Below are 56,008 nucleotides of genomic sequence, written 5' to 3'. Positions count from 1 at the left end.
AGGCGCTCCGGTGGTCGTCGGTATCAGGCCGGAAGCGCTTCGCGTCGCGACCGGCGCCGCGACGGATTTGTCACTGCCCGTGGAGATCGAGGTTGTCGAACTGACCGGCCCCGAACTGGTCACCACGGCCCGGATCGGCACGCAGCGGCTGACGGCCTGCCTGCCGCCAAGGTCTCGGGTCGCCAAGGGCGAAAAGCACAGCCTCACCTTCGATGAGACAGCACTTCGCTTGTTCGACCCCTCGACAGGCAAAGCCCTGTCGGCAGCGGCCGCGCCGCGTTAAGATCCGGAGGGATATTCGGCATGGACAGGGACCCTTCGGCTACCACCCGATATGTATGCCGTCGAATGTCTGGAATGAGCCGCTATCCCCAAGCGTTGCGTTGTCGATGACCGTGCGCAGGCCCCGCGCACTGTCCTCGACCGCCAGCACCGCCTGATCGCCGCCCATATCGGTCTTCACCCAGCCCGGATGCAGCGACAACACATTTATCCCGTCGACGCGCAAATCCTGCGCCAGCTGGGCGCAGACCATGTTGAGCGCTGCCTTCGAGCAGCGATAGGCATAGTCGTCGTCATAGTCATCGAGCAGCCCTTCCGCCATCGAGCCGGCGCGGCTGCCGATATTGGCGATGGTCCGCATACGCCCCGCGACCAGGTTCGGTTGCAGCGCCCTCGCCAGCAACAGCGGGCCGAGCGTGTTCGTCGCCATGAGCTTCAGGAATTCATCCGGGGCGAAACTGTGCAGGCCTGGGATGTCGCTGCGGATGGCGGCGTTGTTGACGAGCACATCCAGCGGCCTGCCGGCGAGACGCACGGCAAGGTCGGAGATGGAAGCCGGATCGGCGACATCGAGCGGCTGGAACTCGATTCCATCTTCGAAACCTTGCACTGGCAGCGTTCGCCCGCACGCGATCACGTGCCAGCCATGCTGGGCGTATTGCCGTGCCAGCTCGCGGCCGAGCCCGCGCCCGGCGCCCGTTATGAGGACCGTGCGGCCGCCTTGCCCGTCTCCCACCAACTCAGGCGCTCTTGGCGACCGGCACGGTCTCCTGCCGTGCAATCATGGAGTAGACCTCGCCGGAATATTTGATGCGGCGCTGCTGCGTGGCGAAATCGACATGGGTGATGCCGAAGGGCGTCGTATAGCCATACGCCCATTCGAAATTGTCGGTCAGTGTCCAGGCGAAATAGCCGCACACCGGCACGCCCTCGGCTGCCGCCTTGGCCACCTGCTCGAGATGGTCGACATAATAGGCGGCACGCAAATCATCCCAGACATGCCCGTCTTCGCCAACCTTTTCCGGCGTCGTGGCGACGCCGTTCTCGGAAATGTAGATCGCCGGCGGCGCATAGCGATCGTTCACATAGTGCAGGATGTCGTACATGCAACGCGGCCAGATTTCGTAATCGACAGCGGAATAGATGCCTTCCGGTTGCACCCGTCGATAGCTGAGCGGCGCGAGTTCGTCACCAGCGGCGATCACCGAGCGGCGGTAGATGTTGATGCCCAGATAGTCCACCGGCGCGGCGATGATCTCGTTGTCCTGCGCACGGATCGGCGGCAACAGATCGCCGTAGAGCGCCAGCATGTCCTGCGGGTATGCGCCCTTGAAGACGGCATCGAGAAACCAGCGGTTCTGGGCGCCGTCGAAACGCCGTGTCGCCGCGATATCGCGCGGATCGTCGGTGGCAGCTTCCGCCACATTGAGATCGAAAACGACGCCAACCGAGGCGTCGGCCACCTCGGCCCGGATGACGGGAACAGCCAGGCCATGCCCCAGCAAGGCATGATGGCTGGCGGCCACACCGCCTTTCACGCCGTCCCGCAATCCCGGCGCGTCCTCGCCGGTCGCATGTCCTGACCAGCAGAAGGTCCAGGGCTCGTTGAGCGTCGTCCATTTCTTGACGCGATCGCCGAAACTGCGGGCGGCAAGCCCGGCATAGTCGGCAAAGGCGGTGGCGGTTTCGCGGTTGTACCAGCCGCCACGGTCTTGCAGCGCCTGCGGTAGATCCCAGTGGTAGAGCGTTGCATAGGGCTCGATGCCGGCTTCAAGCAGGTCGTCGATCAGCCGGTCGTAAAAGGCGATGCCTCTGGCGTTGGCTTCGCCCCGACCCTCGGCAAGAAGTCGCGTCCATGCCAGAGAGAAACGATAGGCACCAAGGCCGAGCGCCTTGAGCACGGCGATATCCTCCTTCCAGCGATGATAGTGGTCGCAGGCGACATCGCCGCTGGAGCCGTCGATGATCACACCGGGAACGCGGCAGAACCGGTCCCAGATGCTTTCGCCTTTGCCATCCGCGTCAGGCGCGCCCTCGATCTGATAGGCCGCGGTCGCGGCGCCGAACACGAAGCCTTGCGGAAAGGCCAGCCCGCAGGCGCGGGCGTTGAGGGTCCGGCGTGCATTATCGATGCTTGATGTCATATTTTCTCTCGATGGTGCTGACGAGGCTTGCCGCGGCCAGCGTCAGGAAAATGTAGAAGATGGCGGCTGAGTTGTAGGGCGCGAACGGCAGGAAACTTGCCGACTGGAATTCCCGCATACGCTGCGTGATGTCGCGGATCGACAGGATCGAAAGCAGCGACGTGTCCTTGAGGATGGCGATCAGTTCGTTGCCGAGCGGCGGGATGATGATGCGGAAGGCCTGCGGCAGCACGACCAGCCGGGCGGTACGCCAACCATTGAGGCCGAGGCTGTGTGCCGCCTCGATCTGACCCGCGGGAATGGCATTGATGCCGGAGCGGAATATCTCGGCGAGATAGGCCGAATAGGCGAGCGCCATGGCGACGATGCCGCGCACCAGGTTCGGCGGATCGACCACGCCCTGCGTCGCATCCTTGAGCGCGCCGGCGAGCGGCAGGCCGACATAGAGAACGATAACCAGCATCGGAATGCCACGGATCGTGTCGACGATGAATTCCGACCCGATCGAGAGTGGATGTCTGCGGTGGATATGGCCGCCGAAGGTCAGCAGGCCAAGCACGATCGCCAGCACCGCGAGCGTGATGCCGAACGCCTTGTCGCGATCGTTCAGCGCCTCCGTTTGCCACAGCACGGGCAGCCTGCCCGGCGCTGTTGCGACCGGCACAAGCGCTGCACTGACATCGGGGATCTTGCCGATCGCATCGATCGCTTCCGGTGGGCCACGAAAGGTTCGCAGCGGCACATCGGTATCGGGGCCACCGGGAAATTGCCCGTAGCGGACGGCGCCGAGGATCCCGGATGGCGTGCCGGTTGTGACCGCGACCTTGCCGGCGAGAGACCCCACGAGCACATAACTGTCGCGCGGCTGAAGCAGGAACCATGCTGCGGCACAGATCATGAGGATGGTTGCCGCGATGCAGGTCAGGTCTGCCCGCCAGCTGTATTTGAGCTTGAGCAGCCCAACCCAGAGCAGTCCCATCATTGCCGCCAGCAGGTAGGCCGCGACGGCCGCGCGGATCGTCGTCGCAACACCCGCCGCGAATGCGATATGCGCGAAAAGCAGGATGAAGACCAGCCCGGCGCCGTTCACCGCCGCAAGCGCAAGGCGGGTAAAACGGTGCATCACGTTGCCGGTCCCGTTACGGGCGGTGATGAAGAACGCGCCGAGCATCACGACCGTGAGGCCGAGATATACGCGCAACACGAGTGTGGCCTCGCCGCTCACCATGATGTCGGCGGCATCCGTCAATCGGCGCGGCGTGACGCCCTGAACCACCAGATCGGAGGTGAACGGATCGACAGCGTTCGCCACGACCGATGCCACAAAGGGATAGACCAGACCGGTTGTCGCCAGCACCACCGCGGCGGCAAGATTGGCCCCGGCGGCAACCGCCGCAAGACGAGGCGACCGCGACGAAGCGCGCGAGAACACGACCACGGCAAGGCCGGCGACAAAGGCGACGGCCAGCGTCAGGAAGCCAGGCACAAAGGCCGAAGAGCCGTTCTCCACGCCGAGGATGGCGCGAAGCGAGCGCTGGTAGTTCACCGACGAAGCAAAGAGATAGACGATGAACGGCAATGCCGCGACGATGATCAGATTGCTCGGTCGCAGGCGCATCAGAAACTGCATCCGGTCCCGTCTCCCTAGTGAATGCTCCGGCGCCAGGCGCCGGAGCGTTCAAGCCGCTATTTTGCGCCCCAGTATTTGGCGATCAGCGCATCGAGGCTGCCATCGGCCTTGATCGCCTTCAGTCCTTCATTGAAAGCGGCGACATTCTCGTCGCCCTTGCGGAAGACCAGCCCCAGCGGATCGGACTGAAGGTTCCTGATCGGCACCACCAGTTCGCCCGCGAATTCCTTTTCATAGGCGGAGGCGTTGGCGCCGTTGATCACAACGCCGTCCACATCCTTGTTCTTCAGCGCGATGACGGAGGCCGCGAAGCTGTCATACGCGACCACATTGTCCTTGCCGACAATGCCTTCGGCGACCTGCGAATCGGTGGTGTTGGCTTGCGCCGAGAGCTTCTTGCCTTTCGCCTTGAAATCATCGATGGACAGGCCCTCGTCTTCCACGCGCATGAGGACAGCTTGGCTGTTGATGATGTAGGGGTCCGAGAAATCCATCGCCTTCTTGCGTTCCTTGGTGATGGAGACGCCGGAGGCGACCAAGTCGAAACTGCCCTGGTCGAGGGCTGCGAAAATGCCGTCCCAGCCGGTGGTGACGAATTCAGCCTTGCAGTTGATCTTGCCGCAGACCGCCTTGATCACATCGACATCGAAACCGACGATCTGGCCGGTCGCCGTGTCGACGCTTTCCATCGGCGGCGAGGTGGTGTCGGAACCCACCTTCAGCACCTTGCCGCCGAGGTCGGCGGCGCCGGCAGTGCCGGCCGTCAACAGCGCCAGCGCAAGTCCGATCAGGATCTTCTTCATGCTCTTCCTCCCATTTGATGATTAGCGGCGGTTGCGTCCGCCGAGATTGTCCGGCTGCCGGCCGATGAGCTCGGGCCTCGAGACCATGGTGAGCTTTGCCGGGTCTTCGCCCGCCATGCGCCGCAGCAGAAACTCGCCGAGCTTGCGGCCGAGGAGTTCGATTGGCTGGTAGAATGTCGTGATCGGCGGGGTGAAGTAGGCGCTGACGTTGATGTCGTCATAGGCGATGACGTCGACATCCACCCCGACCCGCCGCTCAAGGCTGCCCAGCGCCGACAGGACGCCGAGCGTGGTGGATTCGTTGATGCACACCAAAGCCGTCGGTGGGCTGGGCAGGCGAAGAAGCCTGAGCGCGCTGTCACGGCCGAAGCGGGTCGACAGATCGCCGTCGGCCACAAGGTCCATGGATGCGGCAAGCCCCGCCTCGTCAAACGCACGCGAGAATCCGTCGATCCTGTCCAGGGCGTAGGATAGACGGCGATCTGCGTTGATCAGGGCGATACGTCTATGTCCGCCCGCGATCAGCCGCGCCGTGGCGGTGAACGCCGCCCATTCATTGTCGACATCGACATGGGCATAGGTGAGCGGCTTGCGACAGCGGCCGAGCGACACGAATGGAAAATCGCGTTCGACCAGCATGTCGATGCGAGGATCGTCGGCCTGCACGCCGGAAAAGACCAGGCCGTCGGCCGCGCTCTGGTCGACGATGCGCCGCGCCGTGTCGAAGGCGTCGCCGAAATCCCGGAAACCGTGCACGGACAGCTGATAGTCGCTGTTTTCCAGCGACTGGCTTATGCCGCTCAGGATCTGTGTGTATTCAACGCCGTCCCATTCATAGCCGGCCGCGGACGTTATCGGCATCAGCACAGCCGCCCGATAGGTCTTGCCGGTCCTCAGCGCCATGCCTCGGGTGTTCGCCTGATAACCCAGATGCCGCGCGGCGGCGACGATGGCGTCCCTGGTCTGCTGCGCAACCACGGGCGAACCGTGCAGGGCCTTTGAAACAGTAGCGATCGAAAAACCGGTGTGGGCCGCCAATGTCTTGATCGTCGGCGAAAGCACTCGGCCTTCAGATTTCGTGTTCTCTGCCATGGATGGTCGCTATCCCTTAGGTCAACATCCATAGCATCGGATAAAAACGTTTTCAAGAACAATAAAAACGTTTTTATAGCCATCATTCCATACAAGATTGAAACGGCGGCGGGGGCGATGATGCACACATCACCGCCCCGCCGGTCAGGGGAACAGGGTCGGCCAAAGAGCCCGGAGACACCGCCTCCTGCCGACGCCAACAGGCGTTCGGCATTCAGGTTTCAGCGCGCCGGTGGCGCGTACATCAGGCCGCCGGCGTTCCACAGCGCATTGATGCCGCGCGCGATCTTCAACTGGCTGGACTGGCCGAGATTGCGTTCGAACATCTCGCCGTAATTGCCGACCTTGGCGACGATGTTGTAGGCGAAGGCAGCGTCGAGCCCGAGCTGCTTGCCGTTGTCGCCCTCGACACCGAGGAACCGGCGGATCGTCGGGTTCTGCGACTTCAGCGAGGCTTCCGCATTGGCCTGCGTGATGCCCTCCTCTTCCGCCTCGATCAGCGAGAACAGCGTCCAGCGCACGATGTCGAACCATTTGTCGTCGCCCTTGCGGACGGCCGGACCGAGCGGCTCCTTCGAGATGATCTCGGGCAGCACCGTGAAAGCGGCAGGATCGGTCAGCTTCAGGCGCTGCGCGTAAAGCGCCGAGGCGTCGGTGGTGTAGACGTCGCAGCGGCCGCTATCGAACGCCTTGATGATGCTGTCGGCGGAATCGATGACGACCGCCTCGTATTTAATGTTGTGGGCGGTGAAATAGTCGGCGACGTTCTGTTCGGTGGTCGTGCCTTGTTCGGCGCAGACTGTGGCGCCCGAAAGCTTGAGCGCGCTGTCGACGCCGAGGTTCTTGTGCACCATGAAACCTTGGCCGTCATAATAGGCGGCGCCGACAAAATGGATGCCCAAGCCGGTGTCGCGCGACAAGGTCCAGGTCGACTGACGTGACAGGACGTCGACGGTACCCGCCTGCAGCGCCGTGAAGCGCTCCTTGGTCGACAGCGCGACGTAGCTCACCTTGTCGGGATCACCGAAAACCGCAGCGGAAACCGCGCGGCAGAAATCGATGTCGAAGCCGCTCCATTTGCCCTCGTCGTCGGGCGCCGAAAAACCCGCCACGCCCTGGCTGACGCCGCACAGGATCGAGCCTCTCTGCTTGACGATGTCGAATGTATCCGCCTTCGCCGGCAAGGCCATTGTGGCCGATGCGAGCAAGAGCGCAGTTATGATTGCATGTCTCATGGTTTCCTCCCTTGATGAGGCAAAGCCTCTCCTGCCGCCGGCGCGTGAAGCGCCGGAAGTTCCTGAAAATCGCTGTTGTTAAGTCTGCTTGCGCGCCGCCGAGGCGGAGCGAGGAATCTGCCCTAAGCCCCTTCCGCCAGAACCGCCGCCAGCGTCTCGTCGAGAACGCCGACTAGGTGATCGGCATTGGCCCGGCTGAAGATCATCGGTGGGCGCATCTTCAAGACATTGTCATGCGGTCCCTCGGTGCCGATCAGCACGCCGCGTGCCCTCACCCCGTCATTGATGCGGCGGGCAAGTGCTGTCGCCGGCGCCTTGGTCTTGCGGTCCTCGACCAGTTCGATGCCGAGGAAGAGGCCCTGGCCGCGCACATCGCCGATGATGTCGTAACGGTCCTGCAAGGCCTTGAACCGCGCCATGAGATAGTTGCCGATCTCCAGCGCATTGTGCCTGAGCCCGTCGCGCTCGATGACATCGAGCACCGCAAGCCCGGCCGCGCAGGACACCGGATTGCCGCCGAATGTGTTGAAATACTCCATGCCGTTGTTGAACGAGGCCGATATCTCTGATGTCGTCACCAAGGCCGCCATCGGATGGCCGTTGCCGATCGGTTTGCCCATGGTGACGATGTCGGGTGTCACCCCCTGGGTCTCGAAAGCCCACCAATGGCTGCCGACGCGGCCGAAGCCGACCTGCACTTCGTCGGCCACGCAGATGCCGCCGGCAGCGCGCACCATCGCGTAGACTTCCCTGAGATAGCCTTCCGGCAGGAACACCTGGCCGGCGACGCTGGGGATCGATTCCGCCAGGAACAGGCCAGGCGCTCGGCCTTGCCTGGTCATCTCAGCGATCTGCTCGGCGACGCTTTCGGCAAAGCGTTTTGCATGTTCGCCGACCGGCCATTCGGCAGGGGCGCGGTAGCTGTCGGGAATGGTCGCCTCGAACACATGCGCCGGCCGCCCCTTGCCGCCCTTGCGCTTGTATTTGTAGGGGCTGAGGTCGATCAGCTCCTGCGTCGTGCCGTGATAGCCCCAGTCGAGCACGATCGCCTCGCTGCGGCCGGTATGGGTCCGTGCCATGCGCAGCATCAGGCTGTTGGCCTCGCTGCCGGAGCAGGCGAAGGATGCCACCGACAGGCCGGCGGGCAGCGTCGCTGTCAGCCGTTCGGCATAGGTGACGATGGCGTCGTGCAGATAGCGCGTGTTGGTGTTGAGCTTGGCCGCCTGGCCCGCGATCGCCTCGACCACGTCGGGGTGGGCATGGCCGAGGTGGCAGACATTGTTGAAGCAGTCGAGATAGGCGCGGCCGCGGTCATCGATTAGCCAGGCGCCCTCGCCGCGCACGAACTTGATCGGCTCGGAATAGGAGATGGAGAGATTGAGCAGCAGCGACGCCTTGCGCGCAGCAACGATTTCCGGGCGGGAACGGCCGCTCTGCCGGAAGGTTTCCGGCGGAATGCCGGCGAGATCGGCGGCATCCGGAAACAGTTCCTTCCACACGTCCAGATAACGCTCCTCGCCGACCCCAAGAATGTCGCGTGCGGCAAGGCTCGTATCCGTCGATATCTGAAAATGCAGATGCGGCGCCCAGCCCCCATTCTCGGCTGATGTGCCCATCTCGCCGACAAGCGCGCCCGCTTCCAGACGGTCGCGGGCCTTCAGCCTTCGTCCCGCCTCATGCGCCATGTGTCCCCACAGGGTCACGAAAGGTGGGCATCCCGGCGGCGCATGCTCAAGCGCCACCAGGCAGCCATAGCCGAGCGGATCCTCCTCGATCTCGACGCTTCTGACCGTGGCGGCCAGCGGCGTGTAAAGCGGTGTGCCCGCCGGCATGAAAAGGTCGAGGCCGAGATGGTTGGCGCGGCGCGCGCCCTCGACGAAACGCGACTGGAAGATGTCGCTGGTGTAGACGGTGCGGGCTTCGCCCCATGGGCCGATGCCGAGCGCAACGCCATGCTCGGCGCAATAGGCATCCCACCATGCGGTGGCCCTGTCGGGCTGCTGCGCCGCCGATGTCACCGTCATTGGATTGTGCGGATCGCCGTAAGGCACCAGCGCCTTGGCAAGCGTCGCCGGATGACGGTCGAGGACCGGCGCGAGCCGCGTGCGGTTTGCCGCGATCCAGCCTGTCACCGCTCGCGCACCAGGAGCGGCCTCGAAGCCGCAGGCCTGGCGCAGGATCGCCGTGGCGAAGCGCCGGTTCATCCTGTCCAGGCGACGCAGCAATCGCCAGGCCGGTGCCTCCGAGATCGACAGATAGGGATTGTCGGCGGTACGGTCCCTGCGCGCGGCCGACAGCGTCACGGAGGTGACGAGACGCATCGCGATGAGGTCGAACAGCAGGTCGAGTTCTTCCTCCCGCAGCGGATATTCCGCATGGAATCCGGCGGCCAGCCGTGCGGCGGCGCCGATCGGATCCTCGGCATCGAGGATGGCATAGGCGCAAGCAACGGCAACCTCGGCGATGAGCACGCTGTGCAAGGCATCGCCGAAATCGATCAGCCCTGCGACACGCTCGGGCATCGCTGGATCGACGAGCACATTCCAGTCATTGGCGTCGTTGTGGATGACCTGCGCCCGCAACACCGGCAGCCGGGGTGCCACCACGGCATCGAAATGATCGAGAAGCCGTTCGAGCAGGGCGCGGTCCTGTTCGTCATCAATGTGGTGGACGCGTTGCCGCGCGGCACCCGCCTGGCGAATGTCCCAATCGAACGTGCGCAACGCGCCGGGGTGGATGAAGCCCTGCAGGGCGCGGTCCAGCCGGCCGAGCGCACCGCCCAGGCTTTCAAGCAGCGCTGGAGTGGTCTGGCTCTCGGCCATCGGTTGGCCGGGAAGCCACGACACCAGGCGTACGGCATGATCCTCGCCGTCCGTACCCCTGGCATGGGCGAGCGAAGCGCCCTGTACCGTCTTCCTCAAACGCGGCACGGCGAGACCCGGGCTGTTGCGCTCGAGATGATCGAACAATGCCGTCTGGAATTCGCTCTCGACGAGTGGCTCGCTGGCGTTGACGATTTTCAGGATCCACAGCGAATGGTCCGGCGCGGTCAGCTTGAAATTCCGGTCGCGCTCGCTGTCGAGCGGCGTGACGCTGCCGGCAATGCCGAAGTGCCGCGTCGCGATATTGACGGCCTCGTCCTGCGAGACTTGAGGCGCTGGGTATGAGACGTTGGTCATCGGGATTCCGGATCTGCTTTGTCCAAGCTTGGCATGGGTCAAAAAATCGGGCATCCGGCAAAGCGTCGGTTGCGCCGGCACAATGACTGCATTGACCGGCACATTAACGGAACCGCTTGGGAGCGTGACGTCATGAAAGAACTGGACGCCAAGGACCGGGACATCCTCGCCATTCTGTCGAAGGAGGCCCGCATCCCGCTGAAGACACTTGCCGGGCGCATCGGCCTGTCGCGTAGCGCGACGAGCGAGCGGGTGGCCTCGCTGGAAAAGAGCGGCGTCATCAGGGGCTATCGGGCCGATATCGGTCAGATGGACGCCGGACTGGTCTGCGCTTTCCTGCTGGTCACGCTGATCCGCACGCCGTCAATCGGCATTCTCGACCAGCTGGCGCGCTATCCGGAAGTCCGGCGCGTGTCGTCGGTGAGCGGCCAGCTTGATCTCATCGTCGAGGTCGAGGTGCCGTCGATCGACAGGCTCAACACGGTGCGCGACCTCATTGCCACGCTTGGTGGCGTCGAGGACCTGACAACCGCAATCGTCCTGCGCCGGGATATCGAACGCGCAGTGGTTTGAGTGCCCGCAGCAGCCGTCATTCTTGATGCCGCCTACTTGGCGATCTCCAGCAGGGATGCGACCAGCAGCTCGCGCTCGTCCTTCGACAGCACGTCGGAATCGAAAAGGTTCATGCTGCGCAGCCCCTCGATGGCGAGATAACAGACCAGCAGCGACTTCAGATCCGGCGTCTCGCCCTTCAGCCGTTCGAAAAGCTGCCGCTTGAATGTCTTTATCGGCGTCATGAAATCGGGGTCCTCGGCGATCGCCGAAAAGATCCAGGAGGCCGAGGGCTGCTTTTCCTCGCAATCATTGGCCGACAGCCTGATATATACGGCAAGTGGATTTTTGCCATCGTCGTTGCTGCTGGCTGCTTCCAGCGCCTGCTCAAAATCGCGCAGATAGCCCTCGACCAGACCCTGCATCAATTTGGCCTTGGTCGGGAAATTGTAGAGCAGCCCGCCCTTCGACACGCCGGCGCGGTTGGCCACCGCTTCCAGCGACAGGCTGCCGGGCCCGGATTCCCGGGCAACATCAGCCGCCGCAGCGAGTATCTTCTCGCGCGAATTCGGTCGTTGGGCTCTCATGGCGCCTCCCTTCGCAAGCTTAGGCCCAATTGACAAGACCGTCCAGACGGTACAGTAAGACCGCCACTATTTGAAATCGGGACCCGCAGTCGATATGTGTCCCGATGTCCGCGCTTCGCGCCGGATTTCGACTGAGGGGACTTCCTTGTTCAAGCGCATACTTCGTATCTTTCTCATCATTGTTGTCCTGGCTGTGCTCGTCATCGTGGTCGGCGGTATCGTCGGCTTCAACTTCCTGCGCGACAACGGCATCAAGCAGTATTTCGCCACCATGAAGCCGCCAGCGGCGACCGTGTCGACGACCATCGCCACGCCGTCGAGCTGGACACCAGGCGTCGAGGCGATCGGTACGGTCAAGGCGGTGCGCGGTGTCGACCTGACAGTCGAGACCACCGGCATCGTCAAGGACATCCTTTTCCATGCGAACCAGAAAGTGGCGGCCAATGCAGTTCTGCTGCAGCTCGATGATGCCGTCGAGCGCGCCGATCTCGACGCACAGAAGGCGCAGGCCGCGCTCGATCAGACATCGCTGGCCCGCGCCATCGAACTGACCAAGCGTGGCGTCGGCTCCGACTCGACGCTGGACACGGCGCGGGCGGCAGCCTCGGCCTCGGCATCCCAGGTCACCAGGCTGCAGGCCGTACTCGACCAGAAGCAGCTGACGGCGCCCTTCGCCGGCACGGTCGGCATCCCGAAGATCGACCTCGGCCAATATCTGTCGCCCGGCACCTCGGTGGTGACGCTGCAGGATCTCGACACGATGCGGGTCGACTTCTCGGTTCCCGAACAGCAGCTGCCGCTGCTCAAGATCGGTCAGACGGTTCGGCTGGGCTTGAGCGGCTCGGACATGCCGTTCGCCGGCGCCATTCGCGGCATCGACCCCAAGATCGACCCGTCCAGCCGGCTGGTGAACATCCGGGCGGAAGTCGCCAATCCCGACGGCAAGTTGACCCCTGGCCAGTTCGTGCAAGTGCGCGTCGAACTGCCCGAGGAGCAGAATGTCCTGTCGCTGCCGCAGACGGCGCTGACCACCAGCCTCTATGGCGACTTTATTTTCGTCGTGCAGCCGGCCAAGCCCGCAGTGGCCGCCCCGGCCCAGCCCGCCGCCGCAAGCGACAAACCGGCGGACGCCAAGCCCGCGGATGCCAAGCCTGCGGATGCCATGAAACCAGCAGCCGATGCGACGAAGCCGGGGGCTGATGCCACGAAGCCTGCCGCCGATGCGGCCAAGCCAGCGGACAAGGCCGCTCCCGATGCGACCAAACCCGCGACCGACCCGGCCAAGCCGGCGGCGGAAGGCGACAAGCCCGCGCTGGTGCTGTCGCAGGTCTTCGTCAAGCCCGGCCGCCGCAATCAAGGCATGGTCGAGATCGTCGAAGGGCTGAAGGCTGGCGAGGAGGTCGTCACCGCCGGTCAGAACCGCCTCTTCAACGGCATGACCGTCAACGTCGACAACACCATCGATCCGACCAAATCGGCGAACAAGCAGGCCGACCAGCAATGAGCTTTTCCGATCTTTTCATTCGCCGGCCCGTCCTGTCGACGGTCCTTGCCTGCATGATCCTGCTCCTGGGTTTCCAGGGCATCTTCAACCTGTCCATCCGGCAGTACCCGAAGGTAGACGAAACCGCGATCACCATCACGACGGCCTATCCGGGCGCCAGCGCCGACCTGATCCAGGGCTTCATTTCCGCCCCGATCGCGCGTGCCGTCGCCTCGACGGAAAACATCGACTACGTCACCTCATCCAGCCGTCCATCCTCCAGCACCGTGACGGTGCAGATGAAGCTCGGCTCCAACCCCGACGTGGCGCTGACCGAGGTGCTGTCCAAGGTCCAGGGCGTGCGCGGCACCTTGCCGGACGCCTCCAAGGACCCTGTGATCGTCAAGGGCACCGGCCAGCAATTCGCGATGATGTACATCTCGATGCAGAATCCGAACATGACGAAGGAGCAGCTGACGGAGTATATCGAGCGCGTCATCAGGCCCCGCATGTCGACAGTCGAAGGTGTCGCCGACGTGCAGATCTTCGGCGCCCAACAATACTCGATGCGCGTCTGGATCGACCCGATCAGGCTTGCCGCGCGCGGCGTGACGGCGGCGGAAGTGCTGGCGGCAATCAACAATTCCAACTTCCTGTCGGCGCCTGGCAACACCCAGAACGAATATGTCGTCTCGTCGATCACCGTGCGCTCGACGCTGCAGACGCCGGAAGCCTTCGCCGAACTGCCCCTGCGTTCGACCGACGGCAATGTGGTTCGGCTGCGCGACGTGGCCCGCGTCGAACTCGGCGCGGAGAATACCGACACCAGGGTCTCCTTCAACGGCAAGCCCGGCACCTTCCTCGCCATCTTCCCGACCCCGGCGGCCAACCCGCTGACCACCGCGGCAGCGCTCACCAAGCTCGTGCCGCAGATTCAGGAAACGCTGCCGAAAGGCATGACGATCGAGGTCGTCTACGACGCGACCGGACAGATCAGCGCCTCGATCGAGGAGGTGTTCAAGACCATCGCTGAAGCGGTTGCCATCGTCATTGTGGTCATCCTTTTGTTCCTTGGCTCGTTCCGCTCGGTGATGATGCCTATCATCACCATCCCGCTGTCGCTGATCGGCGTCTGCTTCCTTTTGTTTGCGGTGGGCTATTCGATCAACCTTTTGTCGCTGCTAGCCATGGTGCTGGCGATCGGTCTTGTCGTCGACGACGCCATTGTGGTGGTGGAAAACATCCACCGCCACATGGAAGAAGACCACATGTCGCCAATGCAGGCTTCGTTCAGCGGCATGCGTGAAATCGCCTCGGCCATCGTCGCCATGACCATGACGCTGGCCGCCGTGTTCGCACCGTTGGCCTTCACCGGCGGCCTGACCGGCGCGCTGTTCCGCGAATTCGCGGTCACGCTCGCCGGCTCGGTGGTGCTGTCGGGTATCATCGCCGTCACCATCACCCCGATGATGTCGGCACGCCTCTTGAAGGCGGGTACACCAGGCCGTTTCCAGCGCATTGTCGACGGCATTTTCGCGCGGGTCGAGCATGTCTATGAGCGGGCCGTCACCGGCTCGCTGAATTATCGTCCTTTGACGCTGATCATCGTGCTGGCGCTGGTCGGCGTGACCGGCTTCATGTTCACCAAGACATCGAGTGAACTGGCGCCGGAAGAGGACCAGGGCTTCCTGCTCTCGCTGGTGACTGCGCCGACCTATGCGACATCGGACTATACCGAAACCTATGTGAACCAGATGCTCGGCCTGGTGAGAGATATTCCGGAAACGCGGGCGCAGTTCTCGGCGGTCGCCTTCGGTGGCACCACGAACAGCGCTTTTGTCGGTTTTGCCTTCAAGGATTGGGCGGAGCGCAAGCGCAATTCCAAGGAACTGCAGGCCGACATTACCGCTCGTATCGCAAAGGTGGCGGGTGTCCAGGCCTTCGTCTTCGCACCGCCGACGCTGCCGGGCTCCGGTGGCGGCCTGCCGATCGCCCTGGTGGTGCGTTCGACCGGCGATTCCGCGGAAGTGTACGAGGCGGCCGAGCAGATCAAGAACAAGGCACAGGCCTCCGGCCGCTTCATCGTCGTGCAGAACTCGATGTCTTACGATTCGCCGCAGGTGACGGTAACCATCGACCGCGACCGCGCGGCGGCGCTGAACCTGCCGATCGCCGATATCGGCCGGACGCTGACACTGCTGGTCGGCGGCGCCGAAGTGGCGCAGTTCGACCGCGACTCCAACAGCTACGACATCATTCCGCAGGTGCCGCAGGAGTTCCGCGACAACCCCGAAAAGCTGGGCCAGTATTTCGTGCGCAGCGTCACGGGCGAGATGGTGCCGCTGTCGGCGGTGGTGAAGATTTCGAACAATGCGTCGCCGGCGGCAATCGAACAGTTCAACCAGCTGAATTCATCGACCATCTCCGCACTGCCGCTGCCCGGCGTCACCACAGGCGACGGTTTGAAAGTCCTCGAAGACATTGCCAGGGAGAGCCTGCCCGACACCTTCTTCATCGACTATTCCGGCCAGTCGCGGCAGGAGAAGGAACAGGGCAACACCATCCTGATCGCTTTCGGAGCGGCCGTCATTGTCATCTACCTGGTGCTGGCGGCGCAGTTTGAAAGCTTCCGCGACCCGCTGATCATCATGATGGCGGTGCCGCTGTCGATCTTCGGCGCGATCGTGCCGCTTAATCTCGGCCTCGGCACGCTCAACATCTACACGCAGGTAGGCCTGATCACGCTGATCGGCCTGATCACCAAGCACGGCATCCTGCTGGTTGAATTCGCCAACCAGCAGCGTGAGGCGCATGGCATGCGGCGGCGTGACGCCATCATCGCCTCGGCCAAGGTGCGGCTGCGGCCGATCCTGATGACGACGGCGGCTATGGCGCTTGGCGTGGTACCGCTGATCACGTCGAGCGGCGCGGGTGCGGCGGCCCGCTACTCGATGGGCCTGGTCATCTTCACCGGCATCCTGGTCGGCACCATGTTCACGCTCTTCGTCGTGCCCATGTTCTATACGTTCATCGCCAGCAAGGATCTGCCGCATTTGGCGGAAAAGCCGGATCCCAAGCTGATGCCGGCACTCCAGGACTGATAGAAAACCGAAGAACAAAAAAGAGGCCGGAAAAATCCCGGCCTCTTTTTTTGGCTGCGCTCGATACCGCTGGTTTGAGCGGTGCTCAATACCGCCGGAATGTTCCGGAGGGAGTCCTGAACAGGCACGACAGTCTGCCGGCCCCGTTCCTCAGCCTGCTACTTGACGATGACGATGCTGGTGTTGTCGGGTCCGAAGGTCTCGACAAGCTGGTAGAAATCGGCGGCATTATCGGGATGCAGCCGCACGCAGCCATGCGAGGCCGGCTGGCCGAGGCGCTTGATGGCATAGGTGGCGTGCACCGCGTAGCCGCCGCTGAAGAACACCGAGTGCGGCATCGGCGCGTTGTCGTACTTCTTCGAATACCACATCTCATGCATGCGGGTCGGCTTGAACGAGCCCGTCGGCGTCACATGCGCCCGGTCGCCGGTGGAAACCTTCCAGGCGAAGGTCGGCCGGCCATCGACCGAGACTTCCATGACCTGCTGTGAAAGCGAGACCCGCGCCACGATCTTGTTGGCGGCGTGCGCTGCGTTGGCGCCGAACAGAAGTGCTGCACCCGTGAGCGCGGCGGCGGTGATGTTGATGAGCTTGGCGGAAATGGTGGTGTGCATAATGTCCCCTCTCTCTGCCGGTTCGGCCGGCTGCAATTCGATGAGCGGCTTATCGCTGCGGCATGTTTCGAAGAGATTTCGCGAAATGCTCGTTTGTGTTTCGAATCTGTTTCCTCTGGTTAACAAGCAGGCGGTCATGGCGACAGCGGCCTCGCCCGCAAAACGGAATGAGACACAGCACACATACGTATTTCCCGCGAAACGAAAGTTCGAATACCTTCTATATGAAAGGGTAGAGCTCAATCTCGAAACCAACCTGCAACAAAACGCTGCTTCAGGCGGCATGATGCGGATACGGGCCGGAAGCAAAGTTGACGCAACGAAAGCAGACGGCAACGACCATGGGAACGAAAACGAACACACAGTCCTGGCTCTTCAGGATCAGCATCACGGCAGCGGTCATCGGCGGTGTCGGCACGGTTGCCGGTGGCCCCGCGGCAAGGCTGGCGGCGATGAGTTCGAGTGAGATCTCTACCCTGCACGTCGCTCTGTTTTCCGCCACGGTCTGGATTGTTTCCAGCCTGCGCATCGCCCGATTGATGGCCCTCTGGCGGGTTGGCCTTCGGTTGCTGGCATTGCGCGGCCCCTCCGGCAACTTGCTGCCGAGAGGACCGAAGGCCCGCGCCGCGACGGGGGGCTCCGTGGGCGGCGCGGGCACTTCGGGAGTTTCCTGAAGCGACCCGCGACATTTTGAAGAATTGGCATTTCTGGGGAGTTGGAACGATGAAAACGAAATTCGCGGCCTCGGTGCTTTCCGCATTGCTCTATGCCCAGGGCCTGCTCGGCTTTGCCGCCCTTGCCACCGTTCTCCTTAAGGACCGGGCCCACGCAAACGAAATCGCCATGGCCAATGACATGCCATCGGGGCCGTCGCTGCTGGTGATACGCTGAGTTTCGGGAGCGTCGGTGAGTTGGACCATCCGATGCTCAGCCAGAAAGATAGCCCGAGTGTCCAGCCTTTAGTCGGCAAATTGCTGCGGCGGATCGAACCGGTAGCCGGTGCCGCGTATGGTGGTGATGGTTTCGGTGTCGAGCTTGCGGCGCAGCCGCACGATACGCGAATCGATCGAGCGATCGAAGGCGTCGGCGTTCTCGGCCGGTGCGGCGGCGATAATGTCGTCGCGCGTCAGCACCTTGCGGGGGCTGGCCAGGAACAGCCTGAGCAGCGCCACCTGACCGGGCGAAAGCTGTTCCTCGCTACCGGAGCGATGCATGACGATCGCCGATCTCAAATCGACGGTCGCGTTCTCCAGCACGATCAGTTCCTGGGTGCCCCTGCCGCGCCGCGAAAGCAGGCCGCCGACCCGGGCGGCCAATTCCCTGACATTGAGCGGGCTTTCGACAACGTCGGCCGCACCCAGTTCGAGCGCCAGCACCTTGTCGACGAGATCGGCCGGCCGGCAGATCAGGATGAAATCGGGCCCATCCTCGCCGCCCCCACCTCCGCCGCCATAACGCCTGAGCAGGTCTCGCCCGTCCGCCTGGCTGAGACTGTCACCGACGACAACGACATCGATGCCCCCGCCCGCCAGCAGCGATTCCGCCTCCCAGGGCTGCCGGGCCTGGCGCACATCATGGCCACGCCGCTCGAGATGGTCGCCAAGTTCGGTCGCCACCACCTCGGCGACGGAAACAAGCGCAATGACGGCTCGTGCGGCCATGTTTTCCAACCGTTCCCTTGCAACCGGATATGAGTGCTGGACATCATGTTTATACCCAATCTACTTTCCACTGAAAGTGGGAGCGAGAGCATCGTGCGGGCAAGAATTATTATCGTCGAGGACGAGCCCGACCTGAGGGACGCGGTTGCCGAATATCTCGGCGCCGCCGGCTATGATGTGGCGACCGCCGAAACCGCGGCCGCCGCGCGCAGCCTTATCGAGACTCAAGCCTTCCATTTGGCCATTCTCGACATCGCCATGCCGGGCGAGGACGGTCTGTCGCTCGGCCGCTGGCTGCGCTCGAAAATGCCGATCGGCATCATTTACGCGACCGCCGCCGGCACTGCGCTCGATCGCATCGTCGGGCTGGAACTCGGTGCCGACGACTATATCGTCAAGCCATACGAACTGCGCGAACTGCTGGCGAGGGTGCGCAGCGTGCTGCGCCGCGTTCCAGAGCCGACGGAGCTGCTCGCCAGGAAAGCCAGGACGGACCGCCGTTCCGTCGCCTTCGGCCCGTTCCAGGCCGATCTTGACGGCAGGCTGGTCACCGGCACCAACGGCGCCGTGATCGACATGGCCAAGAGCGAATTCGATGTGCTGGAGGTTTTCCTGACCCGCGCCAACCGGCTTTTGACGCGCGCCGCGATCTCTGAGGCCATCGGCTTCACCGAGGATCCGGAATCGTCGCGTGCCGTCGACATCCGCATCATGCGCCTGAGAAAGAAGATCGAGGCGGACCCGGCCAACCCGAAATTTCTGCGCACGGTGCGCGGCGAAGGCTATATCTTCTCGCTGCCGACCGGCGACAGCAACTGAGCGCCAGGCCCACAGGGTCTCAGGTTCACAGCCGTTGCTCGCCGATCGAATTGGGCCGATCGGATTGGCCCGACCGAATTGGCATGACTTTGGAATAACGGCTGAAAATGACGGGCGAAGCGACAAGCACGGATACACAGGGTTTCAGGCAGGGCGCGGCGATGGCGGCCGTGCGCGTCGTTCGCCGGCTGCGCGAGGCCGGCGACTGGCAGCGCGAGATGGAAGGCATATTGGAAACCCTGTGCCGCGCCATGGAGTGCCAGCGCGGCATCCTGTTTCGCCTGCGCGAACTGCCCGGCCAGGGTTTTGCCCAGTCGGTGTCCGCCTACTGGATCGACCCTGACTTCGGCGGGGAACTTGCATCGCCGACCGTCATCATGCAGTCGATCGTCAATTCGGATCCACTGCTGGAGCGCGTGGCCGAGGACGAACGGCAAGGCAAGATCTTTGCCGGGCATACGCGCAATCTCAGCGGCTTCCTCAGAACCGACTTCGAAAAGCAGAACATCAAGTCGTTCCTGTCGGTGTCGGTCTTCGCGCATGGCCATCTGTGGGGCACGCTCGCCGTCAATGATTGCGTCGAAGAGCGCGAGTGGACCGACGAGGAAGAGGCAACACTGCATATCATCGCGCTCGCCATCGGCGACGCCATCGAACACTCGCCCTCCGACGCCCATGCCAGCGAAGTGATCCGCCGCACCATGCTGCAGGCCTCGCTCGACGCCATCATCGTCATCGACGAGGCCGGATCGATCATCGAATTCAATCCTGCCGCCGAAAAGATGTTCGGCTTCCAGCGCAGCGACATCCTCGGCAAGGACCTGCTCGACACTGTCGTGCCGGAATACTACCGCAAGGGTTATACCTCGGGCGCCGACTACATGTCGGGCCGCGGCGCGCCGATGGTCGGCCAGCGGCTCGAGACCGTAACGCAGAATGCCGCCGGCGAGGTGTTCCCGATCGAGCTGACGGCGACCGAGATGCGGGTCGCCGACCGCCGCTTGATCTTCGGCTCGATCCGCGACCTGCGCGACAGGCTGCGCGCCGAGGAGGAGATCAACCGGCAGCGCGAGAAGCTGCACCAGAACGAGAAGATGGCGGCGATGGGCTCGCTGCTCGCCGGCGTCTCGCACGAGCTCAACAACCCGCTGGCGGTGGTGGTGGCGCAATCGACGCTGTTGCACGAATTCGCCACCGATCCGCAGACCAAGGTCCGCGCCGAGAAGGTGCGCGCCGCCGCCGAGCGCTGCGGCCGCATCGTCAAAAGCTTCCTGTCGATGGTCCGCCTTCATCCGGCAGCCCATGCCGAGACCGACCTCAATCAGGTGATCCGCGCCGCCCTCGAGGTGACCGCCTATGGCGCGCGCTCGAGCGGCATCATCATCGACACCGATTTCGCGCCCGGTCCGCTGCTGGTCATGGCCGACGCCGACCACGTGACGCAGGTGGCGGCCAATTTCCTCATCAACAGCCAGCACGCTTTGGCCGGTGTTGCCGGCGACCGGCTGATCAAGGTGCGGACGTTCCGCAGCGACCTGGGCAAGCCCGGTTTCTCGGTCGAAGACAATGGGCCCGGCGTTCCCGAAGCGATCCGCAACCGTATCTTTGAATCCTATTTCACCACCAAGCCTGTTGGTGTGGGCACCGGCATCGGCCTGTCGATCTCGAAATCGATCATCGAACGGCACAATGGCAATGTCTGGTTCGAGGAAGTGCTGCCCAGAGGCGCGCGTTTCGTCGTCCAGTTGCCGGCCATTTCGGCCGGCATCGCCGCCGCCGGCGAAGCCCAGCCGCGCTCGAGCGGCCTGCGCCATGCCCTGATCATCGACGACGAGCCCGATGTCGCCGGCTCGCTGTCCGACATTCTCGAATTGATGGGCATCAAGTCACGGATCGCGCCGGTCTGGGAATCGGGCGCCGCCACACTGGGCGGCCACATGCCGCCGGACATCGTCTTTTCGGATCTGCGTATGCCCGGCATATCAGGCATAGCCATCTACCGCGAGCTGCTCGTCGAAAGGCCTGATCTGGCGCGGCGGTTCGTGTTGGTCACCGGCGATCTGATCGGCGCCAAGGCGGAAATCGAAGCCTTGCCGGCGCCGCAGCGGCCGCAGATCCTGGAAAAGCCGTTCAGCACGCTGGATGTGCGCAGCGTACTTTCAGCTATTGCCGAGCAAGCGGCACTGAACGGATAGAAAAAAGGCTCCCGGCCGATTGCGCGGCGGGAGCCGAAGGGAGCGCTGGAGGGAGCGCTCGGGGAGGTCAGAGCATTACCCCGAAGAGGGAACCGGTTTCGGGATCACGCTTCGACAAAAATCAGAAAACGTTTGGCGTGTTGGTCAGCGGCGCGGCATTGGCGATCATGCGGATTGCACGGGTCTTGTGCGTCCCGGACTGCTGTGCGATCGCGCGCAGGCAATCGACGCTCTCGGCGCCCCAGGACTGCCCCTTGCAGGCAAAGTCGAGCGTCGGCATCGGCAGGCGAGCGGTCTTGATCGTCGTCGGCGCCCCGTCAACGACGTTGGCCGGCGGATTTAGCGATGCGAAGGCCGGGCCAACCGTCGGCGTGAACGCCATGCCGGCGAAGGCGCAAGCAGCCAGCGCCATGAACATGGCCATGGGGTGGTCGCTGGCGCGCTGGCGCAGGGCCAGCTTCGGGCGGCGGTCAGCGCGCTCCGGAGCCTGGAGGCGGTGTTCGCTGCTGATGATCTCGGCTTTCGCATACATTGCCTTCCCCTTCGCTGCGTTTCTTTTTGATGATGAAACGAACTTAATCGCACTTTGTAACAGCACAAAATTGGCGCAGGTCTGGCAATGTAACCAGATTGAAACAGCGCAATCGGGCAAGACCGGGCAAAATCGGTCATTCCAGCTGTCATTTTGCCGAGTTAAGCGAATCCCGGATCGACTCCCGTCAGACTGTCCCGAACCAGGCGCCTGCCGAACAGCCGATCAGGCCACGCGGGGGGAGCGGTTTTGCCTCCGGCGAGGCGGCTCGTTCTTCAGCTCGCACGCTTTGTGAAACCGCGCGGAAACGGCATTCCGGAACCGGGGCTAACACCCGGATTCTCCGCGATTTTCTGAGGCAGCAGCCGTATCGAATTCCTCCGCCGGCGATCCATGGAACCCACCTCGGAATCCTTAGCATTTTCACAAGCCATTGCATTTCAATGCAAAATATGATTTTATTGAATGATTATTCAACAAAAAGAAGAGACGTTTTATGAACCCGCACCTCCGTGACGTGGCGATCCCCAACGATTGGGACCGGCGGGGGCTACCGGGCTGGAGTTACCATTCCGATGCCCTTCTCGAGCTCGAGAAGGAGCATGTCTTCCGCAACCACTGGCAGATCGTCGGTCATGTCAGCGACGTGCCCAACGCCGGCGACTATCTGACCATGGACGTGGTCGGCGAACGCGCCTTGATCGTGCGCGGCAAGGACGGCGTCGTGCGCGGCTTCAACAACATGTGCCGCCACCGCGGCAGCCGCGTCGTCGCCGACAGCCAGGGCAATTGCAAGAACGCGCTGGTGTGCCCGTTCCATGGCTGGGTCTACAATCTCGACGGCACGCTGCGCGGCGCCGCGCGCCCGCGCTCCTTCCCCGACCTCGACAAGGCCGAGTTCGGCCTGATGCAGCTCGACCTCGAAGTCTGGATGGGGTTTATCTTCATCCGCTTCCGCAATGGCGGACCGCAGCCTTCGGTCGCCGAGCTGATGAAGCCGATCGAGCCCGAATTCGCGCACTACAAGGCCGCCGACATGGTGCCGTCCTGGGGCATCTGGAGCCAGAAGACCCCGGTCAACTGGAAGTCGGTGCGTGATGTCGACAATGAGGGCTATCACGTCGCCATGGCGCATCCTGCCCTGCAGGATCTTTATGGCGCTACCTATTTCGACGAACCCTTCATCAACGGCGTCTCACGCTCCTTCGCCACCTACAACCCGCATGCCGGCCGCCGCTGGAGCGTCAAGAACTACGTCAAGATCGCGCCCGAGCCGGCGCATCTGCCGGACTATCTGAAGAAGGCCTGGGTCTACTACGGCATCTTCCCCAATGCGGTCATTTCGGTGATGCCGGAATCCGTGCAGTTCTATCAGGAGTTTCCGCTGTCGACGGGTGAGACCCTGCTGCGCGGCGCCATCTACCGTTACCGCGACGAAAGCCGCGAGCAGGCCGCCGCCCGCTACCTTTCCTTCCGCATCGACCGCGACACCATGTCGGAAGATGTACAGCTGTCGGTGTGGTCGAACGAATCCATGCTGTCCGAAGCTTTCGAGGGTTTCTATCTCTCCGACCTCGAATATGGCGTGCGCACCCACCACGACCATCTGCGCAAGATGCTGCCGGTGCTGGGGCTGGAGACGGCGCCCGAGGAGAAGGACATGTGGAATCTGAACGACGCGCTCAGGTCACGATCGTAGGACGCTGCCTATCACCGTTTGATAACCAAAGGCACGATAGTGTGGGATCGGCCGCCACTGGCCGTCGGACCCGGGCATGTCGAGCATTTCACCACTTCGGACCAATCCTACGGCAGGCCTGGCCGTCCAGCTCCTGCAGGGCGTAAACTCCAAAGCATCCGGCCGTGATCTGTCGGCAATGCCTGCGTTGTTGGGCGACGATCGCTCCAGCAAGGCGGTCTCGACGATCATCCGCATCCTCATGGACGCGAAGGGCAACACCGCCGTCGCCGCCCAGGCACAGGGCGCAACCGTCAGCATGTCGACCGGGAGCGGCAACGACGCGGTATCCATAGACGCCAACGAGGCCGACAACGTTGACACCGGCGCCGGCAATGACGTGATCGCCATCCGCACCTCGGGCGGCCTCACGAATTGGGACGGCCGCATACTGACCTCTGTCAGCCGCATCTACGCCGGTAATGGCGATGATGCGATCTCGATCGCCGCGCACGGCAGCGCCACCAACATTGATGGCGGCGACGGCAACGACGCCATTGCAATTACCAGCACACAGGCCGGGCAGGAACCATTCGACCGCGGCATAGACGTCATCAACGGTGGCGCCGGCAATGACAGCATCGCTCTGGCGGCGGCATCTCAGGTGAGCCGCGTCTATGGCGGCAGCGGCAATGATGCCATTGCCATAAGCTCCGGCCGCTCCGTCTGGCTAGTCGATGGCGGTGACGGTAACGACCAAATCGCCATCGCCGCCGCCGGCGTGAGCCATGTCTATGGCGGCGACGGTCACGACACGATCAATGTGGCCGCACGCGGCCTGGACCAGATATATGCCGGATCGGGCGATGACACCGTGACCGTGAGCGCCGAGCGCGCCTCGCGCGTGCATGGCGAAGACGGCAACGACCTGCTGCAAATCACGGCCTCCGATGTCAGCGATGTCGATGGCGGTGACGGCAATGACACGATCGTCATCACCGGTGACAAGATCGCCTCCGTCCACGGCGGCGCAGGCGATGACAGGATCGTCCTGAACAACACCGGCGACCGCGCCGCGCATGTTTTTCTGGTCAATGGCGAAGGCCAGGACCAGATCGAGACCAATGGAGCACTGGCGATCTCGCGCTTTAACGATGACGGCACGCAGCGTCTGGACATGGCCAATGCAATGGTCACCCAGAACGACGACGGCACGCTGACCATCGGCTTTTCGGACAGCGCCGACACCATGACCGTCAAGCTGACGGGTGCCATGGCCGGGGCCAAGCTGGCCTTCGATACTCCCCGGGATGGAAGGACGCTCCTTATCCGCGCCGCCGATCAGCCCGTAAAAATGCCGTGGGAATAGTTCGCCGCCAAAAGCGCGGGCGCGGATAATTGGGCGAAACCGTTGACGAGAGCACCCCTATGCCCGTCACTATACGGGGAGAGGATGCCGGCAGGCAGGTGAGGTGCAGCACTGTGCTTGCGAGGATTATCGCGTTGGACCGACGACGCATTTACCGATGCGACCAATCGCCAACGCTGGCGCCGCCCCTCATCCGCCCTTAGGGCGTTCGTCGTTCGAAAAGCCAAGCAATTGGCTTTTCGTCCGCTGCGCGGACCTTCCTCACCTCCCCGTGAAACGGGGAGAAGGAAGAAGCCTCACCCCCGCCACACGCCTTCTTTTCTGAGATCATCCATAGTCCGCGAAATACCCTCGCGCAGAATGCCGACCATGTCGTCGATCTGCTCGCGCGTGATGATCAGCGGCGGCGACATCACGCACATGTTGATCAGCGGCCGCACCAGCAAGCCAAGTTCGTGGCAATGGGCGTCGATGCGTTTGCCGACATCCTTGTCGAGTTGCAGCGGGTCCTTGCTTTCGCGGTCCGCAACACATTCGACGCAGCCCATCAACCCGACGCCGCGCACCTCGCCGACCAGCGGCAGCTCTTCCAGCGTCTTCAACTGCGCCTGGAAATAGGGCGCGACCGCTTGCGTGTGGGAAAGCACGCCTTCTTCCAGCAGGTCGAGGTTTTTCAGCGCCACGGCGCAGCCGACAGGGTGGCTTGTGTAGGTCAGGCCATGGCCGAACATGGCGTCGGGATGGTTCGAGCGGCGCAACTCCTGCAGCAGCCGTTCCGAAATGATGACGCCGCCGAGCGGGAAATAGCCCGAGGTGACGCCCTTGGCGAAGGTGATCATGTCGGGATCGATGCCGAACACCTCGCCCGAAGCGAAGACATGGCCAAGCCGGCCGAAGCCCGTCACCACCTCGTCGGAGACATAGAGGATGTCGTTGTCGCGGCAGATTTCGCGGATGCGCTTGAGATAGCCGTCCGTCGGGATCACGACGCCTCCCGATGCCTGCACCGGCTCGCCGACGAAAGCACCGATCTTGTCGGCGCCGACGCGGGCGACCGTATCGCGGAATTGATCGACCAGGAAATCGGTGAAGGCGGCAAGGCTCATGCCGTGCGGACGGCGGAACGGATCGGGCGAGGACAGCTTGATCACCAGCTCGTCGGCGCCGTCCATCCAGTCGCGGTCGCGCGGACGGCCGTTGAGCGAGGCCGACAGATAGGTCGAGCCGTGATAGGCGCCGCCGCGCGACAGGATCAGCTTCTTTTCCGGGCGGCCGCGCACATTGTTGTAGAACTGCATGAAGCGCAGCGCCGTCTCGACGGCCGAAGAACCGCCGGTTGTGTAGAAGACATGGCTGAGATCGCCCGGCGCGTGGCCGGCGATGCGCATGGCAAGTTCGGCCGACGGCGCGTTCATGGTGTACCAGGGCGTGTTGTAGGACAGCGCCATCGCCTGGTCGTACATCACCCTGGCCAGTTCCTCGCGGCGGTGGCCGACATTGACGCACCACATGCCGGCAGGCCCGTCGATCAGCCGCTTGCCGGTGCTGTCGGTGATGTAGATGCCGTCGCCCTCGCCGATCAGTGCGCGAGCTTCCGCACCGACAGAACCAGCGTACGGCCAGGGCTGGATAAGATGGCGCTTGGCCAGTTCAACGGCATCGTCATCCCCAAGCGTTGCCGGTTCGGTCGCCTTCAGGTCTCTCACCGCAGCCATTGTCGTCTCCACATCTCTATCGAATTTTTCCTGGACCTCAAATTCGGCGGCAAAGGCCGGAAATGGCGGCTTTCTTCACCTAATTTTGAATGTCCGTTCAATCAATATCTCAGAAATAGCGCTTGATTTCAATCCACGGATGCGCGCATGATGAAAGAAAGCCGGCAAGGGGAACGACAGTCGGCGTCAGCACAATGGGATGCCGCATGGCGGAAAAGTCCAAGCCCGCAACCGAGATCACGCCCGGGGCCCTGCAATGACGGCGGCTGTGGAAGGGTCGCCCCCGTGGCGCATGACGCGGGCCAGACGAAATGCCCTTCTGCAATCCGAGCCCGTCCAGGGCTTTGCCCTGATCAGTCCGACCTTTCTCTACGCCCTCATCCTGCTGGTGCTGCCGATCCTGGTGGTCATCGCTCACTCCTTCTGGACGCAGCACTATCTCACCATCGACCGCACATTCACGCTGGAAAACTACCGCGTCGCGCTGACCGAGCCGATCTACCGCGATCTCCTCTGGCGCTCGCTCTACATCTCGCTGACGGTCAGCCTGTTCACCGTGATCCTCGCCTACCCGATCGCCTACTTCATTTCCTTCCATGGCGGCCGTCACAAGAGCCTGTGGCTGTTCCTCATCACCATCCCGTTCTGGACCAGCTATCTCCTGCGCGTCATGTCGTGGAAGGTCATCCTCGGCTACAACGGCGTCTTGAATTCCGGCCTGATGGGCCTCGGCATCATCGATGAGCCATCGACGGCGCTGCTCTACAATTCGACCGCCGTCATCATCACGCTCACCCATGCATGGGCGGCCTTCGCCATCCTGCCGATCTTCGTCTCGCTGGAAAAGGTCGACCGCACGCTGGTCGAAGCAGCCACCGATCTCGGCGACGGTCCCTTGCGCTCATTCCTGCGCGTGACCTTGCCGCTGTCGGCGCCGGGCGTCATCTCGGCGGCGCTGATCGTCATGATCCCGACGGTCGGCGACTACGTCACACCGAAGCTGGTCGGCGGCAAGGACGGCGTCATGATCGCCAACGCCATCCAGGCGCAGTTCGGCAAGGCGGCCAACTGGCCGTTGGGGGCCGCGCTTTCCGTCACCACCATGCTGATCGTCACCCTGATGGCCGGCGCCACGGTGCTGATCATACGCGCACTGCAGAGGCTGGCACGATGAGGGCGCGGCGTTTCCTGTCGGGCGGCTGGCTGTCCGTCTATGCGTTCCTCTATGTCGTCTTCCTCTATCTGCCCGTCATCTTCCTGCCGATCTTCTCGATCAACGCGGCGCCAACGCCGAAATTCCCGCTCACCGGCTTCACGCTGCAGTGGTATGCGGACCTGCCGCATACGCCGGCCCTGCTCGACGCCGCCTGGAACAGCCTGAAAGTCGGTGTCTCGGCTTCGATCCTCGCTACGGTGCTCGGCATCCTCGCCGCCCGTTCGATCACTCGCTACCGCTATCCCGGCCGCCGCACCATCAACGGCCTGATCATGGCGCCGCTGGTGCTGCCCGAGGTGATCGTCGCCATCTCGATGCTGCTGGTGATGCTGCAATTGGGCCTCAGCCTGTCGCTGTTCACCGTCGTGCTTGGCCATGTCCTGGTCTGCATTCCCTATTCGATGACGGTGCTGACCTCCGGCTTCGAAGGCTTCGACCGCAGCCTGGAGGAAGCCTCCGCCGATCTCGGCGAAAGCGCCTTCGGCACCTTCCGGCGCGTGACGTTGCCGATGGTGGCGCCGGCGATCATTTCCAGCCTGCTGGTGTGCTTCACCATTTCGCTGGACGAGTTCATCATCGCCTTCTTTCTGACCGGCACCGAGGCGACATTGCCTATCTACATCTGGGGCCAATTGCGTTTCGCCTCGAAACTGCCGGGCGTTTTGGCGTTGGGCACGCTGCTTCTGGTTGCCTCTTTCCTTTTGATGACCGTCGCCGAAATCCTGCGTCGCCGCGCGGCCAGACGCACCCAGAACGAGGGAGGCCTCTATGCCTGAACAGCCGCAGATCGAGCGCCCCCAATCCGAGCGAGCCCAATCCGATCGGGCCATGATCGAGATCCGCAACGTCACCCGCAGCTATGGATCGTTCAAGGCGCTCGACGACGCGTCCCTGACCATCCGCGAGGGCGAGTTCTTCTCGCTGCTCGGCCCGTCCGGCTGCGGCAAGACCACGCTGCTGCGCATGATCGCTGGCTTCGACAACCCGACCAGCGGCTCGATCGCCGTCGGCGGCCAACCGATGGAAGGCATTCCGGCCAACCGCCGGCCGACCAATATGGTGTTCCAGAGCTATGCGATCTTCCCGCACCTCAATGTCGAGCAGAACGTCGCCTATGGGCTGAAGCGGCTTAGGCTGCAGGGCGGCGAGGAAAAGCGCCGCGTCGAGGAAGCGCTGGCGCAGGTGTCGCTGACCGGGCTTGGCAAACGGCTAGCCACAGAGCTTTCCGGCGGCCAGCGTCAGCGCGTGGCGCTCGCCCGCGCGCTGGTCATGCGGCCCAAGGTGCTGCTGCTCGACGAACCGCTGTCGGCACTCGACAAGAAGCTGCGCGAGCAGATGCAGGTCGAGCTGCGCCGGCTGCAGCAGGCGGTCGGCATCACCTTCGTGCTGGTCACCCACGACCAGTATGAGGCGCTCGCCATGTCCGACCGCATCGCCGTGATGTTCGGCGGCAAGATCGCACAGGTCGCCTCGCCCAAGGAAATCTACCAGCGGCCGGTCAACCGCCAGGTCGCCGACTTCCTCGGCGGCATGAACTTCGTCAAGGCTGAGATCGTCGAGGAGAACGGCACCTCGCTGGTCGTCGACACGCTGGGCTTCGGCCGCGTCAAGACCGAGAAGCCGAAGGCTTTCGTGCGCAATGGCGGCGGCGCCACGCTGGGCATCCGCCCCGAACGCCTGCGCGTGCTGTGGGACAATGCGACGGCAAAGTTCGAGGTCGCCGGCAAGGTGGTCGAACGCCACTATTTCGGCGAGATCACCCACCTGATCGTCGAGATACCGGGCTTGGAAAAGCCACTGTCGGTAACCGAAACCAACGATTTCGGCGCCGACGACATTCCGGTCGGCACCCCGATACGCCTCGCCTACGATCCCGAGGCGCTGGTGGCGATGGGCGACTGAAGCTGCGCCACGATCTTGCGCGCCGCGATGCGTCCCGCAACGATCGCACCCTCGACATAGGCCGGGAATGACGGCGACAGTTCCGAAGCGGCGAAATGGACTGGCGATGCACCGCCAAGAATCGTCCGCTCGGAATCCCTCGCCGTCACGTCGACAATGAGGTCGCTGTAGGCCCCGCCGCTCCAGCGGTCCTGTATCCAGTCGCGCGACCTGAAATCGATGACATCTCCGGCATCCGGCCCGAGTGCTTCCTGCAATCGGGTGGTCACTTCCGCACGCAGCCCCGCCGCGTCGAGCGCACGCCAGCGCAGCGCGAGCGGGCCGCCGATGAAAACGACGAGCGCTGCATGCTCCGCGTCCTTGCTGGCGTCGCAGGCAAACAGTCCCGGCAGGTCGCGCCACATCACCATGCCGCTCAAGTCCCGCTCGCGCCAGAACGGCCGGGAATAGCGCACCAGGATCTTGATCACCGCCCCGCTTTCCCAGACGCCAAGCGCGTGCCCGAGAGAGGGCGGCAAGGCGGGCGCGAAATCGAGCTTCGCGGCCGTCGCCGGCGGCAGGGCGACCAGCACTTGACGCGCTTCGATCGCGCCGTTGGCCGAGACGACACGAACGCCTTGCGGCCCATGCTCGATGCGCAGGACCGGCTCATTCAACAGCACCCGGTCGCCGAGGTCGTCAGAAAGATCCTCGGCCAGCGACTGCATCGTCTCGCGCAGAGAATATTGCAGCTCCGGCACCTCGTTGGTGATGCGTCGGTCATTGTCGATCAGGTACCAGAGCGGCACCCTGTCCATCGGCAGGCACCACAGGCCTTCGATCATCGACCGGAAAGCCGTCTTGGCATCGATGGGATCATGCTGCTGTTCCAGCCAGGCGGCGACGGTCATGCCTTCTATCGACGGGTCGTCCGGCTCGATACCATTCATCCGCTCGCGGATCGCCATGGCGCCGTGATAGGTCCGCTTGGCGTCCTTGGCCGACATCGACGGATGGGTGATGAAATCGCCCTCGACATAGGTTTCGACGAATGTCTTGCCTCGCGCCCTCGCCAGCGCCATCACCTCCGGCATGTCCTCGCACAGGAATTGGCCGCCGCTGTCGATGCGCTCGCCAAGACCGTTGCGGATCGCCTCGACCCGCCCGCCGACGCGGTCGCGTGCTTCAAGCAACAGGAAGCCGACGCCGGCCTGCTTCAGCTCAAGCGCCGCCGACAGGCCGGTGAAGCCGGCACCGACGATGACGACGTCGGTTCTTTCCAGCTCGCTCTTCAATAGCCGGCCTTGATCTTCTCGAACTCGTCGACCATGCGCTTCTTGAGTTCGGGCGCGACCGGCTGCTGGAACAGCGTCTTGTCGAGGAATTTGTCGATGTCGTCGAAACCGCGCTCGGCCAGCACCTTGTGGTCGATCGCGGCCATGCCGGCGCTGTTGCCATGGCCGTAGCCGAACGTCGTCACCATGTATTTCGAAATGTCCGGCGCATTGACCGCGCTCAGGAAATCATAGGCCTGGTCGAGCTTGCCCGGCGCGTCCTTCATCAGCACGTAGCCGCACACCCAGGTCGACATGCCTTCCCTGGTGTCGCGGTTCATGGCGACGGGAACACCTTGCCCATTCATCGCGATCAGTGTCTGGCCCCAGCCCCAGGCGAGATCGACCTCATTGCCGGAGAACGCCTGGTCGATGTCGCTCGAGTCTGTCCAGTAGAGACGGACATTCTTGTGCACCTGGCGCAGGAAGTCGGACGCCTCCTTGAACTGCGCGTCGGTCATCTTGGTCCAGTCCTTCAGGCCGATGACCAGGCTCGCCAGCGCGTAGGCATCGTCGACATTGTCGCCGATGGTGACGCGGCCCTTGAACTTCGGATCGGCGAGGATCCGCAGCGACTGCGCCTCTTGAGCCGTCACATTGTCGGTGCGATAGAGCAGTGCCGTATTGCCCCAGTCAAACGGCATGAACCAGGCCTTGCCGTCGGCCGTGGTGGCGAGGTTCTTCATCGCCATGATGCCGGGATTGAGATCCTTCCAGCCGGCAATCCGGGAGGTGTCGAGCGGCTGCAACAGGCCCGCGTCACGCCATTTCGCAACGCTTTGCGAACAGGGATGCGCAATGTCGGTCTTGAACCCCGCCCGCATCTTTTCGAAAGCTTCGTCCTCGTCGCCGAAGAAGGCGAAGGTCGGCTCGGCGCCGTGCTTGGCCGTGTAGGCGGGATGCAGCAGAGGATCCTCGTAGCCGGACCAGTCGAACACCACGAGATCGCCGCCGCCTTCCGCCCAGGCATAGACCGCGCCGGCGCCGATCACACACGCTGCTGCAAGGGCAAGGCGGCGTAGCACTGACGTCATGGCGAAACTCCCCCATCGCGAAAAAGCTGCTGCGAGGTTAGGAGAAATCATCCGCTTTGGCGAGGCCCGTCCGCCCGCGCTGTCGGCGACGGACGGGCAGTCGGGACGGGATCAATACCCGGCTTTGATCTTCTCGAATTCGGCGATCATCTTCAGCTTGAGGTCGGACGGCAGCGGCGACTGGAACAGTGTCTTGTCGACGAACTTCTGCACGTCGTCATAGCCCTTTTCCTTCAGGATCGCCGGATCGACGCCGGCCATGCCCTTGGCGTTGGCCTGGCCATAGCCCCAGTCCTTGACCAAGATCTTGGCGGTCTCCGGATCGTTGACGGCGTTCAGATAATCATAGGCCTTGTCGACGTTGCCGGGCGCGTCCTTGAACAGCACATAGCCGCAGACCCAGGTCGAGATGCCTTCGTTGGTATCCTTTACGGACTTGATCGGCACGCCTGCCTTGACGGACTGCACAGTCGCATCGTTCCAGGCCCAGGCGAGGTCGACCTCACCGCCGCTCAACAGCTGCACGATGTCGGTGGTGTCGGTCCAGTAGGAGCGGACGTTCTTGTGCACCTGGCGCAGGAAGTCGGACGCCTGCTTGAACTGGTCATCCGTCATCTTGGTCCAGTCCCTCAGGCCGATGGCCAAGCTCGCCAACGCATAGGCGTCGTCGACATTGTCGCCGATCGACACCCGGCCCTTGAACTTCGGATCGGCGAAGGCCTTCAGCGACTGCACGTCCTTGGCATCGATCTTGGAGGAGTTGTAGGTAAGCTGTGTGTTGCCCCAGTCCCACGGCATGAACCACGCCTTGCCGTCATCGGTCGTGGCGAGATTTTTCATCGCCATGATGCCGGGATTGAGGTCCTTCCAGCCTGATATCTTCGAGGTGTCGAGCGGCTGCAGCAGGCCTGCCTCGCGCCACTTCGTCACGCTCTGCGAGCAGGGGTGGCCGAGATCGGCCTTGAAGCCGGCGCGCACCTTCTCGAACGCCTCGTCCTCGTCGCCGAAGAAGGCGAAGGTCGGCGAATCGCCGTTCTTCTCGACATATTTCGGGTGAAAGCTCGGATCCTCATAACCGGACCAGTCGAACACGATCAGGTCCTTGTCGGCGGCGACGGCGAACGCTGCCGCCGAAGCCGCAAGCGCGCCGCCCAGCGCCAATGTCAATGTCAGGCGTCGGCTAAGTTTTTTCATGCTGTTCCATCCTCTTTTGGTCTTGCCGGTCTTGGCGGCCGGCTGTTGCTAACCGTAATGCTTCGGGAAAGCCGCGGCCAAAAAAGCGTTGGCCGCCTGCAAGGCTGTTTCGCGCGTTGTGTCCTCGGTGCCCATCATCAGCCGCAGCCACAGCCCCTCCAGCATGGCCGACAGCGCCAGCGCCATCACCTGCGGCTCATAGGCATACGCGCCGCTCTGCTTGAGCGTCGTGCAGAGATCGATGAAGACCTGCTGGTAATAATTATCGCGCGAACTGCTCAGCGCCTGATAGGTCGGCCGCGACTTGGCCTCGCCCCAGAAGGCCAGCCAGGCGGCGAGCTTGCGCTTGTTGCAGATCGAGCGATCGAAGTCGGCCCACACCAGTTGCTGCAGCTGCCGCGCCGGATCGTCGCCTGCCTTCTGCAGGGAAGCGCGCCAATGCGTAGAATACTCGTCATACATGTACTGCAGCGTCGCGATCAGCAGCTTTTCCTTGCTTTCGAAATGGAAGTTGACGATGCCCCGCGAGAGGCCCGCGCCATCAGCGACATCGGCCATCGTCGTCTCGGCGTAGCCGCGCTTGGCCAGCGAATCGATCGTCGCCTCGATCAGCTGCAGCTGACGGACCTCCTTCGAAGCCTTGCGACCGCGCTTTTCGGCATCGCCCTTTCGCGCCGTTTCGGCGAGAATGTCCTTGGCCTCGGAAGTCTTCATGGATGTGACGGTCTCCAGCATTGCCGGCTATCCAACCGGCTTCCAACCGCGCAGATGAGTGGGACGGTGCTCGCCACTGTCAAGCACCTTCTGCATGGCCTCCCAGGTCTTGATATTCTTGTCGACATAGGCCGCGCCGACCACGGCGGCGACCGGCGCATAGAGCGGTCCTTTCAGCCTTTCCAGTTCCCCGCGCGCGACCTCGCGGTACCAGGGATTGCGGTCGCGCACGGTGACATCGGCAAAGCCGGCGCCACGCATCGCCTGGGCGTAGCGTGCCGGCGAGGCCATGGCGAAGGACAACCCTTCGGCGGCGACATAGGCCTTCATCTCGGGTGAAGGTTCGCCATCATGAGAGATCATCCAGTTGGAGGCGGCAAAGACACCGCCCGGCTTCAGCACGCGGAATATCTCGGCGAACAGGCCGTCCTTGTCGGGCACATGCAGCAACGCGTCCTTGGAGAAGACGACATCGAAGGAGCAATCGGTGAAAGGCAGTGGCCCGGGTGCCGCCTGGACAAAGCTGGCGCGCTTCGCCAGCCCACGCGCCGCAGCCCGCAGCCTGGCCGCCTCGATCACAGGCTGCTCGACATCGAAGCCGGTGGCATGGTTAGCGCCATGGCGCTCGATCAGATGCAGGGTGATGCCGCCGGATCCGCAGCCGATATCGAGGATCGTCTTGCCCTCGAGCGAGAGTCCGTCGACCACCCGGTCGACCTCATCAGGCCCGCCCGGCGACAGATAACCATCGCCCCACAGCGCCTCGAGGAAGCGGATGGCGGTGTCGTCATACTCGGGCTCGGCATCTGCCGTTTCGATCATCGGCTCTCGGTCCCCAATCGCCGAAATTGCGCACTGTCGAATGTCGGCAAAGCGTAGCGCATGTCAGGGAAAACGCAACATCATTTGTTGAACATTCATTCAGTATGGCTAGACAGAACGGCTGAAACCATGCCAAATTCCGCGCATTCGGGAACAGATCACGCAAAAATGAACAGCGGGCCGTACAGAGCAATTCCAGGAAAAGTGTGAGCGGTTTTCCCGGGAAAAGCGCGGCGCTTTCCCTTGGGAATTGCGTAGAAACAAAGAGATTAGGGCACAATGAAAGCTTGGGACGCGATCATCATCGGCGGCGGACACAACGGTCTGGTCAATGCCGGCTATCTGCAGCGCGCCGGGCTCGACGTGTTGGTGGTCGAGAAGAACGAATGGGTCGGCGGTGCCGCCACCAGCCGCGAGCTGACGCCGGGCTTCCTCTACTCCAACTGCTCCTATGTCTGTTCGCTGTTCCGCCCCGAGATCATGCGCGACCTCGAACTGCCGCGCTTTGGCCTGCAGGTCATTTCCTATGAGGGCGGCGCGGTATTCACCCGCGACGGCGACTACCTCGCCAACTACCGCGACCACGATGCGCACCGGCGCGAATTCGCCCGCTTCTCCAAGCGCGATGCCGAAGCCTATGACCGCTACGCCCGCGACGTGACGCGGCAGTGCCGTTTCATCCAACCGCTCTTGATGCGCACCGCCCCGGATCCGACCAGCCTCAAGCCGCGCGACCTCGGTGAGTTGCTCTATCTCGGGAAGAAGTTCGCCGGCCTGTCGGCCGAGGAAATGGCGCTGACGCTGCGCTTCTGGACCATGTCGATCTCGGAATTCCTCGACGAATATTTCGAGACCGATGTCATCAAGGCGAACTTCGCTTTGTCAGGCATCATCGGCACAGCACTCGGGCCGATGTCGCCCGGCACGGCCTATGTGCTGCTGCATCACTATATGGGCGAGGTCGACGGCTCGGTCGGCGCCTGGGGCTATGCGCGCGGCGGCATGGGCGCGGTGACCAAGGCGCTGGCCGCGTCTTTCAAGGCCTCTGGCGGCACCATCCGCACCGGCGCCGAGGTCGACCATGTGCTGGTGAACCGAGGCAAGGCCAAGGGCGTGGTTCTGGCCGGCGGCGAGGAGATTTACGGCAAGCTCGTCGTCTCCAATGCCGACGTAAAGCGCACCTTCCTGAAGCTGGTCGAGGAAAAGGAACTCCCCGACATTTTCCTGCGCCGGGTGAAGAACTTCAAGATCCGTGGCTCGTCGGGCAAGGTCAACATCGCGCTCGATTCGCTGCCGGAATTCCCGGCACTGCCGAAGGACTCGCCGGTCTATCGCGGCGACATGCATTTCACCGATTCGATGGAGCGCATGGAGCGCGCCTATGACGACTGGAAGGCCGGGCGCTGGTCGGCCGATCCCTTCCTCGACATGGTCATCCCAACGACGCTCGATCCAACGATGGCGCCGCCGGGAAAACATTTCATGAGCTGCTTCGTGCAGTACGCACCGCCCAAGGTGAACGGCCGAGAATGGACCGATGCCGATCGCGACGGTTTCGCCGAAAGCGTGATTGCGCAGATCGCTGAGTACTCGCCGGGTTTTCGCGACCGCATTGTCCACATGGAAGTGCGCACGCCGCGCGAGATCGAGGCCGAGGTCGGCCTCACCGAGGGCAACATTTTTCAGGGCGAACTAACCTTCGACCAGCTGCTGTTCAACCGCCCGGTGCCGGGCTACGCGCAATACCGCTCCCCGGTCGGCGGCCTCTATATGTGTGGTTCCTCGACCCATCCCGGCGGCGGCGTCATGGGCGCGCCGGGCCGCAATGCAGCCGCTGAAATCCTGCGCGATCTCGCCAAATCCACCTCGCATATGAGCCCGGCCCATGACGTCATTTGATGCAATCGTCATTGGCGGCGGCCACAACGGCCTCGTCGCCGCTGCCACGCTGGCCAAAGCCGGCCGCAAGGTGCTGGTGCTGGAGGCTGGAAGCGAAGTCGGCGGCGCAGCGCGCACCGAGGAATTCGCTCCGGGCTTTCGCGCGTCGTCAGTCGCACATCTGCTGAATCGTCTGCATCCCGATGTGGTGAAGACGTTGGAACTGGAGAAGCATGGGCTGCAATTTAACCGCGCGGACTTCCTGCCGTCAGTAGCCCTGTCCAGGGATGGCCCGCCGCTGATGCTGCATGGCGCCTATGGCGAGGTGCTGACCGGCGCCAGTTCCTCCGAGCAATCCGCCTGGAAGGAATTACGCGAACAGCTGCTGCGCTATGCCGGCATCCTGAAACCTTTCTTGTCGCGCCGGCCTCCCGATCTCGCCGGCATGTCGTTGCTCGAGACCGCTGCCCTCGGCCAGACGGCGCTGGCCCTGAAAAAGCTCGGCAAGGAAGACATGCGCGACTTCCTGCGCGTGCTGCTGATGAACGTCGCTGACCTGCTCGACGAGCAGCTTGCCGACATCAGGCTGAAGGGCCTGCTCGCCTTCGACGCGACGCTCGGCAGCCATCTCGGCCCGCGCTCGCCGACCTCGCTGCTCGGCCTCTACTATCGCCTCGCCGGCGAGACCGGCGGAGCAACCGGTGCGCAGGTCGTGCCGCAAGGCGGCATGGGCGCTGTCGTCGCCGCCATTGGCGCTTCGGCGGAACAGGCCGGTGTCACCATCCGCACATCGGTTACCGCAGCAAAAATCATCGTCGAGAAAGGCCGCGCCGTCGGCGTCGTGCTCGACACCGGTGAGGAGCTGCGCGCCAGGACCGTTGTCTCGGCCATCAACCCGGCAACCACTTTCCTCGACCTTGTTGGACCGCGCGAGATCGACACCGGCTTCGTGCGCAAGGTGAAAAACATCCGCATGAAGGGCGATGCCGCCAAGCTCAATCTGGCGCTCGACCGGCAGCCGCAGTTCACCGGCGTCGATGCAGCCGGCCACAAGGGCCGGCTGGTCATCGCGCCCTCGCCCGATCATGTCGAGCGCGCCTTCAACCCGTCCAAATATGGCGAATTCTCACCCGAACCGGTGATGGAGATCACGCTGCCCTCGCTCGCCGACCCGTCGCTCGCACCCGCCGGCGCCTGCGTGCTGTCGGCGGTGGTGCAATACGCCCCCTATGCTCTCAAGGAGGGCTGGGACGCCGGCAAGCCGAAATTCCTTAGGGCAGTTATGGCGCAGCTCGAGGTTTTCGCGCCCGGCATCGGCAAGAGCGTTGTCCACGCCGAGCTTCTGACGCCGGCCGATATCGAGACGCGCTACCGCATGCCGGGCGGTCACTGGCACCACGGCGAATTGCAGGCCGACCAGATGCTGATCTCGCGGCCCGTGGCCGGCTGGTCCGGCTACGACACGCCGCTCGAAGGACTGTTCCTGGCCGGCGCCGGCTCGCACCCCGGTGGCGGCGTCTCCGGCGCACCCGGGCTCAATGCCGCACGGCGCATCATCGCGATGAAGGGGTAGGCCATGGCTCAGGCAACCAGGAAGAAGCCCGTTGCAAAGACAGCCGATGCGGCTGTTTCCGCCCGCATCGCCGCCCAATCGCATTTCCGAACGCTGCGCCTCGGCACGCCATTCCAGCCGCGCATCGATGCGCTGGCCAAAACCCAGGACTGGTACAATTGGGCCGGCTACCGCGCTCCGCATTCGCTGTGGGATGAGGAGCTCGAGTACTTCGCCATCCGTAGCCAGGCGGCGCTGTTCGACATCTCGCCGATGACCAAATACCGGATTGAGGGGCCGGGAGCCGAGGCCTTCCTCGGTCGGGTCACCTTGCGCGATGTCACTAAGCTCAAACCCGGCCGCGTCCACTACACAGCGTGGTGTGACGACGAGGGCTTTGTCCTCGACGACGGCACGCTGTTCCGGCTATCGCCGACACGCTTCCGCCTGTGTTCGCAGGAGCGACATCTGCCCTGGCTGCTCGACAGCGGCATCGGCTTCGACGTCATCGTCGAAGAGGAAACCGAGGCGGTCGCCGGCCTGGCGTTGCAGGGGCCAACCTCCTTTGCCGTGCTGCGCGATGCCGGCTTTGCCGGCGTCGAGAAATTGAAGATATTCGACCTCGCCGATTTCCCGCATGACGGCGGCACCGTCACGATCTCGCGCACCGGCTTCACCGGCGATCTCGGCTATGAACTCTTCGTGCCGGCCGACAAGGCGTTGAGCCTGTGGGACCGGTTGATGACGGCAGGCGAACTGCGCGGCATCCGCGCCATCGGCTACACCGCGCTCAACCGCGCGCGGCTGGAGGCCGGACTGATCGTTGCCAATGCCGACTTCACCACCGCAGAGCATGCCATCCGCGCCGACCGCTTGCGCAGGCCCGACGAGATCGGCCTAGGCTTCATGATCGATCGGGAAAAGGGGCATTTCAACGGCCGCCGCGCCATTCTCGAAGCGCGTACCAAACGCAAGCTGCGCCATGTGTTGGTCGGGCTGGAGATCGAAGGCAACATTCCAGCCGAACACGCCATCGTCTATTACAAGAAAAGCCAGGAGGTCGGGCTGGTCAGCGCCGCCATGTGGTCGCCGATGGCCAAGCGCAACATCGCCATCGCTTCGCTTGAGCGACCGTACGGTGATACGATGGTGGAGGACCTCTGGGTCGAGATCTATGCCATGCGCGAGCTGCAATATCAGAAGCTAATGAAGCGGGCCAAGGTGGTGCCACGGCCGTTCATCAAGCTCGATCGTCGCACCGCCAATCCGCCGGCGGATTTCTGACCATGGCCGACGAAGCCGACAAGCTGCAAGAAGATGGGGAAGTCGCCGAACAGTGGGAGCTGGTCAACACCCCGCTCGGCGAGAAGTGGTCCGGCCGCACCCGCTATGCCGCCGCCATGTTCTTCTACAAGCGCGACGAGATGAGTGCCGAGACGCTCGAGGTCTACCGCATCTGTGCGCGGCTCGATTCAGAAAACCCGCTGCCGATCATCCGCGACCGTGGCGTCGGCAAGGACTGGCTGAAGCGTGTGGGCTTCGATCAGTAGCGTCGCCTCAGCCTATCGTGCGCTCAAGCATGCTCAACCAATTGCGATAGGCGATCTTCTCGATCAGCGCCCGGCCAAAGCCACGCGCGGCCAAGGCATCGATCAGCTTCGGCAGGCCGGCAACGTCGCCGATGACGGCCGGGATCATGGCGCCGTCGAAATCCGAGCCGAGACCGACGCCATCCTCACCCAGCGCCTGCAGCAAAGAATCGACATGGCGCACCATGATGTCGAGGCTGGTATCGGCATTCATGCGGCCGTCTTCACGCAGGAAGCCGGTCGCAAAATTCAGACCCACCATGCCGCCGGACTCGCGGATCGCGCCGAGCTGCCAGTCGGTGAGGTTCCGCGAATGGGTGCAGAGCGCATGCACGTTGGAATGGGTGGCGACCAATGGCGCATCGCTCAGCGCAGCGACATCGCGAAAGCCCTTCTCATTCAGGTGCGAAAGATCGATCACGATCTTCAGCTCGTTGCAGGCCTTGACCAGCGCCTTGCCGGCATCGGTCAGACCCGGGCCGGTGTCCGGCGAAGACGGAAAGCGGAACGGCACGCCGTGGCCGAACGCATTCGGCCGGCTCCAGACGATGCCGAGCGAGCGCAGGCCGGCGGCATGCAGCACGTCGAGCATGGTGAGTTCGGGATCGATCGCCTCGACGCCCTCGATGTGGAACACCGCGGCAATCGTGCCTTTGGCCATGGCGTTGTGTATGTCGGCGGCAGTGCGGCAGACAGCCAACGCTCCGGCGCGTTCCAGCCGAAACAGGATGGAGGCCATCGCGATCGTCGAATTGAGCGCATCAGCGCGCGGCACCTCCGGCGGCAGCGGCTCGCTGTCGCTCGGTGCCAAGGGCACGGCGCTGCGCCTGGCTTTCTCGACCGGCGGCGGGAAGATCGCGAACATGCCGCCGGCAAAGCCGCCGGTCTTGGCGCGCGGCAGATCGATATGGCCGCCCGATTTCCCCTCGATGAACAGCTTTTCGACGTCCGTGTCCTTGGACTGATAAAGTCGCAGCAGCGTATCGTTGTGGCCGTCGAAGACGGGGACGAGGTCTGTTTCGGTCATAGGGGGATCATTCACTTCGTTTGTCGGCACGGCGATATATCATATCTAGGCAAGATATCCGGTCGCGGCAAATTACAAAGCCAATCGGCTGCCGCGACCGCCCCTTCTTCCCATGCACACCGATCGACGAAGTGCCTGCGCGCCCCTACAGCTTCAGCACGTCGGCCCATTCAGGATGGCGGCGGAACTGGGCGTTGGCGAAGGGACAAAGCGGGATGATCTTCTTACCCACTGCCCGCGCATCCTCGACGGCACGGGTGACGAGCCGAAGCCCGGCACCCTGGCCGCGAAACGCATCCGGCACTTCCGTGTGGTCGATGATGATCTGGTGTTCGCCGATCTTGGTGAAGGTCATCTCGGCCTCGGCGCCACCGGGTCCGCGCAGGACATAGCGACCCTTGGAGCCGTGATCTTCCAGTTCGATTTCGGGCAGTTGGTCGGGCATTTCTACACTCCTTGAGCGACACCGGCGAAGAGCCGCCGGGCCGCTTCGATTTCATTCGGCCGCACCTCGTGCCCGCCTTCGTGCCACTCCACTGTGACATCGGCGCCATCGGCACGCAAATAGGCCTCGAGCCGCGTCGTCAGGTTCGGCGGGCAGATCGGATCGCGCTTGCCGGCGGTCATCAGAATATGCCGGCCGGCAAGGCTGCCCTTCACCTGCGGTTCGAACGGGATCAGCGGATGCATCAGCACCGTGGCGTCGAACAGCTCAGGCTCCGCGAACACCAATGAGGCCAGGATGTTGGCGCCGTTGGAGTAGCCGAGGCCAAGCACCGCCGACGGCTTCGCTGCCTCGACATGCGCCTTGACGAATTCAGCCATCTTGCTCGTCCCCCGCGCCAGATCGTCCATGTCGTAGACGCCCTCGCCGGTGCGGCGGAAAAAGCGCGCCGCACCGTGTTCGGATACATCGCCGCGTGGCGAGATGATGGTGGCCTGGGGCACGAGATCGCGTCCCAGTGACAGAAGCTGGCTCTCGTCACCGCCCGTACCATGGAAGACGAAGACCAAGGGGCCGCCCGGCGAACCGGGCAGCATCTTATTGATGTAAGCGTCCTTGCTCATGGCCTTAGCCTTCCAGCTTCTGCAGGTGCTGTTCAAGATAGGGCCGCAAATGCTGATGCTGCGTCGGCAGCTTCAGCGCTTCGCCCAGATGCGCGGTGTCCTCGTCCTTGTCGAAACCCGGCTCGTTGGTGGCGACTTCGAACAGCACGCCGCCCGGCGTGCGGAAATAGATCGCCCAGAAGTAATCGCGGTCGATCACCGGCGTCACCCCATAGCCCGTGTCCATCAACGCCTTGCGCACTTCGAGCTGCTTGGCGCGGTTCTCGACGGCGAAGGCGACATGGTGGACCGAGCCGGCGCCGAGATCGGCGAAGGCCGCGGTCGGCAGCGATTCGATGTCGACGACATCGGCACCATTGCCGTTCTTCACGGCAAGCCGCGTGATAGTGCCTGATTTATCGACTTCCTCGTAGCCCATGAACTTCAACAGCTCCTCGGTGGCGCCGCCATCCTTCAGCCTGAGCGAAACCGAGTGAAAGCCACGGATCGCTTCGTCGGTCGGAATGCCGCCTTTCGCCCACGGCGCACGGCCGTCTGCCTTATCCTCGACGAGCGCGAAACCGTCACCGTCGGGGCCGGCAAATCTGAGCCGCTTCTCACCAAAACTCTCCTCGCGGGAAACACCGGCCACGCCTTCATCAGCGAAGCGCTTTTCCCAATAGGCGAGCGTCCCTTCCGGCACGGAGTAGGCCGTGGTGCCGACTTCGCCGACACCGTGGCGGCCCTTGCCGATGTTTGGAAACGGAAAATAGGTCATCACCGAGCCGGGCGTGCCGGCCTCGTCGCCATAATAGAGGTGGTAGACGTCGGGCGCGTCGAAATTGACTGTCTTCTTGACCCGACGCTGGCCCAGCTTGTGGGTGAAGAAATCATTGTTCTGCCGAGCATCCCTGGCCATCGAGGTGACGTGATGCAGGCCCTTGATCTGGTCGAGCATTGTCTTGCTCCTTCCCTTGGTGTTTGTGCGGCCCTTGCCGCTGTCCACGCCAATATGAGGACACGACAGCTTGCGGCAAAGGCGGCAAACACAGAATGGACTGTGCTGTAAAAGTGAACAATCAAAAGATATTTGTTCACCAATCGACTACGCGGACGGTCTTGCGCCGCTGCCGGAAATCGGTTCCATGAACGGCATTCGACCATCCAGCGAAAGGTATCGCGCGTGACAGGAAAAGCCAGGCGCCCGAATGTTCTCCTGATCACCTGCGACCAGTGGCGCGGCGATTGCCTGTCGGCTGCCGGCCATCCCGTGGTGAAGACGCCGAACGCCGATGCGCTGGCTGCCGAGGGCATGCTGTTCAAGCGCCACTATGGCGGCGCCGCACCGTGCTCTCCAGCCCGCGCGTGCCTCTACACCGGCCTCTACCAGATGAACAACCGCGTCTGCCGCAACGGCTCGCCGCTCGACGCCCGCCACGGCAACATCGCGCTGCATGCCCGGGCCACCGGTTACGATCCGACGCTGTTCGGCTACACCGACGTGGCGCTCGATCCGCGCTTGCTGGCGCCCAACGATCCAAGGCTGAAAAGCTATGAAGGCGTGCTGCCCGGATTCACGGCGCGGCAACTGCTGCCCGAGCACCAGAAGCAATGGCTGTCCTGGCTGAAGCAGCAGGGCATCGATGCAAGCGCCGGATCTCCGGGCATTCACCGTCCCGTGGACGAGGACGCTGACGCAGTGACCGAGGCGCCGCCGATCTATTCGAAAGACCAAACGCCGACGGCTTTCCTTGCCGGTGAATTCATCCGCTGGCTCGGCGAGCAGGAGCAGGCCACGCCCTGGTTCGCGCATCTCTCCCTCATCAGCCCGCATCCACCCTTCATCGTCCCGGAGCCCTACAACACGTCATACGATCCGGCCGAAGGCCCGGCTTTTCACCGCGCGGAGAGTTGGCGGGCCGAAGCGCAAAGCCACCCCTATCTCGCCTATGATCTCAGCCGGCAGAAGCGCGCGAAATTCCGCCCCGGCGCCGCAGGCAAGGTGCACGACTGGAGCGAGGACGATTTCCGCCGCATCCGGGCGATTTATTACGGCATGATCGCGGAGGTCGACGCACAGCTTGGCCGGATATGGCAGTCACTGAAGGCTTCGGGCGCGTGGGACGACACTATCATTGTCCTCACCTCGGACCACGCCGAGATGATGGGCGACCATTACATGCTGGGCAAGGGCGGCTACTTCGACGGCAGCTACCACATCCCGCTGATCATTCGCGATCCGCGACATCGCAAGGCGGCCGGCAGCACGGTCGATCGCTTCACCGAAGCGGTAGACATCTTGCCCACACTGATAGATCTGCTTGGCGAAGCCCCAGAACCGCATCTCGACGGACACTCGCTGAAACCATTCCTGAGCGGCGGAACTCCCGTTATCTGGCGCGACGCCGCGCATTGGGAGTTCGATTTCCGCTCGATCGCCGGCGGCGAGCCCGAGCAGCACTTCGGCATTGCCTCGCGCCAGTGCAACCTCGCAGTCATCCGCACCAAAAAATTCAAATACGTGCATTTTGGCGGCGGCTTGCCACCCTTGCTTTTCAACGTCGAAACAGACCCTAGCGAACTGACCAACCTCGCCACCAGCCCTGCCCACCTGTCCACCCGTCTGGAATTCGCCGAGCGGCTTCTCGCCTGGCGCGCCGAGCATCTCGACCAGTCACTGGCGCTGGCGGAGCTGACGCAAAATGGCGTGGTTGGACATGTCAGCAGGGCAGTAAGGGAATAGGGCAGTAAGGCAGTATGTTTGGGTGTACCCGCATCGACGCCGCACCCTACTGCCCTACTGCCCTACTGCCCTACTGCCCTACTGCCCTACTGCCCTACTGCCCTACTGCCCTACTGCACAATCAACCGTTGCTGATCACGCTTCTCGGCATAGCTGCCCTTGTCATAGGCAGGCTGTGCCTCGAGCTGTTCCTTCGTGAAGGTGGTGTAGAGGTACTTCTTGCCGTCCTTGTCGGTCATGAATTTGAGGTTATCCATGCCGAGCGCCACTTCCTTCTCGCCGATGCCAAGGAAGCCTCCGACATTGACGATCACCGCATCGGTCTTCTTGTCAGGCGCCAGCACGACATCGCCGATCTCACCGACCTTGGCGTCATTGGCGCCATAGACCGTCGCGCCCTTTAGATCGTCGGCCCTGATCTCGCCGACCGGCATCTCCGTCAGCGTCGATTTGTCGATGGCTGCAGTCTGTGTCTGGTCGGGAGCGGCGGCATCAGGGGCCGTAGCCGCTGGCGCCTCGGCAGTCTTCTCCGCTGGTGCCGCGGCGGGAGCCGTGGTCGCGGCTGGAGCTGTTGCCGCAGGCTCATTGGAAGCCGTCGTTGCCGGCACCGGGTCATAGGCCTTGCGGTTGAAATCCGGCTGCGCCTGCAGCTCTTCCTTGGTGGTCTGCGCAACCAGCCAGCGGTCGCCGTCCTTCTCCGCCCACTGTGCCTTGCTGAAATCATAGGTGACGTTCTTGGCGCCTAGGCCAAGGAAGCCACCCACGCCGATGACAAGGGATTCGGCCTTGCCGTCCTTGCTCAGCACGATGTCGTTGACGTTGCCGATGTTCTGCGCGTCATCGCCAGTGCCGTTGTACACGGTCTCGCCGATGATGTTGGTGGCAAGGTTGCCATCGGAACGCTTCACCGGCTCGGCCGGGGCGGCGGCAGGCGCCTGTGCGGTATCCGTGGTCGCTGGCGCCGCCGGTGCTGCTGCGTCGGTAGACGTGGCAGGCGCCGTTGCCGGTCCGTAGGGCTTGCTGTCGAACTCCGGATGCGCCGTCAGTTCGTCCTTGCTTGTCTGGGCAACCAGCCAGCGGTCGCCGTTCTTCTCGGCCCATTGCAGCTTGTCGTAGTCGAAGGCAACGTTCTTTGCGCCAACGCCAAGGAAGCCGCCGACGCCGATGACAACCGATTTCGCCATGCCATCCTTGTCGAAGACGACATCGGTGACCTTGCCGATGTTCTCGGCATCATCGGCGGTGCCATTATAGACGGTCTCGCCGATGATGTTGGTGACGATGCTGCCTTCGGCGCGCGGCACCGGAGCGGTGGCCGCAGGCTCCTGGACGGACGGCGCGGCGGCCGGAGCCGGGGTCGTCGCGGTCTGCGCAAAGGCGCCCGTCGCGATCAGCGTTGCGAGTGCGGTCGTGGCTAAAAGGGTGCGGATCATGATGGTCTCTCCTGATGCGTGATTGGTGCAAGCCGCGTCCGGTCTAAAGTGTCGTTGAGAACCTTGGCGCGGCATCTCTACGGGTTCACAACGTTGTGACCATGCCGTTGTTCCGACAAAACTGGCGGGGATTTCTCGGCCAAAAACACGGAGCGGTTGCACAGAGTTGAAGAACACGCGCGGAATTGCGCCTTCAGACGGAACCTTTCCTGCATCGCCACGTTTCAGCCTGCGGCTGGGTTTTCCCGGCCTGTTTTGGGCTGGCATAACGGAGTGGGGCATGAAATTTGCGGCGGTGCTGAACCGGGACGGCGGCACTTTGCGCACCACTGACCTCGCCGCCTTTTCCGACAGGATGCGTCAGACGCTGGAAAGCGCCGGCCACTCCTTGAGCATCGATGTGGTTGCGGGCAAGGAGGTGGTGGAAACGCTCAACGATGCTGCTTCGCGCCGCGCCGTCGATGTCGTGCTGGCCGGTGGCGGTGACGGAACCATTTCAGCGGCGGCCGCCAGGCTGATGGGTAAGGAAAAAGCGCTTGCCATACTGCCGGCAGGCACCATGAACCTGTTCGCGCGTGGCCTTGGCATTCCACAGTCGCTTGACGCCGCGCTGAAGTCCTTCGCCGACGGCGAAATCATCGCCGTCGACATGGCCACGGCCAACGGCCGGCCGTTCATCCACCAGTTCTCGATCGGCATGCATGCCAGGATGGTACAGTTGCGCCAGGGGATGGAGTTCGGCTCGCGCCTGGGCAAGATCGGGGCTTCGGCGAAGGCAGCGTGGGCGACGATCAAGAACCCGCCGGCGATGAACGTTACGCTCGGCATCGGCGAAGCCGAGATAACGGCGCGCATCTCAGGCATCGGCGTCACCAACAATCTGTTCGGCGAAGGCCACCTGCCCTATGCCGACAACCCTTCGGGTGGCGTGCTCGGCATCTATGTCACGGTGGCGCAGCAGCGCGCCGAACTGGTGAAATTCCTGTTCAATGTGGCGCGCGGCAAATGGCGCGACAACGAACATGTCGAAATCCATCAATCCGACCGCACCGTCCTGAAAATCCATTCCGGCAGCAGAAAGTTCCGCGCCGTCATGGATGGCGAACTGGTCAGGCTGGAGCGCGAGACGACGATCGAAATTCGGCCTGGCGCGCTTAATGTCCTGGTGCCGGCCAGCATTGCCGCGGCAAAGGCGGCCTGATGCGATCTCGAACGATGACGGCCGAAGATCTAGCCGCCCGACGCATTTCCCTGCTCCGTCGCCGGCGTCTTGGCCGCTTCACCATAGATTTCAGCGATGCCCCAGGCGGCGAAGGCCAGAAGCAGCGCGGCGATCAGGATACGAAGGCCGTGCCAGCCCCACCGGCCCTGACGCGCTTTGTCCTGAGGAATGATCTTGGTCATGGTGGATCCTTGTCTCGTTTTGCCCCCGCCAGCCCGCTCGGCAAATCACGGTCGGGTAACGGTTCCTTGTTAGGATGGTTCCGAGGAAGCCGGACCCATGGGGTAAGACGGCGGGAGCCAGGCATTGGGGATTGGCTTGAATAGCAAGGCGGAAATAGGGGCGGGCCTGCCGGCCGAGGTGGCGCTTGCCGTCAATGCCGAAGACCGGCTGTCCGTGCTGCACGGGCTGGAGATGCTGGATACGGCGGCCGACCCGGACTTCGACCGCATCAGCAGCCTTGCTGCGGCCGTCATGCAGGCGCCGATCGCCCTGGTTACGCTGGTCGATCTTGAGCGGCAATGGTTCAAGTCGTGCGTTGGCCTCGACGAAACCGAGACCGCCACCGACATCTCCTTCTGTGCCCACGCCATCGCCGCCGGCGACGAGCCCATGGTGGTGACGGACGCCACGGCGGACCCACGCTTCAAAGCCAACCCGCTGGTCACTGGCAAGCATCATGTGCGCTTCTATGCCGGCGCGCCGATGGTGGTGGCAGGTGCCAGGATCGGCACGCTATGCGTGCTCGACCACGAGCCGCATGCCTTTCCATCACAGGCCAAGCTCGACCAGTTGAAGACGCTGGCAGGCCTTGCCGCCAGCCTGTTCACCTTGAAGGACGCGACCCGCAGCGGCGCCATCGCCGAGGCCGCCCTGGCGCGTGAGGAAAAACGGCGCGCCATCGCGCTCGACGCCGCCTCGCTCGCCAGCTGGGCATGGGACATCCGCACCGACATGATCGAATGCGATGTCCGGCTGTCGGAGCTGTTCGACCTGCCGCGCTCGACCCGGCTGCGCGCACGCGACATCCTGACCGCGATCGATCCGCGCGACGTCTACCAGACCGAAACCCGCTTTCGCGATGCCTTGTCCGGCAGTGACGACTACTTTGGCGAATACCGGGTGAAAGGCTTTCATCCGCCACGCTGGGTGGCGACACGCGGCCGTGTCATCGAGCGCGACGGCGACGGCAAGCCGACACTGATCTTCGGCGTCAACTACGACATCTCCGAACGCAAGCTGGGCGACGAGCGGCAGCGGCTCCTGCTGCGCGAACTCAACCACCGCGTCAAGAACACGCTGGCGACCGTCCAGGCGCTGGCGACGCAGACCGTGCGTCATGCCCGCCAGCCGAGCGAATTCCTCGAAGCCTTCGGCGCCCGGCTTCAGGCGCTGGGTATCGCCCACAATCTCTTGTCCGACCGCGAGTGGCGTGGCATCGGCATCCGCGAGCTCGTCCAGATAGAGATCAGGCCCTTTGACACCGCCGACCAGCCGCGCATCACGATCTCCGGCGCCGACCTGTTGCTGTCGCCCGACCAGGCAGTCGGCCTCGGATTGATCCTGCACGAACTGGCCAGCAATGCGCTGCAATACGGATCGCTGTCGGTTGCATCGGGCAAGGTCGATCTCGCCTGGAAGACACAAGGCAGGAAGGGTGACCGGCGCCTGGTGTTGACGTGGCGCGAAAGCGGCGGCCCTGAAGTCGCCCCGCCCGAGCGGCACGGCTTCGGCTCGATCCTCATCCGCCGCAGCCTTGCCAAGGTCATTTCAAGCGAAGTGACCCATGAGTTCCGGCCGGAGGGCGTCTTCGCCGAAATATCGCTTCCGCTGGAAGATCTGTCGAAGTGACGGAGCTTTGATCCGAGGCGGGCGCCGACGTTACTTCCCCTCGCCGGCATCCGGATCGTCGGGCTTCACATTCTCACGATAGATGGCATAGGCGGCGAGCGCCACGGCCGGGCCGAGAATGACACCGAGGCCACCCTTTCCCTTGAGCAATGCCGGCAGCACGGCAAGTGCTGCCGTGATGCCGAGCGCCTTCATGTCGGCGTTGCGCCGCCTCGCCGCGCGGCGGGCACGGGCGCCGGACATCAACCGATGGACCAGAAGAACGAGGCCGGCGATCACCAGAAAGCCGACACCGAACCCAAGCGCCGCCGCGAACGATCCATAGCGGGCGGCGGCCCAGATATAAGCTGCCCCGACCAGGAAGCCGAGACCGCAGAATGCCGCCAGCGCGGCAAGCGCATACATGATGGCCGCCGTGCGCGCACGGCGTATGGCGGCCACGGTTTCACCCGAGGCGAAACCCGAGAGCAGGGATGCCAGCAAACCCATCTCAGGCGGGACTAGCGACGCGCAAGCAGCGCGAAGAGGAAGCCGACGCCGGCGGCGATCGCCAGCGACGTCACCGGCTTTTCGCGGACATTGGCCAGCAGCTGCGCCTCTATATCCTTGGCACTGCCGCGAAGGTTGTCAAACGCCGCTTCGCCCTGCGCGCGCAATTGCTCGACGCCCTCGGTGGCCGCGCGGCGGGCAGTGCCATAGCCATGTTCACCGGTCTTGGCCAACTGCTTGGTCAGCTTGTCGATGTCGGCCTTCAACTGCCGGATGTCGGCTTCGAGGTCCGAATTCGCACGCGCTTCGTTGGCGGTCTTCCCTGCGGCGGTTGCCATTGCTTAACTCCTTGTGATTGCTCGATTTCAAACGCGCCGTGCGTCTCAAGGTTCCGGCATCGGGACAAACTAGCCGAAAACGCTAGCGTGCACCAATCGCCAACCCGTGGCGAAGGCGCTTCGTCAGATCAGCGGCCGGCGGCCCTCGCCCAGCCCTTCCCAGCCGGCGAGCGACTTGAGCCCCTCGATATCGACGACCTCGCAGCCACCATCGCGCCAGAGGATCAGCTTACGGTCCATGAGCTTGCGAATCGTCTTGTTGGTGTGAACCAGCGACAGGCCAAGCGTGTCGGCGATATGCTGTTGCGTGATCGGTATCTGGATGGATTGCTTGCCGTTCAGCCCGACAACCTTTGCACGGCTGGCTATGAAAGCAATCAGATAGGCGGCGCGCTCGATGGCGCTGCGGCGGCCGACACTGAGCAGGTTCTCATCCAGCATGCGTTCTTCACGCGATGCGATCCAGGTGATGTCGTAGCCGAGGCCCGGATGGCTGCGGTAGAGCTCGTGCAGATTGTCGCGCTCGAAGACGCAGAGCAGCATCGGCGACAAGGCCTCGACGGAATGCTGCATTTCCCCCATGACGCTGCCTTGCAGGCCGATGAGATCGCCAGGCATGAGGTAATTGAGAATCTGTCGACGACCGTCCGGCAACAGCTTGTAGCGAAACGCCCAGCCGGACAGCACCGTGTAGAGATGGGCGCTGTGGCTCCCCTCGACCAGCACCGTGGCGCCCTTGTCGACCGCGAGTTCCCCCTTTTTGAACTTGCTGATGAAAGCCAGTTCCTCCTTCTCGAATTCCCGGAAAACCGGCAATGGCCGCAAAGGACAATTCTCGCAAGGATACTGTCGGCCGGATAAAGCACGCCCATTCTGGCTTGGCATTTCGACCCTCTTCGAAAGCCTGCTCATCAGCAGGCCTGTTTTAAACGCTTTGCCGGGATCGGAGTTCCGGGGTAGAAGGCATGTCTTTTTTAAATGACAACACACGCAATAGCGATCATGACTCCCGGCGTTTCAAGGAGCCTCCACCTGTGCCCACATTGCTTGACGGATTGCGGATTCTTGTCCTGGAGGACGAATTCCTCATCGCCATGGATGTCGAGCAGCTTTGCCGCGACCATGGTGCACAAGAGGTGGTGATCGCCCGGGACCTCACGGAGATCGACGACCGAAAGGTCGCAACGCAATTCGACGCGGCTATCGTCGACCTGATGCTGGGCGGCACCTCGACGCTCGAATTCGCCGCTGGCTTGCGTGAAACCGGCTTCCCTTTCGTGTTTGCCTCCGGCTATTCGGACGCGGACGAGATCAAGGCATCCTTTCCAGGGGTGAGGCTGGTCACCAAACCCTATTCAGGCGACGATCTCGTCGAAGCGGTGGCGCTGGCCTATGGACGCGGTTCTCCGGGGTGATATTGATGCGGCAGGTCCGGATTGCGAAATCCGGACCTCACATCAGTGTGCCGCTGTCCCCGTGACCTGAGCCGAGATCGCATCGGGACCATATTCGTCCTCGCCGGATATCTTCAGGATTTCCTGCAGGCGGGTGCGGGCCCTGCTGACGCGGCTCTTGATCGTTCCGACCGCGCAACCGCAGATTTCCGCGGCCTCCTCGTAGGAGAAGCCCGATGCGCCGATGAGGATGATGGCCTCGCGCTGATCCTCCGGCAATTGCTCGAGAGCGCCCCGAAAATCCTTGAGGTCTAGTTGGCCGTGCTGGGCCGGATGCACGGCAAGCCTGGCCGTCATGATGCCGTCGCTGTCCTGCACCTCGCGGCCGCGTTTGCGCATCTGCGAATAAAATTCATTGCGCAGGATGGTGAAAAGCCATGCCTTGAGGTTGGTGCCGGGCTGAAAGCTCTCGTGCTTGTCCCAGGCTTTGACCAGCGTTTCCTGAACGAGGTCGTCGGCCTTGTCGGCATTCTGCGTCAGCGAAACGGCGAAGGCCCGCAAGCTCGGGATTGCCCCAAGCAGATCGGTCTTGAAGCCTTGGGAGACCGCGGCCATGCCTCAGTCCTTCTTCTGTGCGGGTTCGGTCTGTTCCAATTGGCTGAGCAACTGGGCAAAGCGATCCGGCACGTCGTCGGAAACCAGCTCGTCGTAATATTGTTTGAGTTTCCGCCCGATTTCGGAGTTAGCCCCTAGCGGGTCGCCTACTCCGTTCCGGCGCCTGCCCGCGGCGCCAGCCAAAATATCTTTCGTCATATCCTTCATTTCGCCCTTATATTCCCAGTACCCAGGCCGCTCATATCCAACTCAACACAAGGCAAGCGGCACCCTCGTCTGGTTGCCCATCCCGACACCAAACGCCGTTCCCGCCTATTCGTTCCATATGGGCGGAACTTTTTCGGAAAACCGGCGTTGTATTAGCGGGGCTTGCAATCAGCTTGACCTGCAATCCATGCAATCACGTCATTCTGAGGGAGACGTCTTACCATGAGTTTATCCGCCACCATCGCACCGCACCTGCCGTTCCTGCGCCGCTTCTCGCGCGCCGTATCGGGATCGCAAGAGAGTGGCGACGCGCTGGTCGCCGCGATGCTTGAGGCCATCATCGCCGACGTCGATATTTTCCCCGAGGCCTCGAGCGACCGTATCGCGCTCTACAAGGTCTTCGCCAAACTCTTCACCTCGATCGCCATCCGCGTGCCGCAGGAGCAGGCACAATCGGCGTGGGAGCAGCGCGCCGCCGCCAATCTCAACGCGATCGCACCCCTGCCCCGCCAGGCCTTCCTGCTGGTTGCCGTCGAAGGCTTCAGCGAGGACGAGGCGGCAGAGATACTGGACGTCGGCGACCAGCAATTCTCCGAACTGCTTGCCCAGGCAAGCAATGAGATTTCCCGCCAGGTGGCGACCGACGTGCTCATCATCGAGGACGAACCGCTGATCGCCATGGACATCGAGGAGATGGTCGAGAGCCTCGGTCATCGTGTCGTTGGAACGGCGCGCACACACGCCGAAGCGGTAACGATGTTCGCCAAGACACGGCCGAAGATGGTGCTGGCCGACATCCAGCTCGCCGACGGCAGTTCGGGCATCGAGGCGGTCAACGAGATCCTGTCGTCAACCTCGGTGCCGGTGATCTTCATCACTGCCTTCCCCGAGCGCCTGCTGACCGGCGAGCGCCCCGAACCGGCCTTCCTGGTGACCAAACCGTTCAACCCCGACATGGTCAAGGCGCTGATCAGCCAGGCACTATTCTTCGACCGCCAGGCGAAGGCTGCCGCATAGTTTCGCTGCTTTTTTGGCAGGGGCACACGAAATCAAAGGCCGTCTGATGCCATGCATCGGGCGGCCTTTTTTAGGCCGAACCTATCACCGAAAATTTCGTGGGGCTCCGCCCGAACCATTGGCAAGCACCGTCTTTTTCGGCAAAGGGTGGAACAAACCGCATCCACCCACGTTTTTATTGCACCATTCGGAAGGAGATGAACCATGCTTTACTGGGCGCTCGTATTTCTTGTCGTGGCGATCATAGCCGGCGCGCTTGGTTTCGGCGGCATCGCCGGTACATCTGCCGGCATAGCGCAGATATTGTTCTTCATCTTTCTCGCCTTCCTGGTCATTTCGCTTTTGGCCGGCCTGTTCAAGCGGGCGTGACGCGAACGCGCCTATTCGAGCGAACACTGGAAGCCGCACCCCTCAAACGGTTTCCAGCCACCGCCGGGCGGTATCCTTCAAAGGGACACCGTCCGGCGGACCTTTTTGGAGGCTGCTCGGCGATTTCATTTTGGGAACCCATTTGAGAGTGGGCCGTTCAGCCTGAGTTGGGTGGACAGATTGACCGATGCGTTCCAGGACTGCAGATAAAGAGGGAAACACACGGAGCGACGAAGTCATCGCGTTGCATCCTGCCGAAAGTGGCATGCAGCTTGGCCGGGCTCTTCTCCACGCACTCCACAATGCCGGCATTTCCGTCCTCTATCAGGATCGCGACATGAAAACCGTCTGGGCCCGCAACATGCGCGCCCCCTGGGTTTCGGACAGTGCCGACGGCAATGGCATACTGCCGGTGGCGCAGGCCGACCGCATCAGCGCCGCCAAGCGCGAAGTGGTCGCGACCGGCAATCCGGAGCGCCTTGAGATCAGTGTTCCGGTCGAGAATGGCGTCCGCTGGTTTCAGGTCTGGGTCGATGCCGACCGGGGCGACGCCGGCGACGTGCAAGGTGTCGTCACCACCATGGTCGAGACCACCGAGCAGAAGCGGCGCGAACAGACACTGACAACGCTGCTGCGCGAGGTCAGCCACCGCTCGAAGAATCTCCTGGCGATCATCCAGAGCATCGCGACCCAGACCGGTCGCTATTCCGACGGCATCGGCGACTTCCTGACCCGCTTTCGCGGCCGGCTGCAGTCGCTGGCCTCGTCCCAGGATCTGGTGACCTCCTCGAACTGGCGCGGTGCGGCCCTTCATGAACTGGTGATGGGCCAGGTCGGCCGTTATGGGACAAACACATCGCACAGCCTTCGCTTCCGGGGCGCCAACCCCTATCTCAATCCCAATGCCGCCCTGCATATCGGCTTGGCGATGCATGAACTTGCGGTCAACTCGGTCAGTTACGGCGCCTTGTCCCGGCAAGATGGATTCGTCGAAGTGACCGCCAATCTCAACACCGCCGCCACTGGGGAAGTCGCCCTGTCGCTGACATGGGCCGAAACCATCGGAACCGATGCCGGTCGCAATCAAAAGCGCTTCGGCAGCGTCGCGCTGGAGCGGGTGGTGCCGGCATCCCTGAGCGGAACCGCGAGCCTCGACATCGCGGACGGCCACCTCGAATACCGCCTTGTCGTCCCGCACAGCAATTTCGAGACGCAGTGAGCCGCCTGCGGCAACAACGATCCTTAACCGGCTGTTCACCATAAGAGCGGATGCTGTTTTACCCAGATACCGCCGCAATCCGCCGGGTTGCGGCACGGTGTGGGGAGGAATGCTTGACAGTCGCCGACATGAACAGACTGGAACAGGCCGCCCGTATTTCGATGGGCGAATTCCAGGATCCTGAAGCATCCGCGGAAACGCTTCCCCAGCCGCATCACACATTGCTGTGGGGCATCGTCCTGGCGGCGGCCGCGACAATCCTCCTCATCGCCCTGTTCCAGCTGACCTGACCGAAATCTGCTGCCGGCAATAGTGCGTGGTGTTTAACCGCTTGCTGCAGCGGCATTTATTCGCGTGTCACCCCACCCGCTCAGGAACTTTTGACCGATGTGGGTCGTTATTGCGGCGAGAGGGCATGTCGCCATGGAACACATCGCTGCATTTTTGCTTGTCATCGGTTGCACCAATTCGATGACCGAGTGCCGTGAGTTGCAGGTGCCGGTGAGCATTTTCGAAACCGCCGACGAATGTACCGCAGAGCGCCCCTTTGCCATGGGCGACGTGCAGGGACAGGCACAGCGTATCGTCGCCAAATGTCTCGCTGTCGATCCCGCGCTCGAGGATGACTATGATCAGATCGTCTGGAATGTGCGTCCGGATGGTAACCTTGATGCCTCTCTGGCAATTTCCAGCCTGGTCATGGCATCGAACGCAATGCGCCCAGAAAAAGACTATCTTAGCCAACAATAAATTCCAGCAGCAAAGGCCGTCATTTCGTGCTAAATGGCTGTCGGAGCTTACCAAAGTGTGGACACAAAGTGAGGAGTGACTCTATGCGGAAGATTATTATTGCCATGGCTGCGGTGGTTGCCGTCAGCGGCTGTACCTCGACCGAGGAGAACGTTGTCGGCGGCGGCTTGATTGGCGCCGGTATCGGCGGCTTGGTCGGCGGCGGCAAGGGCGCGCTGATCGGTGCGGCTGTCGGTGCCGGGTCCGGCCTGCTGGTCCGCAGGCTGCAGAACGGCCGATGCAAGTATCGTGATAGGCACGGCAATATCTACATCGCCCGCTGCAACTAATTCGGCGATAACAGTCGATCCGGGGACCGGTCCGCTGGTCTCCGGATTTTCTCGCTTGGAACGCCTTTACGTC

General features: G+C 63.0%; 55 protein-coding genes (1 of these 55 cut by a window edge). 26 read left to right on the top strand and 29 right to left on the bottom strand.

Features of this window, described 5'->3' with window-relative positions:
* On the top strand, window positions 1–283 hold the end of the coding sequence (locus AC1DX0_RS03615) for an ABC transporter ATP-binding protein (protein ID WP_477223257.1). 815 nt of this gene lie to the left of the window's left edge; the window shows 283 of its 1,098 coding nt (coding positions 816–1,098); its start codon lies off the left edge, out of view; the stop codon is at window positions 281–283.
* Between the two features lie 39 nt (window positions 284–322).
* Here the strand turns inward: AC1DX0_RS03615 and AC1DX0_RS03610 are convergent, their stop codons facing one another.
* The 7 genes from AC1DX0_RS03610 to AC1DX0_RS03580 form a co-directional block, all read right to left on the bottom strand.
* Window positions 323–1,018, bottom strand: coding sequence for an SDR family oxidoreductase (locus tag AC1DX0_RS03610; protein ID WP_477223256.1), 696 nt, complete (start codon window positions 1,016–1,018; stop codon window positions 323–325).
* A gap of 4 nt (window positions 1,019–1,022) precedes the next feature.
* Window positions 1,023–2,426: a GH1 family beta-glucosidase gene (locus AC1DX0_RS03605; RefSeq protein ID WP_477223255.1), complete on the bottom strand. Its 1,404-nt coding sequence runs from the start codon at window positions 2,424–2,426 to the stop codon at window positions 1,023–1,025.
* Window positions 2,407–4,056 (bottom strand): amino acid ABC transporter permease, encoded by a 1,650-nt coding sequence (locus AC1DX0_RS03600; protein ID WP_477223254.1) that lies wholly within the window; start codon window positions 4,054–4,056, stop codon window positions 2,407–2,409. Before AC1DX0_RS03600 ends, AC1DX0_RS03605 begins: the two co-directional genes overlap by 20 nt.
* Before the next feature lie 56 nt (window positions 4,057–4,112).
* Window positions 4,113–4,859 carry a transporter substrate-binding domain-containing protein gene (locus AC1DX0_RS03595; protein ID WP_477223253.1) on the bottom strand — a complete coding sequence of 249 codons (747 nt, stop codon included), beginning with the start codon at window positions 4,857–4,859 and terminating at the stop codon, window positions 4,113–4,115.
* 21 nt (window positions 4,860–4,880) lie between these two features.
* The gene (locus AC1DX0_RS03590; protein WP_477223252.1) at window positions 4,881–5,951 is read right to left on the bottom strand and encodes a LacI family DNA-binding transcriptional regulator; all 1,071 of its coding nucleotides are present in this window, start codon (window positions 5,949–5,951) and stop codon (window positions 4,881–4,883) included.
* A 221-nt stretch (window positions 5,952–6,172) separates the two neighbouring features.
* A complete protein-coding gene (locus AC1DX0_RS03585; protein WP_477223251.1) occupies window positions 6,173–7,186 on the bottom strand; it encodes an amino acid ABC transporter substrate-binding protein in 1,014 nt (337 codons plus the stop codon).
* A gap of 122 nt (window positions 7,187–7,308) precedes the next feature.
* Window positions 7,309–10,365, bottom strand: coding sequence for an aminotransferase class III-fold pyridoxal phosphate-dependent enzyme (locus tag AC1DX0_RS03580; protein WP_477223250.1), 3,057 nt, complete (start codon window positions 10,363–10,365; stop codon window positions 7,309–7,311).
* A gap of 132 nt (window positions 10,366–10,497) precedes the next feature.
* Here AC1DX0_RS03580 and AC1DX0_RS03575 point away from each other — a divergent pair, with 132 nt between their 5' ends.
* On the top strand, window positions 10,498–10,938 hold the full coding sequence (locus AC1DX0_RS03575; RefSeq protein WP_477223249.1) for an Lrp/AsnC family transcriptional regulator: 441 nt from the start codon (window positions 10,498–10,500) through the stop codon (window positions 10,936–10,938).
* A gap of 32 nt (window positions 10,939–10,970) precedes the next feature.
* On the opposite strand, the gene AC1DX0_RS03570 is transcribed toward AC1DX0_RS03575, so the two are convergent.
* Window positions 10,971–11,504 (bottom strand): TetR/AcrR family transcriptional regulator, encoded by a 534-nt coding sequence (locus tag AC1DX0_RS03570; protein ID WP_477223248.1) that lies wholly within the window; start codon window positions 11,502–11,504, stop codon window positions 10,971–10,973.
* A gap of 145 nt (window positions 11,505–11,649) precedes the next feature.
* Here AC1DX0_RS03570 and AC1DX0_RS03565 point away from each other — a divergent pair, with 145 nt between their 5' ends.
* Together AC1DX0_RS03565 and AC1DX0_RS03560 are read left to right on the top strand one after the other, a co-directional pair.
* On the top strand, window positions 11,650–13,008 hold the full coding sequence (locus AC1DX0_RS03565; protein ID WP_477223247.1) for an efflux RND transporter periplasmic adaptor subunit: 1,359 nt from the start codon (window positions 11,650–11,652) through the stop codon (window positions 13,006–13,008).
* Window positions 13,005–16,088 carry an efflux RND transporter permease subunit gene (locus tag AC1DX0_RS03560; RefSeq protein ID WP_477223246.1) on the top strand — a complete coding sequence of 1,028 codons (3,084 nt, stop codon included), beginning with the start codon at window positions 13,005–13,007 and terminating at the stop codon, window positions 16,086–16,088. The genes AC1DX0_RS03565 and AC1DX0_RS03560 overlap by 4 nt, the downstream gene beginning before the upstream one ends.
* A 158-nt stretch (window positions 16,089–16,246) precedes the next feature.
* On the opposite strand, the gene AC1DX0_RS03555 is transcribed toward AC1DX0_RS03560, so the two are convergent.
* Complete coding sequence (locus AC1DX0_RS03555; RefSeq protein WP_477223245.1) at window positions 16,247–16,702, bottom strand: L,D-transpeptidase; 456 nt, start codon at window positions 16,700–16,702, stop codon at window positions 16,247–16,249.
* A 274-nt stretch (window positions 16,703–16,976) separates the two neighbouring features.
* A complete protein-coding gene (locus AC1DX0_RS03550; protein ID WP_477223244.1) occupies window positions 16,977–17,360 on the bottom strand; it encodes a hypothetical protein in 384 nt (127 codons plus the stop codon).
* Between the two features lie 65 nt (window positions 17,361–17,425).
* On the opposite strand from AC1DX0_RS03550, the gene AC1DX0_RS03545 reads away from it, so the two are divergent.
* Complete coding sequence (locus AC1DX0_RS03545; RefSeq protein ID WP_477223243.1) at window positions 17,426–17,593, top strand: hypothetical protein; 168 nt, start codon at window positions 17,426–17,428, stop codon at window positions 17,591–17,593.
* Between the two features lie 68 nt (window positions 17,594–17,661).
* Here AC1DX0_RS03545 and AC1DX0_RS03540 read toward each other — a convergent pair whose 3' ends face one another.
* Window positions 17,662–18,363, bottom strand: coding sequence for a winged helix-turn-helix domain-containing protein (locus AC1DX0_RS03540; protein WP_477223242.1), 702 nt, complete (start codon window positions 18,361–18,363; stop codon window positions 17,662–17,664).
* Between the two features lie 45 nt (window positions 18,364–18,408).
* On the opposite strand from AC1DX0_RS03540, the gene AC1DX0_RS03535 reads away from it, so the two are divergent.
* A complete protein-coding gene (locus tag AC1DX0_RS03535; RefSeq protein WP_477223241.1) occupies window positions 18,409–19,182 on the top strand; it encodes a response regulator in 774 nt (257 codons plus the stop codon).
* A 107-nt stretch (window positions 19,183–19,289) separates the two neighbouring features.
* Entirely contained in the window at window positions 19,290–21,377 is a 2,088-nt protein-coding gene (locus tag AC1DX0_RS03530) for a PAS domain S-box protein (RefSeq protein WP_477223240.1), read from the top strand.
* 121 nt (window positions 21,378–21,498) lie between these two features.
* Here AC1DX0_RS03530 and AC1DX0_RS03525 read toward each other — a convergent pair whose 3' ends face one another.
* A complete protein-coding gene (locus AC1DX0_RS03525; protein ID WP_477223239.1) occupies window positions 21,499–21,909 on the bottom strand; it encodes a hypothetical protein in 411 nt (136 codons plus the stop codon).
* A 496-nt stretch (window positions 21,910–22,405) separates the two neighbouring features.
* Between AC1DX0_RS03525 and AC1DX0_RS03520 the strand changes: the two genes are divergently transcribed.
* Complete coding sequence (locus tag AC1DX0_RS03520; protein WP_477223238.1) at window positions 22,406–23,608, top strand: aromatic ring-hydroxylating oxygenase subunit alpha; 1,203 nt, start codon at window positions 22,406–22,408, stop codon at window positions 23,606–23,608.
* A 178-nt stretch (window positions 23,609–23,786) separates the two neighbouring features.
* Entirely contained in the window at window positions 23,787–24,956 is a 1,170-nt protein-coding gene (locus AC1DX0_RS03515) for a calcium-binding protein (RefSeq protein WP_477223237.1), read from the top strand.
* Between the two features lie 296 nt (window positions 24,957–25,252).
* Here AC1DX0_RS03515 and AC1DX0_RS03510 read toward each other — a convergent pair whose 3' ends face one another.
* Window positions 25,253–26,671 carry an aminotransferase gene (locus tag AC1DX0_RS03510; RefSeq protein ID WP_477223236.1) on the bottom strand — a complete coding sequence of 473 codons (1,419 nt, stop codon included), beginning with the start codon at window positions 26,669–26,671 and terminating at the stop codon, window positions 25,253–25,255.
* A gap of 256 nt (window positions 26,672–26,927) precedes the next feature.
* On the opposite strand from AC1DX0_RS03510, the gene AC1DX0_RS03505 reads away from it, so the two are divergent.
* Genes AC1DX0_RS03505 through AC1DX0_RS03495 form a run of 3 tightly spaced genes read left to right on the top strand, consistent with a single transcriptional unit; the run spans window position 26,928 to window position 29,789 of the window.
* Window positions 26,928–27,845 (top strand): ABC transporter permease, encoded by a 918-nt coding sequence (locus AC1DX0_RS03505; protein WP_477223235.1) that lies wholly within the window; start codon window positions 26,928–26,930, stop codon window positions 27,843–27,845.
* Window positions 27,842–28,663 (top strand): ABC transporter permease, encoded by an 822-nt coding sequence (locus AC1DX0_RS03500; RefSeq protein ID WP_477223234.1) that lies wholly within the window; start codon window positions 27,842–27,844, stop codon window positions 28,661–28,663. Before AC1DX0_RS03505 ends, AC1DX0_RS03500 begins: the two co-directional genes overlap by 4 nt.
* 52 nt (window positions 28,664–28,715) lie before the next feature.
* Window positions 28,716–29,789: an ABC transporter ATP-binding protein gene (locus AC1DX0_RS03495; protein WP_477223387.1), complete on the top strand. Its 1,074-nt coding sequence runs from the start codon at window positions 28,716–28,718 to the stop codon at window positions 29,787–29,789.
* Here the strand turns inward: AC1DX0_RS03495 and AC1DX0_RS03490 are convergent.
* The 5 genes from AC1DX0_RS03490 to AC1DX0_RS03470 form a co-directional block, all read right to left on the bottom strand.
* Window positions 29,753–31,063 (bottom strand): flavin monoamine oxidase family protein, encoded by a 1,311-nt coding sequence (locus tag AC1DX0_RS03490; protein WP_477223233.1) that lies wholly within the window; start codon window positions 31,061–31,063, stop codon window positions 29,753–29,755. The genes AC1DX0_RS03495 and AC1DX0_RS03490 overlap by 37 nt on opposite strands.
* Window positions 31,060–32,136 carry an extracellular solute-binding protein gene (locus tag AC1DX0_RS03485; protein ID WP_477223232.1) on the bottom strand — a complete coding sequence of 359 codons (1,077 nt, stop codon included), beginning with the start codon at window positions 32,134–32,136 and terminating at the stop codon, window positions 31,060–31,062. Before AC1DX0_RS03485 ends, AC1DX0_RS03490 begins: the two co-directional genes overlap by 4 nt.
* A gap of 111 nt (window positions 32,137–32,247) precedes the next feature.
* Window positions 32,248–33,330, bottom strand: a complete 1,083-nt coding sequence (locus AC1DX0_RS03480) for an ABC transporter substrate-binding protein (RefSeq protein ID WP_477223231.1) — start codon at window positions 33,328–33,330, stop codon at window positions 32,248–32,250.
* Between the two features lie 48 nt (window positions 33,331–33,378).
* Window positions 33,379–34,065: a transcriptional regulator BetI gene (betI, locus tag AC1DX0_RS03475; protein ID WP_477223230.1), complete on the bottom strand. Its 687-nt coding sequence runs from the start codon at window positions 34,063–34,065 to the stop codon at window positions 33,379–33,381.
* Window positions 34,066–34,071: 6 nt separating this feature from the next.
* On the bottom strand, window positions 34,072–34,866 hold the full coding sequence (locus AC1DX0_RS03470) for a class I SAM-dependent methyltransferase (RefSeq protein ID WP_477223229.1): 795 nt from the start codon (window positions 34,864–34,866) through the stop codon (window positions 34,072–34,074).
* A gap of 279 nt (window positions 34,867–35,145) precedes the next feature.
* On the opposite strand from AC1DX0_RS03470, the gene AC1DX0_RS03465 reads away from it, so the two are divergent.
* From AC1DX0_RS03465 to AC1DX0_RS03450, 4 genes are read left to right on the top strand one after another with little or no spacing between them, the layout of a single operon-like run.
* Entirely contained in the window at window positions 35,146–36,765 is a 1,620-nt protein-coding gene (locus AC1DX0_RS03465) for a phytoene desaturase family protein (protein ID WP_477223228.1), read from the top strand.
* The gene (locus AC1DX0_RS03460; protein ID WP_477223227.1) at window positions 36,752–38,317 is read left to right on the top strand and encodes a phytoene desaturase family protein; all 1,566 of its coding nucleotides are present in this window, start codon (window positions 36,752–36,754) and stop codon (window positions 38,315–38,317) included. The genes AC1DX0_RS03465 and AC1DX0_RS03460 overlap by 14 nt, the downstream gene beginning before the upstream one ends.
* Before the next feature lie 3 nt (window positions 38,318–38,320).
* The gene (locus AC1DX0_RS03455; protein ID WP_477223226.1) at window positions 38,321–39,580 is read left to right on the top strand and encodes an aminomethyl transferase family protein; all 1,260 of its coding nucleotides are present in this window, start codon (window positions 38,321–38,323) and stop codon (window positions 39,578–39,580) included.
* 2 nt (window positions 39,581–39,582) lie between these two features.
* Window positions 39,583–39,846 carry a hypothetical protein gene (locus tag AC1DX0_RS03450; RefSeq protein WP_477223225.1) on the top strand — a complete coding sequence of 88 codons (264 nt, stop codon included), beginning with the start codon at window positions 39,583–39,585 and terminating at the stop codon, window positions 39,844–39,846.
* Window positions 39,847–39,853: 7 nt separating this feature from the next.
* Here AC1DX0_RS03450 and AC1DX0_RS03445 read toward each other — a convergent pair whose 3' ends face one another.
* From AC1DX0_RS03445 to AC1DX0_RS03430, 4 genes are all read right to left on the bottom strand, one after another.
* On the bottom strand, window positions 39,854–40,912 hold the full coding sequence (locus AC1DX0_RS03445) for a dipeptidase (RefSeq protein ID WP_477223224.1): 1,059 nt from the start codon (window positions 40,910–40,912) through the stop codon (window positions 39,854–39,856).
* 145 nt (window positions 40,913–41,057) lie between these two features.
* Window positions 41,058–41,357, bottom strand: a complete 300-nt coding sequence (locus tag AC1DX0_RS03440; protein ID WP_477223223.1) for a GNAT family N-acetyltransferase — start codon at window positions 41,355–41,357, stop codon at window positions 41,058–41,060.
* 2 nt (window positions 41,358–41,359) lie between these two features.
* Complete coding sequence (locus AC1DX0_RS03435; RefSeq protein ID WP_477223222.1) at window positions 41,360–41,980, bottom strand: alpha/beta hydrolase; 621 nt, start codon at window positions 41,978–41,980, stop codon at window positions 41,360–41,362.
* Between the two features lie 4 nt (window positions 41,981–41,984).
* Window positions 41,985–42,917, bottom strand: a complete 933-nt coding sequence (locus AC1DX0_RS03430) for a VOC family protein (protein WP_477223221.1) — start codon at window positions 42,915–42,917, stop codon at window positions 41,985–41,987.
* Window positions 42,918–43,142: 225 nt separating this feature from the next.
* On the opposite strand from AC1DX0_RS03430, the gene AC1DX0_RS03425 reads away from it, so the two are divergent.
* Window positions 43,143–44,702: an alkaline phosphatase family protein gene (locus tag AC1DX0_RS03425; protein ID WP_477223220.1), complete on the top strand. Its 1,560-nt coding sequence runs from the start codon at window positions 43,143–43,145 to the stop codon at window positions 44,700–44,702.
* 110 nt (window positions 44,703–44,812) lie between these two features.
* Here AC1DX0_RS03425 and AC1DX0_RS03420 read toward each other — a convergent pair whose 3' ends face one another.
* Window positions 44,813–46,135, bottom strand: a complete 1,323-nt coding sequence (locus AC1DX0_RS03420) for a PRC-barrel domain-containing protein (RefSeq protein WP_477223219.1) — start codon at window positions 46,133–46,135, stop codon at window positions 44,813–44,815.
* A gap of 280 nt (window positions 46,136–46,415) precedes the next feature.
* Here AC1DX0_RS03420 and AC1DX0_RS03415 point away from each other — a divergent pair, with 280 nt between their 5' ends.
* Entirely contained in the window at window positions 46,416–47,336 is a 921-nt protein-coding gene (locus AC1DX0_RS03415; RefSeq protein ID WP_477223218.1) for a diacylglycerol/lipid kinase family protein, read from the top strand.
* Window positions 47,337–47,365: 29 nt separating this feature from the next.
* On the opposite strand, the gene AC1DX0_RS03410 is transcribed toward AC1DX0_RS03415, so the two are convergent.
* Window positions 47,366–47,539, bottom strand: coding sequence for a hypothetical protein (locus AC1DX0_RS03410; protein ID WP_477223217.1), 174 nt, complete (start codon window positions 47,537–47,539; stop codon window positions 47,366–47,368).
* 136 nt (window positions 47,540–47,675) lie between these two features.
* Here AC1DX0_RS03410 and AC1DX0_RS03405 point away from each other — a divergent pair, with 136 nt between their 5' ends.
* Window positions 47,676–49,208 carry a sensor histidine kinase gene (locus tag AC1DX0_RS03405; RefSeq protein WP_477223216.1) on the top strand — a complete coding sequence of 511 codons (1,533 nt, stop codon included), beginning with the start codon at window positions 47,676–47,678 and terminating at the stop codon, window positions 49,206–49,208.
* Between the two features lie 30 nt (window positions 49,209–49,238).
* On the opposite strand, the gene AC1DX0_RS03400 is transcribed toward AC1DX0_RS03405, so the two are convergent.
* The 3 genes from AC1DX0_RS03400 to AC1DX0_RS03390 form a co-directional block, all read right to left on the bottom strand.
* On the bottom strand, window positions 49,239–49,697 hold the full coding sequence (locus AC1DX0_RS03400) for a hypothetical protein (RefSeq protein WP_477223215.1): 459 nt from the start codon (window positions 49,695–49,697) through the stop codon (window positions 49,239–49,241).
* A gap of 11 nt (window positions 49,698–49,708) precedes the next feature.
* Window positions 49,709–50,035 (bottom strand): ElaB/YgaM/YqjD family protein, encoded by a 327-nt coding sequence (locus tag AC1DX0_RS03395; RefSeq protein WP_095201311.1) that lies wholly within the window; start codon window positions 50,033–50,035, stop codon window positions 49,709–49,711.
* A 123-nt stretch (window positions 50,036–50,158) separates the two neighbouring features.
* Entirely contained in the window at window positions 50,159–50,920 is a 762-nt protein-coding gene (locus tag AC1DX0_RS03390; RefSeq protein ID WP_477223214.1) for a Crp/Fnr family transcriptional regulator, read from the bottom strand.
* Between the two features lie 80 nt (window positions 50,921–51,000).
* Here AC1DX0_RS03390 and AC1DX0_RS03385 point away from each other — a divergent pair, with 80 nt between their 5' ends.
* Window positions 51,001–51,450, top strand: coding sequence for a response regulator (locus tag AC1DX0_RS03385; protein ID WP_477223213.1), 450 nt, complete (start codon window positions 51,001–51,003; stop codon window positions 51,448–51,450).
* 42 nt (window positions 51,451–51,492) lie between these two features.
* On the opposite strand, the gene AC1DX0_RS03380 is transcribed toward AC1DX0_RS03385, so the two are convergent.
* On the bottom strand, window positions 51,493–52,044 hold the full coding sequence (locus tag AC1DX0_RS03380; protein ID WP_010911883.1) for an RNA polymerase sigma factor: 552 nt from the start codon (window positions 52,042–52,044) through the stop codon (window positions 51,493–51,495).
* 3 nt (window positions 52,045–52,047) lie between these two features.
* Window positions 52,048–52,251 (bottom strand): NepR family anti-sigma factor, encoded by a 204-nt coding sequence (locus AC1DX0_RS03375; protein ID WP_477223212.1) that lies wholly within the window; start codon window positions 52,249–52,251, stop codon window positions 52,048–52,050.
* A 222-nt stretch (window positions 52,252–52,473) separates the two neighbouring features.
* On the opposite strand from AC1DX0_RS03375, the gene AC1DX0_RS03370 reads away from it, so the two are divergent.
* From AC1DX0_RS03370 to AC1DX0_RS03345, 6 genes are all read left to right on the top strand, one after another.
* Window positions 52,474–53,268, top strand: a complete 795-nt coding sequence (locus tag AC1DX0_RS03370; RefSeq protein WP_477223211.1) for a response regulator — start codon at window positions 52,474–52,476, stop codon at window positions 53,266–53,268.
* 204 nt (window positions 53,269–53,472) lie between these two features.
* Window positions 53,473–53,637 carry a DUF1328 domain-containing protein gene (locus tag AC1DX0_RS03365; protein ID WP_027031438.1) on the top strand — a complete coding sequence of 55 codons (165 nt, stop codon included), beginning with the start codon at window positions 53,473–53,475 and terminating at the stop codon, window positions 53,635–53,637.
* Window positions 53,638–53,824: 187 nt separating this feature from the next.
* Window positions 53,825–54,856: a sensor histidine kinase gene (locus tag AC1DX0_RS03360; RefSeq protein ID WP_477223210.1), complete on the top strand. Its 1,032-nt coding sequence runs from the start codon at window positions 53,825–53,827 to the stop codon at window positions 54,854–54,856.
* Window positions 54,857–54,969: 113 nt separating this feature from the next.
* The gene (locus AC1DX0_RS03355) at window positions 54,970–55,146 is read left to right on the top strand and encodes a hypothetical protein (RefSeq protein ID WP_477223209.1); all 177 of its coding nucleotides are present in this window, start codon (window positions 54,970–54,972) and stop codon (window positions 55,144–55,146) included.
* Between the two features lie 133 nt (window positions 55,147–55,279).
* The gene (locus AC1DX0_RS03350; RefSeq protein ID WP_477223208.1) at window positions 55,280–55,606 is read left to right on the top strand and encodes a hypothetical protein; all 327 of its coding nucleotides are present in this window, start codon (window positions 55,280–55,282) and stop codon (window positions 55,604–55,606) included.
* An 83-nt stretch (window positions 55,607–55,689) separates the two neighbouring features.
* Window positions 55,690–55,935 carry a YMGG-like glycine zipper-containing protein gene (locus AC1DX0_RS03345; protein WP_477223207.1) on the top strand — a complete coding sequence of 82 codons (246 nt, stop codon included), beginning with the start codon at window positions 55,690–55,692 and terminating at the stop codon, window positions 55,933–55,935.
* Window positions 55,936–56,008 lie beyond the last annotated feature (73 nt).

Source organism: Mesorhizobium sp. P3_A9 (assembly GCF_056402975.1).
This window is presented reverse-complemented; position numbering and strand designations above follow the sequence as displayed.

Bases quoted from the DNA above. Each gene is read 5' to 3' on its own strand.
- AC1DX0_RS03605 (WP_477223255.1), bottom strand. From the start codon at position 2,426: ATGACATCAAGCATCGATAATGCACGCCGGACCCTCAACGCCCGCGCC.
- AC1DX0_RS03600 (WP_477223254.1), bottom strand. From the start codon at position 4,056: ATGCAGTTTCTGATGCGCCTGCGACCGAGCAATCTGATCATCGTCGCG.
- AC1DX0_RS03595 (WP_477223253.1), bottom strand. From the start codon at position 4,859: ATGAAGAAGATCCTGATCGGACTTGCGCTGGCGCTGTTGACGGCCGGC.
- AC1DX0_RS03590 (WP_477223252.1), bottom strand. From the start codon at position 5,951: ATGGCAGAGAACACGAAATCTGAAGGCCGAGTGCTTTCGCCGACGATC.
- AC1DX0_RS03585 (WP_477223251.1), bottom strand. From the start codon at position 7,186: ATGAGACATGCAATCATAACTGCGCTCTTGCTCGCATCGGCCACAATG.
- AC1DX0_RS03580 (WP_477223250.1), bottom strand. From the start codon at position 10,365: ATGACCAACGTCTCATACCCAGCGCCTCAAGTCTCGCAGGACGAGGCC.
- AC1DX0_RS03575 (WP_477223249.1), top strand. From the start codon at position 10,498: ATGAAAGAACTGGACGCCAAGGACCGGGACATCCTCGCCATTCTGTCG.
- AC1DX0_RS03570 (WP_477223248.1), bottom strand. From the start codon at position 11,504: ATGAGAGCCCAACGACCGAATTCGCGCGAGAAGATACTCGCTGCGGCG.
- AC1DX0_RS03560 (WP_477223246.1), top strand. From the start codon at position 13,005: ATGAGCTTTTCCGATCTTTTCATTCGCCGGCCCGTCCTGTCGACGGTC.
- AC1DX0_RS03555 (WP_477223245.1), bottom strand. From the start codon at position 16,702: ATGCACACCACCATTTCCGCCAAGCTCATCAACATCACCGCCGCCGCG.
- AC1DX0_RS03545 (WP_477223243.1), top strand. From the start codon at position 17,426: ATGAAAACGAAATTCGCGGCCTCGGTGCTTTCCGCATTGCTCTATGCC.
- AC1DX0_RS03540 (WP_477223242.1), bottom strand. From the start codon at position 18,363: ATGGCCGCACGAGCCGTCATTGCGCTTGTTTCCGTCGCCGAGGTGGTG.
- AC1DX0_RS03535 (WP_477223241.1), top strand. From the start codon at position 18,409: ATGTTTATACCCAATCTACTTTCCACTGAAAGTGGGAGCGAGAGCATC.
- AC1DX0_RS03530 (WP_477223240.1), top strand. From the start codon at position 19,290: ATGACGGGCGAAGCGACAAGCACGGATACACAGGGTTTCAGGCAGGGC.
- AC1DX0_RS03525 (WP_477223239.1), bottom strand. From the start codon at position 21,909: ATGTATGCGAAAGCCGAGATCATCAGCAGCGAACACCGCCTCCAGGCT.
- AC1DX0_RS03520 (WP_477223238.1), top strand. From the start codon at position 22,406: ATGAACCCGCACCTCCGTGACGTGGCGATCCCCAACGATTGGGACCGG.
- AC1DX0_RS03515 (WP_477223237.1), top strand. From the start codon at position 23,787: ATGCCTGCGTTGTTGGGCGACGATCGCTCCAGCAAGGCGGTCTCGACG.
- AC1DX0_RS03510 (WP_477223236.1), bottom strand. From the start codon at position 26,671: ATGGCTGCGGTGAGAGACCTGAAGGCGACCGAACCGGCAACGCTTGGG.
- AC1DX0_RS03505 (WP_477223235.1), top strand. From the start codon at position 26,928: ATGACGGCGGCTGTGGAAGGGTCGCCCCCGTGGCGCATGACGCGGGCC.
- AC1DX0_RS03500 (WP_477223234.1), top strand. From the start codon at position 27,842: ATGAGGGCGCGGCGTTTCCTGTCGGGCGGCTGGCTGTCCGTCTATGCG.
- AC1DX0_RS03495 (WP_477223387.1), top strand. From the start codon at position 28,716: ATGATCGAGATCCGCAACGTCACCCGCAGCTATGGATCGTTCAAGGCG.
- AC1DX0_RS03485 (WP_477223232.1), bottom strand. From the start codon at position 32,136: ATGACGTCAGTGCTACGCCGCCTTGCCCTTGCAGCAGCGTGTGTGATC.
- AC1DX0_RS03480 (WP_477223231.1), bottom strand. From the start codon at position 33,330: ATGAAAAAACTTAGCCGACGCCTGACATTGACATTGGCGCTGGGCGGC.
- betI (WP_477223230.1), bottom strand. From the start codon at position 34,065: ATGCTGGAGACCGTCACATCCATGAAGACTTCCGAGGCCAAGGACATT.
- AC1DX0_RS03470 (WP_477223229.1), bottom strand. From the start codon at position 34,866: ATGATCGAAACGGCAGATGCCGAGCCCGAGTATGACGACACCGCCATC.
- AC1DX0_RS03465 (WP_477223228.1), top strand. From the start codon at position 35,146: ATGAAAGCTTGGGACGCGATCATCATCGGCGGCGGACACAACGGTCTG.
- AC1DX0_RS03460 (WP_477223227.1), top strand. From the start codon at position 36,752: ATGACGTCATTTGATGCAATCGTCATTGGCGGCGGCCACAACGGCCTC.
- AC1DX0_RS03455 (WP_477223226.1), top strand. From the start codon at position 38,321: ATGGCTCAGGCAACCAGGAAGAAGCCCGTTGCAAAGACAGCCGATGCG.
- AC1DX0_RS03450 (WP_477223225.1), top strand. From the start codon at position 39,583: ATGGCCGACGAAGCCGACAAGCTGCAAGAAGATGGGGAAGTCGCCGAA.
- AC1DX0_RS03445 (WP_477223224.1), bottom strand. From the start codon at position 40,912: ATGACCGAAACAGACCTCGTCCCCGTCTTCGACGGCCACAACGATACG.
- AC1DX0_RS03440 (WP_477223223.1), bottom strand. From the start codon at position 41,357: ATGCCCGACCAACTGCCCGAAATCGAACTGGAAGATCACGGCTCCAAG.
- AC1DX0_RS03435 (WP_477223222.1), bottom strand. From the start codon at position 41,980: ATGAGCAAGGACGCTTACATCAATAAGATGCTGCCCGGTTCGCCGGGC.
- AC1DX0_RS03430 (WP_477223221.1), bottom strand. From the start codon at position 42,917: ATGCTCGACCAGATCAAGGGCCTGCATCACGTCACCTCGATGGCCAGG.
- AC1DX0_RS03420 (WP_477223219.1), bottom strand. From the start codon at position 46,135: ATGATCCGCACCCTTTTAGCCACGACCGCACTCGCAACGCTGATCGCG.
- AC1DX0_RS03415 (WP_477223218.1), top strand. From the start codon at position 46,416: ATGAAATTTGCGGCGGTGCTGAACCGGGACGGCGGCACTTTGCGCACC.
- AC1DX0_RS03410 (WP_477223217.1), bottom strand. From the start codon at position 47,539: ATGACCAAGATCATTCCTCAGGACAAAGCGCGTCAGGGCCGGTGGGGC.
- AC1DX0_RS03400 (WP_477223215.1), bottom strand. From the start codon at position 49,697: ATGGGTTTGCTGGCATCCCTGCTCTCGGGTTTCGCCTCGGGTGAAACC.
- AC1DX0_RS03395 (WP_095201311.1), bottom strand. From the start codon at position 50,035: ATGGCAACCGCCGCAGGGAAGACCGCCAACGAAGCGCGTGCGAATTCG.
- AC1DX0_RS03390 (WP_477223214.1), bottom strand. From the start codon at position 50,920: ATGCCAAGCCAGAATGGGCGTGCTTTATCCGGCCGACAGTATCCTTGC.
- AC1DX0_RS03385 (WP_477223213.1), top strand. From the start codon at position 51,001: ATGTCTTTTTTAAATGACAACACACGCAATAGCGATCATGACTCCCGG.
- AC1DX0_RS03380 (WP_010911883.1), bottom strand. From the start codon at position 52,044: ATGGCCGCGGTCTCCCAAGGCTTCAAGACCGATCTGCTTGGGGCAATC.
- AC1DX0_RS03375 (WP_477223212.1), bottom strand. From the start codon at position 52,251: ATGAAGGATATGACGAAAGATATTTTGGCTGGCGCCGCGGGCAGGCGC.
- AC1DX0_RS03370 (WP_477223211.1), top strand. From the start codon at position 52,474: ATGAGTTTATCCGCCACCATCGCACCGCACCTGCCGTTCCTGCGCCGC.
- AC1DX0_RS03365 (WP_027031438.1), top strand. From the start codon at position 53,473: ATGCTTTACTGGGCGCTCGTATTTCTTGTCGTGGCGATCATAGCCGGC.
- AC1DX0_RS03360 (WP_477223210.1), top strand. From the start codon at position 53,825: ATGCGTTCCAGGACTGCAGATAAAGAGGGAAACACACGGAGCGACGAA.
- AC1DX0_RS03350 (WP_477223208.1), top strand. From the start codon at position 55,280: ATGGAACACATCGCTGCATTTTTGCTTGTCATCGGTTGCACCAATTCG.
- AC1DX0_RS03345 (WP_477223207.1), top strand. From the start codon at position 55,690: ATGCGGAAGATTATTATTGCCATGGCTGCGGTGGTTGCCGTCAGCGGC.